The sequence below is a fragment of the Micromonospora sp. NPDC003241 genome, assembly GCF_053589795.1.
On sequence record NZ_JBSFSO010000008.1, the window covers coordinates 1 to 57,205 of the forward strand.

The 57,205-nt window shown below is 71.3% G+C and carries 51 protein-coding genes; 23 read left to right on the top strand and 28 right to left on the bottom strand.

Going from position 1 to position 57,205, the window contains the following annotated elements; genetic code table 11:
- Positions 1–134: 134 nt before the first annotated feature.
- Both ACWDVW_RS08915 and ACWDVW_RS08920 read right to left on the bottom strand, forming a co-directional pair.
- Positions 135–521 (bottom strand): phage holin family protein, encoded by a 387-nt coding sequence (locus tag ACWDVW_RS08915; protein WP_396741106.1) that lies wholly within the window; start codon positions 519–521, stop codon positions 135–137.
- A 45-nt stretch (positions 522–566) separates the two neighbouring features.
- A complete protein-coding gene (locus tag ACWDVW_RS08920; RefSeq protein WP_449946254.1) occupies positions 567–2,429 on the bottom strand; it encodes a type VII secretion protein EccE in 1,863 nt (620 codons plus the stop codon).
- Between the two features lie 194 nt (positions 2,430–2,623).
- On the opposite strand from ACWDVW_RS08920, the gene ACWDVW_RS08925 reads away from it, so the two are divergent.
- Both ACWDVW_RS08925 and ACWDVW_RS08930 read left to right on the top strand, forming a co-directional pair.
- Positions 2,624–2,947 (top strand): WXG100 family type VII secretion target, encoded by a 324-nt coding sequence (locus ACWDVW_RS08925; RefSeq protein WP_396741102.1) that lies wholly within the window; start codon positions 2,624–2,626, stop codon positions 2,945–2,947.
- 25 nt (positions 2,948–2,972) lie between these two features.
- Entirely contained in the window at positions 2,973–3,266 is a 294-nt protein-coding gene (locus ACWDVW_RS08930; RefSeq protein ID WP_350697408.1) for a WXG100 family type VII secretion target, read from the top strand.
- 76 nt (positions 3,267–3,342) lie between these two features.
- Here the strand turns inward: ACWDVW_RS08930 and mycP are convergent, their stop codons facing one another.
- Positions 3,343–4,575, bottom strand: a complete 1,233-nt coding sequence (gene mycP / locus ACWDVW_RS08935; protein WP_449946256.1) for a type VII secretion-associated serine protease mycosin — start codon at positions 4,573–4,575, stop codon at positions 3,343–3,345.
- Positions 4,576–4,726: 151 nt separating this feature from the next.
- Between mycP and ACWDVW_RS08940 the strand changes: the two genes are divergently transcribed.
- On the top strand, positions 4,727–8,155 hold the full coding sequence (locus ACWDVW_RS08940; RefSeq protein WP_449946257.1) for an SseB family protein: 3,429 nt from the start codon (positions 4,727–4,729) through the stop codon (positions 8,153–8,155).
- Positions 8,152–8,517 (top strand): hypothetical protein, encoded by a 366-nt coding sequence (locus tag ACWDVW_RS08945; RefSeq protein WP_350697405.1) that lies wholly within the window; start codon positions 8,152–8,154, stop codon positions 8,515–8,517. Before ACWDVW_RS08940 ends, ACWDVW_RS08945 begins: the two co-directional genes overlap by 4 nt.
- Positions 8,518–8,524: 7 nt before the next feature.
- Here the strand turns inward: ACWDVW_RS08945 and ACWDVW_RS08950 are convergent, their stop codons facing one another.
- From ACWDVW_RS08950 to acs, 3 genes are all read right to left on the bottom strand, one after another.
- Positions 8,525–9,457: an alpha/beta fold hydrolase gene (locus ACWDVW_RS08950; protein WP_449946259.1), complete on the bottom strand. Its 933-nt coding sequence runs from the start codon at positions 9,455–9,457 to the stop codon at positions 8,525–8,527.
- Between the two features lie 121 nt (positions 9,458–9,578).
- Entirely contained in the window at positions 9,579–11,978 is a 2,400-nt protein-coding gene (locus ACWDVW_RS08955; protein WP_449946527.1) for an immune inhibitor A domain-containing protein, read from the bottom strand.
- 284 nt (positions 11,979–12,262) lie between these two features.
- Complete coding sequence (acs, locus tag ACWDVW_RS08960; protein WP_449946261.1) at positions 12,263–14,257, bottom strand: acetate--CoA ligase; 1,995 nt, start codon at positions 14,255–14,257, stop codon at positions 12,263–12,265.
- Positions 14,258–14,501: 244 nt separating this feature from the next.
- Between acs and ACWDVW_RS08965 the strand changes: the two genes are divergently transcribed.
- A complete protein-coding gene (locus ACWDVW_RS08965; protein WP_449946263.1) occupies positions 14,502–15,248 on the top strand; it encodes an oxidoreductase in 747 nt (248 codons plus the stop codon).
- Between the two features lie 219 nt (positions 15,249–15,467).
- Here ACWDVW_RS08965 and ACWDVW_RS08970 read toward each other — a convergent pair whose 3' ends face one another.
- The 14 genes from ACWDVW_RS08970 to ACWDVW_RS09035 form a co-directional block, all read right to left on the bottom strand.
- Positions 15,468–16,271 carry an HAD family hydrolase gene (locus tag ACWDVW_RS08970; RefSeq protein WP_350697401.1) on the bottom strand — a complete coding sequence of 268 codons (804 nt, stop codon included), beginning with the start codon at positions 16,269–16,271 and terminating at the stop codon, positions 15,468–15,470.
- 354 nt (positions 16,272–16,625) lie between these two features.
- The gene (locus tag ACWDVW_RS08975; RefSeq protein WP_449946529.1) at positions 16,626–17,897 is read right to left on the bottom strand and encodes a tyrosine-type recombinase/integrase; all 1,272 of its coding nucleotides are present in this window, start codon (positions 17,895–17,897) and stop codon (positions 16,626–16,628) included.
- Positions 17,897–18,169: a helix-turn-helix domain-containing protein gene (locus ACWDVW_RS08980; protein ID WP_449946265.1), complete on the bottom strand. Its 273-nt coding sequence runs from the start codon at positions 18,167–18,169 to the stop codon at positions 17,897–17,899. Before ACWDVW_RS08980 ends, ACWDVW_RS08975 begins: the two co-directional genes overlap by 1 nt.
- Positions 18,170–18,197: 28 nt before the next feature.
- The gene (locus ACWDVW_RS08985) at positions 18,198–19,973 is read right to left on the bottom strand and encodes a replication initiator (protein WP_449946267.1); all 1,776 of its coding nucleotides are present in this window, start codon (positions 19,971–19,973) and stop codon (positions 18,198–18,200) included.
- Complete coding sequence (locus tag ACWDVW_RS08990) at positions 19,973–20,239, bottom strand: hypothetical protein (RefSeq protein ID WP_449946269.1); 267 nt, start codon at positions 20,237–20,239, stop codon at positions 19,973–19,975. Before ACWDVW_RS08990 ends, ACWDVW_RS08985 begins: the two co-directional genes overlap by 1 nt.
- Positions 20,236–20,943 carry a hypothetical protein gene (locus ACWDVW_RS08995; RefSeq protein WP_449946271.1) on the bottom strand — a complete coding sequence of 236 codons (708 nt, stop codon included), beginning with the start codon at positions 20,941–20,943 and terminating at the stop codon, positions 20,236–20,238. The genes ACWDVW_RS08990 and ACWDVW_RS08995 overlap by 4 nt, the downstream gene beginning before the upstream one ends.
- A 70-nt stretch (positions 20,944–21,013) precedes the next feature.
- On the bottom strand, positions 21,014–21,358 hold the full coding sequence (locus tag ACWDVW_RS09000; RefSeq protein WP_303393475.1) for an RRQRL motif-containing zinc-binding protein: 345 nt from the start codon (positions 21,356–21,358) through the stop codon (positions 21,014–21,016).
- Positions 21,355–21,654 (bottom strand): hypothetical protein, encoded by a 300-nt coding sequence (locus ACWDVW_RS09005; protein ID WP_449946272.1) that lies wholly within the window; start codon positions 21,652–21,654, stop codon positions 21,355–21,357. The genes ACWDVW_RS09000 and ACWDVW_RS09005 overlap by 4 nt, the downstream gene beginning before the upstream one ends.
- Positions 21,654–22,097: a DUF6197 family protein gene (locus ACWDVW_RS09010; RefSeq protein WP_449946274.1), complete on the bottom strand. Its 444-nt coding sequence runs from the start codon at positions 22,095–22,097 to the stop codon at positions 21,654–21,656. Before ACWDVW_RS09010 ends, ACWDVW_RS09005 begins: the two co-directional genes overlap by 1 nt.
- 86 nt (positions 22,098–22,183) lie before the next feature.
- Complete coding sequence (locus ACWDVW_RS09015) at positions 22,184–22,393, bottom strand: hypothetical protein (protein ID WP_176092362.1); 210 nt, start codon at positions 22,391–22,393, stop codon at positions 22,184–22,186.
- Complete coding sequence (locus tag ACWDVW_RS09020; RefSeq protein ID WP_111244784.1) at positions 22,390–23,256, bottom strand: FtsK/SpoIIIE domain-containing protein; 867 nt, start codon at positions 23,254–23,256, stop codon at positions 22,390–22,392. Before ACWDVW_RS09020 ends, ACWDVW_RS09015 begins: the two co-directional genes overlap by 4 nt.
- Before the next feature lie 84 nt (positions 23,257–23,340).
- A complete protein-coding gene (locus tag ACWDVW_RS09025; protein WP_449946277.1) occupies positions 23,341–24,219 on the bottom strand; it encodes a hypothetical protein in 879 nt (292 codons plus the stop codon).
- A gap of 168 nt (positions 24,220–24,387) precedes the next feature.
- Positions 24,388–24,825 carry a DUF3307 domain-containing protein gene (locus ACWDVW_RS09030; RefSeq protein ID WP_396692128.1) on the bottom strand — a complete coding sequence of 146 codons (438 nt, stop codon included), beginning with the start codon at positions 24,823–24,825 and terminating at the stop codon, positions 24,388–24,390.
- 223 nt (positions 24,826–25,048) lie between these two features.
- Positions 25,049–25,369, bottom strand: coding sequence for a hypothetical protein (locus ACWDVW_RS09035; protein ID WP_111244787.1), 321 nt, complete (start codon positions 25,367–25,369; stop codon positions 25,049–25,051).
- Between the two features lie 177 nt (positions 25,370–25,546).
- Between ACWDVW_RS09035 and ACWDVW_RS09040 the strand changes: the two genes are divergently transcribed.
- Positions 25,547–26,305 carry an XRE family transcriptional regulator gene (locus ACWDVW_RS09040; protein ID WP_449946280.1) on the top strand — a complete coding sequence of 253 codons (759 nt, stop codon included), beginning with the start codon at positions 25,547–25,549 and terminating at the stop codon, positions 26,303–26,305.
- Positions 26,306–26,309: 4 nt separating this feature from the next.
- Positions 26,310–26,780 (top strand): NUDIX hydrolase, encoded by a 471-nt coding sequence (locus ACWDVW_RS09045; RefSeq protein WP_449946282.1) that lies wholly within the window; start codon positions 26,310–26,312, stop codon positions 26,778–26,780.
- On the opposite strand, the gene ACWDVW_RS09050 is transcribed toward ACWDVW_RS09045, so the two are convergent.
- The 3 genes from ACWDVW_RS09050 to ACWDVW_RS09060 all read right to left on the bottom strand — a co-directional run bounded on the left by ACWDVW_RS09050 (position 26,768) and on the right by ACWDVW_RS09060 (position 31,282).
- Positions 26,768–27,334 carry an HD domain-containing protein gene (locus tag ACWDVW_RS09050; RefSeq protein WP_449946283.1) on the bottom strand — a complete coding sequence of 189 codons (567 nt, stop codon included), beginning with the start codon at positions 27,332–27,334 and terminating at the stop codon, positions 26,768–26,770. The genes ACWDVW_RS09045 and ACWDVW_RS09050 overlap by 13 nt on opposite strands.
- Positions 27,335–28,063: 729 nt before the next feature.
- Positions 28,064–29,833 carry an ATP-binding protein gene (locus ACWDVW_RS09055; protein WP_449946284.1) on the bottom strand — a complete coding sequence of 590 codons (1,770 nt, stop codon included), beginning with the start codon at positions 29,831–29,833 and terminating at the stop codon, positions 28,064–28,066.
- Between the two features lie 531 nt (positions 29,834–30,364).
- Positions 30,365–31,282: a VHL beta domain-containing protein gene (locus ACWDVW_RS09060; protein WP_449946286.1), complete on the bottom strand. Its 918-nt coding sequence runs from the start codon at positions 31,280–31,282 to the stop codon at positions 30,365–30,367.
- 309 nt (positions 31,283–31,591) lie between these two features.
- Between ACWDVW_RS09060 and ssd the strand changes: the two genes are divergently transcribed.
- From ssd to ACWDVW_RS09095, 7 genes are all read left to right on the top strand, one after another.
- On the top strand, positions 31,592–32,644 hold the full coding sequence (gene ssd, locus ACWDVW_RS09065) for a septum site-determining protein Ssd (protein ID WP_449946531.1): 1,053 nt from the start codon (positions 31,592–31,594) through the stop codon (positions 32,642–32,644).
- Positions 32,641–33,840: a TadA family conjugal transfer-associated ATPase gene (locus ACWDVW_RS09070; protein WP_449946288.1), complete on the top strand. Its 1,200-nt coding sequence runs from the start codon at positions 32,641–32,643 to the stop codon at positions 33,838–33,840. Before ssd ends, ACWDVW_RS09070 begins: the two co-directional genes overlap by 4 nt.
- Positions 33,837–35,039 (top strand): type II secretion system F family protein, encoded by a 1,203-nt coding sequence (locus ACWDVW_RS09075; RefSeq protein ID WP_449946290.1) that lies wholly within the window; start codon positions 33,837–33,839, stop codon positions 35,037–35,039. Before ACWDVW_RS09070 ends, ACWDVW_RS09075 begins: the two co-directional genes overlap by 4 nt.
- Before the next feature lie 23 nt (positions 35,040–35,062).
- Entirely contained in the window at positions 35,063–35,899 is an 837-nt protein-coding gene (locus ACWDVW_RS09080) for a type II secretion system F family protein (protein ID WP_449946533.1), read from the top strand.
- A gap of 62 nt (positions 35,900–35,961) precedes the next feature.
- Positions 35,962–36,090, top strand: coding sequence for a DUF4244 domain-containing protein (locus tag ACWDVW_RS09085; protein ID WP_155217386.1), 129 nt, complete (start codon positions 35,962–35,964; stop codon positions 36,088–36,090).
- Positions 36,087–36,455: a TadE family type IV pilus minor pilin gene (locus ACWDVW_RS09090; RefSeq protein ID WP_449946291.1), complete on the top strand. Its 369-nt coding sequence runs from the start codon at positions 36,087–36,089 to the stop codon at positions 36,453–36,455. Before ACWDVW_RS09085 ends, ACWDVW_RS09090 begins: the two co-directional genes overlap by 4 nt.
- The gene (locus ACWDVW_RS09095; RefSeq protein ID WP_449946293.1) at positions 36,452–36,862 is read left to right on the top strand and encodes an Rv3654c family TadE-like protein; all 411 of its coding nucleotides are present in this window, start codon (positions 36,452–36,454) and stop codon (positions 36,860–36,862) included. The genes ACWDVW_RS09090 and ACWDVW_RS09095 overlap by 4 nt, the downstream gene beginning before the upstream one ends.
- A gap of 184 nt (positions 36,863–37,046) precedes the next feature.
- Here ACWDVW_RS09095 and ACWDVW_RS09100 read toward each other — a convergent pair whose 3' ends face one another.
- From ACWDVW_RS09100 to ACWDVW_RS09110, 3 genes are all read right to left on the bottom strand, one after another.
- Entirely contained in the window at positions 37,047–37,625 is a 579-nt protein-coding gene (locus ACWDVW_RS09100; protein WP_449946295.1) for a hypothetical protein, read from the bottom strand.
- 71 nt (positions 37,626–37,696) lie between these two features.
- Positions 37,697–37,903 (bottom strand): hypothetical protein, encoded by a 207-nt coding sequence (locus ACWDVW_RS09105; protein ID WP_396741080.1) that lies wholly within the window; start codon positions 37,901–37,903, stop codon positions 37,697–37,699.
- A gap of 101 nt (positions 37,904–38,004) precedes the next feature.
- Entirely contained in the window at positions 38,005–40,461 is a 2,457-nt protein-coding gene (locus ACWDVW_RS09110) for a DEAD/DEAH box helicase (protein WP_449946297.1), read from the bottom strand.
- Between the two features lie 138 nt (positions 40,462–40,599).
- On the opposite strand from ACWDVW_RS09110, the gene ACWDVW_RS09115 reads away from it, so the two are divergent.
- The 6 genes from ACWDVW_RS09115 (at position 40,600) to topA (ending at position 48,688) form a co-directional block, all read left to right on the top strand.
- On the top strand, positions 40,600–40,941 hold the full coding sequence (locus ACWDVW_RS09115; RefSeq protein ID WP_131054046.1) for an STAS domain-containing protein: 342 nt from the start codon (positions 40,600–40,602) through the stop codon (positions 40,939–40,941).
- A complete protein-coding gene (locus ACWDVW_RS09120; RefSeq protein WP_449946299.1) occupies positions 40,938–41,375 on the top strand; it encodes an ATP-binding protein in 438 nt (145 codons plus the stop codon). The genes ACWDVW_RS09115 and ACWDVW_RS09120 overlap by 4 nt, the downstream gene beginning before the upstream one ends.
- Positions 41,376–41,759: 384 nt before the next feature.
- Complete coding sequence (locus tag ACWDVW_RS09125; protein WP_449946301.1) at positions 41,760–44,141, top strand: sodium-translocating pyrophosphatase; 2,382 nt, start codon at positions 41,760–41,762, stop codon at positions 44,139–44,141.
- A 115-nt stretch (positions 44,142–44,256) separates the two neighbouring features.
- Positions 44,257–44,802 carry a hypothetical protein gene (locus tag ACWDVW_RS09130; RefSeq protein ID WP_396741075.1) on the top strand — a complete coding sequence of 182 codons (546 nt, stop codon included), beginning with the start codon at positions 44,257–44,259 and terminating at the stop codon, positions 44,800–44,802.
- Positions 44,793–45,515, top strand: a complete 723-nt coding sequence (locus ACWDVW_RS09135) for a hypothetical protein (RefSeq protein WP_449946303.1) — start codon at positions 44,793–44,795, stop codon at positions 45,513–45,515. Before ACWDVW_RS09130 ends, ACWDVW_RS09135 begins: the two co-directional genes overlap by 10 nt.
- Before the next feature lie 302 nt (positions 45,516–45,817).
- Positions 45,818–48,688, top strand: a complete 2,871-nt coding sequence (gene topA, locus ACWDVW_RS09140) for a type I DNA topoisomerase (protein WP_449946304.1) — start codon at positions 45,818–45,820, stop codon at positions 48,686–48,688.
- A gap of 1,096 nt (positions 48,689–49,784) precedes the next feature.
- On the opposite strand, the gene ACWDVW_RS09145 is transcribed toward topA, so the two are convergent.
- Entirely contained in the window at positions 49,785–51,113 is a 1,329-nt protein-coding gene (locus ACWDVW_RS09145) for a D-arabinono-1,4-lactone oxidase (protein WP_449946306.1), read from the bottom strand.
- 223 nt (positions 51,114–51,336) lie between these two features.
- On the opposite strand from ACWDVW_RS09145, the gene ACWDVW_RS09150 reads away from it, so the two are divergent.
- Positions 51,337–51,984, top strand: a complete 648-nt coding sequence (locus ACWDVW_RS09150; RefSeq protein ID WP_449946534.1) for a TetR family transcriptional regulator — start codon at positions 51,337–51,339, stop codon at positions 51,982–51,984.
- A gap of 121 nt (positions 51,985–52,105) precedes the next feature.
- Here the strand turns inward: ACWDVW_RS09150 and ACWDVW_RS09155 are convergent, their stop codons facing one another.
- Positions 52,106–53,314: an amino acid deaminase/aldolase gene (locus ACWDVW_RS09155; RefSeq protein WP_449946307.1), complete on the bottom strand. Its 1,209-nt coding sequence runs from the start codon at positions 53,312–53,314 to the stop codon at positions 52,106–52,108.
- 441 nt (positions 53,315–53,755) lie between these two features.
- Between ACWDVW_RS09155 and tmk the strand changes: the two genes are divergently transcribed.
- Positions 53,756–55,816 (top strand): dTMP kinase, encoded by a 2,061-nt coding sequence (tmk, locus tag ACWDVW_RS09160; protein ID WP_449946536.1) that lies wholly within the window; start codon positions 53,756–53,758, stop codon positions 55,814–55,816.
- Positions 55,816–57,078 carry a DNA polymerase III subunit delta' gene (locus tag ACWDVW_RS09165; RefSeq protein ID WP_449946309.1) on the top strand — a complete coding sequence of 421 codons (1,263 nt, stop codon included), beginning with the start codon at positions 55,816–55,818 and terminating at the stop codon, positions 57,076–57,078. Before tmk ends, ACWDVW_RS09165 begins: the two co-directional genes overlap by 1 nt.
- Positions 57,079–57,205 lie beyond the last annotated feature (127 nt).

Sequence of the window (57,205 nt, forward strand, 5' to 3'; positions counted from 1 at the left end):
GAGCGGGACTTCGCCGGTGGCCTGATCGGCGCCGGCGTGGGCAGCCTGCTGGAGCGCGCGGTGACCGCGTGGGTGGCCGTGCCGCTGCTGCTCCTCTCAGTCGGCCGACGAGGTCGAGCCGCCCTGTTCGGGAGTCAGTCGCGGTCGAGGATGGCGCCGAGGATCCAGGTGACGATGCCGACGAAGAGCGCACCCAGCACCGCGGCGGGCCAGAAGCCGTCCACGTCGAAGGGCAGCCCCACCTGGTCGGCGATCCAGCCGGTGAGCAGGAACAGCAGACCGTTGACCACCAGTGCGATCAGGCCGAGGGTGAGCAGGTAGAAGCCACACCCGACGGTCTTGATGATCGGCTGGAGCACCCCGTTCACCACGCCGAAGATCACCGCGACGAGGACCAGCGTCAACACCGTCTCACCGAACGATTCGGTGTTCAGGGAGATGCCAGGGATGATCACAGTGGCCAGCCAGAAGGCCACCGCCGTGGCGCCGACCCGGATCAGTAGACCTTTCAGAAAACCCATGGCGGGCATGGTGTCATGGCCTGCGTACCGGCGAAACCCGCGAGATCAACTCGGCCGGGGCCGAAGGGGCGCCCCGATGAGCTGCGCCTCGATCGGTGTGACGGCCAGCAGCGCCCAACGCAGGGCGCGCCGGTTGACCACCGCCACCATGTCGGGCCGACTGCGCGCCAGCCACTGCGCGGCGTCGCCGAGGCCCAGCGCGGTGCCCGCGACCACCGATCCGGCCCGGCTCAGCGGCGACAGCACCGCCAGGTCGGCGCGGGCCAGCGCGTCCGCGTCGGCCGGGGTCAGCTCGTCGCGTACCAACAGGGTGGTCTGCCAGGGGGCACCCGGGCGCGGGCCCGGAGGCGGTGGCGGCGCGTCCCGCACCACGAGCACCGGGGACAGCGGGGTCGCGGGCGGAAGCTCCGCCGGGCGGTCCGGCGGCACCAGCGGGATCGTCCGGCCGGGTACGCCGACACCCCGCACGAAGGGTTCCCAGGCATGTGGCCGGGTGGTCTGGACCACCACCCGGGCACCGAGCGCCATCGCCCGCACGGCGACCAACTGGGCGGTGGGCACCCCGCCGACGAGCATCACCCGGGTGCTCTCCGGCCGGAACAGCCGGACGGCGACGGGGCCGCCGTGCCGGTTGGTGCCGAGCATCAATCCGGCCGAGCCGTACGGCAGCGTCGACTCCGGGCCGTCCGTGCCGGGCGGCGTCGACGGGGCCCGGCGACGCGTGACCGGCTGACCTGGCAGCGCCAGCGGGAGCGTGCCGGCGAAGCCGTCCAGGTGGGCGCCGTCGTTGCGGACGAGCACCCCGCCGGCGGCCGTCACGACCTGCTCCAGTGCTCGACCGGCGGCGGACAGCTCGGCCGGCGTCGCCGCGCTCAGACGGACGGTCAGGTCGGTCCGGCCCGGTGCCTCGGTGTCGGCGTGCAGCGACACCGTGGTGGCGGTCACCGGCAGCGCGGACAGTCGGTGCACCAGCCGACCCACCGGCTCCGTCGGCGAGCGCCGCAGCACGAAGGTGCTCTGGAGCAGCCCGCCGCACCGGACGCCCTGCCAGGTCTCCCGGGGCACACGGCCGTCGTGGTGCGCGAGCTCGGCGAGCATGCGCAGGGTCGCTGGTGCGCCGAGTGGACGCACGGGCAGGGGCCGGAGCCGTCGCACCACCCGGCGTACGGTGCCGGCGAGCGCCCGCCGCAGCGCCTCCTCGGGCCAGCCCGCCACCCGCACCGCGCGCACGGCCAGCACCGCGCGCTCCCCGCCGGCCAGCCGCCCGTCGGTGAGCTGTCGGTACGAGGCGGCCACCGGTCCGCCGCCGGCCGCGACCGCCGGTGCCGCCGTGACGGTGAGCAGGAGTTGCACGCGTACCGGCGGCATGTCGGCGGTACGGGCCGGCAGCAGCGCGGTGGGCGGCGGCAGCGAGCGGACGCCCGCACCGAGCAGGTCGGCGGCGTCGCCGACGTCGAGCAGGGCCACCAGGCCACCCGGGTCGTCGATGGCGGCGGCCGGGGATCCGGCCAACTCGACGGGTCGGACGACGGCATCCGGGTCGACCAGGTCGAGCAGGGTCGTCGGGTGGTGCACCCGTCGACGGCGGGCCAGATAGCCCGTTCCGAGTCGTACCCACTCGTGCAGCCACCGTCGGCGTACCCGACCCCAGGCGCCCACCAGCAGCGCGCCGGCCAGCAGGACGGCGGCGCTCGTCGGCAGCGTGCCCGGACCCGGTGCGGCGACGAGCAGCGCCGCCGCCACCTGCGTGGTGACGACCTGACCGACCGCCGGCCGGTACGCGCGCAGGCTCCACTGTGGTCTCTTCCGACCGCCGCCGGTGTCGGCTGGGGCGTCGACGATGCGGCGGGCGAGGGCGCCGGTTGGCGGCACTGCGGCCCGTCGGTCGATCACACCCCGCGACGTCATCGACGCCCATCGTAGTAGCCCGCCCGGCTGCCGCGTTGTCCACAGGGGAGCGCGGTGGGGTAGCAGAAACGCGATGGTGTCGCTACTGTCAGCGACGAGTTCTCGTTGGTCCGTCCCGCGTCGCGCACGCCCTCCGGCGGCGCGGGTGGTGTGTCCATGGGCCAGCCACGATCGAGAGACGAGGTGACGTCGGGGTGTCCTCCCAGACCCAGGCAGAGGCCGCGGTGATGCAACAGACCGCGGCGAAGTTCGAGCAGACGGACCAGTCGTTGCAGTCGATGCTCAGTGGACTGCTGGCCCAGCTGGCGATTCTCCAGCAGGCCTGGCGCGGGGCGGGCGGCCGGTCGTTCGAGCAGGTCAAACAGCAGTGGGCGCAGGATCAGGCGAACCTGCAGCGTGCCCTTCGGGAGACCGCAGGTGCGATCCGCACCGCCGGCGTGAAGTACGACGCGTCGGACGCCGAGGCGGCCGGCCGGGTGTCCGCCACCAACCGCGGCGGCATCCAACTGCCGCTCTAGACCACGACCCAGGGGGAAACTTCGGATGGAGAACGGTGTGCTGGTCGTCAACTTCGCCGCGCTGCAACAGGCCAGTGCGGACATCCAGCGGGCCTTGAACACGCTCGAATCGCAGCTCGGTCAGCTCGAGCAGGACGCCGCTCCGCTGGTCGCGAGCTGGTCCGGCGAGGCGCAGCAGGCGTACGAGCAGCGGCAGGCCCGGTGGCGCAACGCCTCGCAGGACCTCCAGACGATGCTGCGCGACATCAAGGTGGCGGTGGACGAGTCCGCGACCGACTATCTCGACACCGAGAAGCGCAACGCCGGCCTGTTCCAATGACGAAGGGCTGACGCCGGCCGCCTCGCACGCGGCGGTCGGCGTCAGCCATCGGCAGCCGTCGGTCGGGGCGGGCGGCTCAGCGTGGGTCAGCGGGGCGCCACCGTCGCCGGATACCCTGCGGCACGAGGACGGCGGCCACCACGATGACGGTCACCGCCAGCAGTCCGGCGGCGGTGAGCAGAGCGGCCCGTTCCCGCGCGGCGGCCCGCCGGGCCTGCTGTGCCACCAGCGCCGGGTCCGTCCGCTCCGCGTCCAGCCCGACCGCCGGTCGCGCGCGTGGCGTCGTGCCGTCCGCCTCGGTGACCGCCCGGTACGGATTGAGCACACCCGCACCGTAGCCCTCGCCCGGTGCCGGATCGGCGGTCGCGAGGATCCGCCGGGTCACCTCCGCAGCGCTCAGGTCGGGGCGGTACTGGCGGACCAGAGCGGCGGTAGCGGCCACGAAGGGTGCGGCGTAACTGGTGCCCTCGGCCCGCTGGTGGCCGCGTCCGGGCGCGGCGATCAGCACGTCGGTGCCGGGTGCGACCAGGTCGACATAGGGGCCGGCCTGGGAGAACCCGGCCCGTGTCCCGTCGGCACCGATCGCGCCGACCCCGATCGCCGGCTCGTACGCGGCGGGGTAGGGACGAGGGTCGCCCTCGCCGTGCAGGTTGCCGGCGGCGGCCACCACGACCACGTCCCGGGCCGCCGCGTAGGCGATCGCGGCACGGACCGCCGGCCGGTCGGCGTAGAGCACCACGGACAGGTTGATCACGTCGGCGCCGTTGTCGACCGCCCAGCGGATCGCCGTGGCGAACTCCTCCGGCGCGACCGTACGCCCCGCACCCCGGCCGTCCACGACCTGCTGTTCGCTGACCCGGACCGGCAGGATCCGGGCGTTCGGCGCCAGACCGTGGAAGGCGACGCCGTCGTGCGGGGCGGCAGCGATGATGCTGGCCACACCGGTGCCGTGGCCGACACAGTCCCGGGTGCCGTCGCCACCGGGGTCGAGCAGGTCGAGGCCGTCGAGCACCCGACCGGCGAGCTGCGGATGGCGGCGATCCACGCCCGAGTCGACCACCGCGACGGTCACCCCGGACCCGTCGGCCAGCGGCGACAGCCGCGCCGGGGCGTACCTCTCCTGCGGCCAGGGCGCGGTGACCACCGGCCGGGCCGGTGCCGGTGGCGCGGCGCACTCCGGCGCGGCGGCAACCGCCGGGAACCCGGCCGACGCGGGCCGTGCGGTCGCGGCGGATGCCGGTGTCGCGGGTCCGGCCAGCAGGGCGGCGGCCACCCCCGCGAGGAGCGGACGCGGGACGTTCCGGGACATCGACCGCCTCCGTATCGTGTCGACACCGGAACGGGATGTTAGCGCCCCTCGGCGAAGCGGGCGGACCGGCGACGGCCTGGCATTGTGATCTTGTGGACACCTTGTAGGTTGTAAGCGATACCTATGGCTGTGCCCGGGAGGAGGGGTGGCCGTGACCGACTGGGCGCCGGCCACCGAGGCCGAGGCGGCGATGCGGGACGCGCTGCGCGGCAACGACCAGCAGTTGTACTTCCGCATCCTGTCCCGGGTCGAGCTGTTGTTGCCGATCTCCGTCCAGCCCGTGCCAGGTCAGGTGCCGGCGGGGTGGGGCACCTGGACGACCGGTGGCCGCACGCACGTGTTGGCGTTCACCTCCGCCGAGGCGATGCGGTCCTGTCTCGGTGACCACGCCGGACCCAGCCGACGCTCCGGGTACGCCGAACTGGCCGCCGGTTGGCCCAACCACGAGTGGTGGCTGGCCGTCAATCCCGGCCTGCCGATCGAGGGCTACCTGCCGGCCTGGTACGTCTCCCAGTTGTCCCGGGGCGACGTCCGGCTGCCCGGGCGCACCGTCGGCGCACGAGCCCGGCTGGAACGGGTGGAGGCCCTGAACCGCGCGCGCGACGCCCGTACGCCGAGCACCCCGCCCGCCCCGGTCGGCACTCCACGGCCGTCCGGCACCGGTCCGGGGCGTCCGGCTCCGTCCTCGCCGCAACCGGTGGCCCCGGCGGCTTTCCAGTTGCCCGAGTCACCGGTGGCGGCTCCCGGGACGGTGGCCGGTCCGCATCACCAGCAGCCCGGGGGAGCGTCGCCGGGTCGGCCCGATCCCGGTTGGGGTGCCCCCGCCCCGGACCGCGCCGCCGGTCAGGAGACGCTGGGAAGCCGGCTCAGCGCCGTCGGCGGTGGCCGGGTGGAAGGGCAGGTCGGTCCGCCGCCGAGTCGGCCGATGCCGCCGCCCGACGAGGAGCCGACGGCCGCCGGTCCCGGCTGGCCGAGTACGCCGGCCCGCGCCGGCCCGCCGACCAACGGCCGGCCCGCCGACTCCGGCCAGGCACCTCGGAAGTCCTTCTTCGAGCCGGCGAACTCCCGCACCGGCCAGCGTGCCGACCGGCTGACCGACCGGGCGACCCCGCCGTCCCGACTGGCGGCCCGTGGTGCGCAGCCGTTCCCCCGGCGCGGAGCGGCCGGCGATCCGTCCGCCGAGGGGAAGACCCGCGCCTTCGACTTCACCGGTGCCGAGTCGGGCGCCCGTCCGGAGCCCGGTGGCGAGCCGACCCAGCAACTGCCGTCACCGGATGGTGCGGTGCAGGAGCCGACCCGGCCACTGCGGGTGTCCCCGCCGAACGGCTGGACGGCACCGGGTGGTCTCGCCGACGGCGGCGACCCCACCGAGGCGCTGCCTCCTCGCGGGCCGGCGGAGCCCACGGAGGAGTTGTCGGCCGCAGAACCGGTCTCCAGCCCGCCCGCGCCCCGCCGTGGCTTCACCCCGATCGTCATCGAGGGCACCATCATCGAGGCCCGCGACCTCAGCTCGGTCGACGACGCCCCGCCCCGCCCGCACGAGCCCGCCCCCTTCCCGAGCACCGAGCCGACAGTGCGCGTCCCCCCGGTCGAGGCCGAGCCGACGGTGCGCGTGCCGGTCCCCGAGGCGGAGCCCACGATGCGGGTCCCGGTGTCGGAGGCGGAGCCGACCGTACGGGTCCCGGTGCGGGAAGCCGAGCCGACCGCGCAGGTTCCGTTGGTGGAGGCCGAGCCGACCACGTGGGTGCCCACGGTCGGGGCCGAGCCGACCGCGCCGGTCCCGACGGTGGAGCCCGAGACGACGGCCTGGGTGCCGACGGTCGAGGCCGAGCCGACCGTCCAGGTGTCGTCCGACGAGCCCACCGCCCGGGTTCCGTCCACCGAGCCCGAGACGACGGCCTGGGTGCCGACGGTGGAGCCCGAGACGACGGCCTGGGTGCCCACGGTCGAGGCCGAACCGACGGTCGAAGTGCCGTCCGCCGAGGCGGAGCCGACCGCGCCGGTTCCCTTGGTGGAGGCCGAACCGACCGCCTGGGTGCCCACGGTGGCGGACCAGACCGGGTGGATCCCGACGATCGGATCCGAGCCGACCGCCGAGGTGCCGACCGCCGGGGCCGAGCCGACCGCTGAGGTCCCGTCGGCCGAGGCCGAGACGACGGCGTGGGTGCCGACGGTGGAGCCCGAGACGACGGCGTGGGTGCCGACGGTCGAGGCCGAGCCGACCGCTGAGGTGCCGTCCGTCGGGGCCGAGCCGACCGCCGAGGTCCTGTCGCCGGGTCCCGAGCCGACTGCCGAGGTCGCGTCGACCGGGTCCGAGGCGACGGCCGAGGTGCCGTCGGTCGAGGCCGAGCCGACTGCTGACGTCCCGCTGGTCGGGGCCGAGCAGCAGACCGTCCTGCTTCGGGGAACGACGCCGGAGTCGGCGATCGAGACCGAAGTGATCACTCCGCCGGTGTCGCCCACGTTGCCGCAGCCCGGGACGGACGGGTCGGGTGACGGGTCCGAGCCGACGGTGCAAAGTCCGGCGGCGGCCACCTCGGCCGCCGCACCGGAATCGGCATCCGCCGCCGCACCGACTGCCGCCGCGCCGCCGACCGTCGGTGCCGACTTCACGCCGGCCAACGACGTCGAGGTGAACCTGCTGGAGGCGGCGGAGGCCGGCAGCACCGACACGTTCCTGTCCACGCTGCTGCTGGCCCGGGTCCTCATGCCGGTGGCGGCCGACTGCGTCGCGGGCACCCGGCCGGGCGACCCGGGCTTCGTCTGGCCCACCGTGCAACTGGACGGCCAGACCTTCGTGGTGGCGTACACCTCGCCGCAGCGGCTGGCCGACCACACCGACCCGGCCGCCGCCGAGACGCTCCAGGTCCGCTTCGTCCAGCTGATCCGCTGCTGGCCGGACACGTCGTGGTCGTTCGCGGTCAATCCCGGTACGCCGGTGGGCGCCAAGCTGCCCGGTGAGCAGATCGTCGGGCTGGCCAACTGGGCCGCCGAACTGGGGCTCGGTGACGACCCGGAGCGGGAGACCGAGTCGACGGCCGAGCCGGCCGTGTCGTCCCGCAGCCCACGGGAGGCCGCACCGGTCGTCGACCCGGTGCGGCCGATCGTGATGCAGAAGGCGATCGCACCCAGCCAGCTCGGCTACTACCTGGAGCGTGGCTACGACCGGGTCTCCGGCTTCGTGCACCGGGCCGGTGAGCTGGCCCATCTCGACACCCCGGCGAAGCTGTACGGTGCGCTCGGCCTCAACCATCCCGAGTCGCCGTTCGCTGCCGACGCCGAGCAGATCTACGTGCTGAGGTGGCCGGCGTACCGGCCGAGTCTCTACCGGATCCCGTACGGCGGGCAGAACGAGGCCGCCATGCGGGCGATGGAGGGCTGGGTGATCGAGCGTTCCCCGTTCCGGGGCAACGGCTTCGCCCCCGGCGAGAGTTCCGACGTGGTGGCCGAGTTCAAGGTGGACAGTGTCCGGCTGCCGCACGGTGCCCAACTGCTGCGGATCGGCGCGGACGGCACCGAACGGCTGGTCGCCGTGCTCGACACCGACACGCTCGCCTGGCGTCAGGTCGGTGAGCGGTGATGCGCGACGGCTATGTGGCCCGTTGGCGTGGCCGGGAGTACCAGGCCAGCCCGGATGGCGGCGAGATCCGGCTCTACCGGCCGGAGGCCGCCGACGGTTTCGAGGAGGTCCGCTCCGGCCGCTACGTCCGGGTCGTCCCGACCGCCGAGGTCGAGGAGTTGGCGTACGTCCGGACGACCTGCACCTGGCAGGGACAGCCGTTCATCGTGCTCGCCGTGCACGACGGGTGGCTGCGGGTCGAGTACACGGGCGGTCGGTGGCCGGTCGCCCAGGCCATGCGGCTGGAAGCCTTCGACTTCGGTGTCTACCAGGGCTGGGCGCCGGTCGGTGAGGTCACCGACGTCCGCGAACAGCGGATCTGAGCAGCGGTCAGGACTTCGTCCAGCGCAGGATCTCGCCCAGCACCAGCTCCGGCGTCTCCAGGTGCGGGAAGTGCCCGACGTCGTCCAGCAGCCGCCACTCGTACGCCGCGCTGACGTAACGCCCCGACCCCTGCGCGGTACGCGGCAACGCGGCGACGTCCAGCGCGCCGTGCAGTTGCAGGGTGGGCGTGACCAGGGGGCGCTGCATCAGCTTGACGAACCGGTACCCGTGCAGTCGCAGCACGGACCGGAACGCCCACCGGTAACCCTCCAGGGCGCAGAACGCGGCCTGTGGGATGCGCATCGCCTCCCGGTAGCGCTGGGCGTACCCGGCGAACTCCGGGCCGCCCACCCAACGGGGCCCGCCCCAGCGGCGCAGGATCACCTCCACGGCCCGAGCGTCGTCCCGAGTGAGGACGTGCTCGTAGCGCGGGAGCTGGAACCTCAGTGCGGGCGTGGAGGCGGCGAACTGGCCACGCGGATCGGCGAAGATCGCGGCGCGCAGCCGTAGCGGGTGCGGTGCGCCGAGCACCACCAGCCGGCGGACCAGGTTGGGGTGGAACGAGGCCACCGTCCAGGCGATCATCCCGCCGGCACCGGCGCCGACCACGGTCGCCGAGCGTTCGCCGAGCGCGCGGATCAGACCGGCCACGTCGGCCGCGAGGGTGTAGCCGTCGTACCCCCGGGGTGGTTTGTCGCTGGCGCCGTAGCCGCGCAGGTCGACGGCGACGGCGCGGAAACCGGCGTCGGCGACCGCCGGCAGCATCTGCTGCCAGGCCCACCAGTGCTCGGGAAAGCCGTGCAGGAAGAGCACCATCGGACCGGTGCCCGCCTCCACGACGTGGAACCGGCTGCCGTTGGCGCCGACGAACCGGTGCGTCCACGGCCCCTCGGTGAGGACGCAGGATTCGTCGATGGCGTCGCCACGCTGCTCGGTCATGACCGACAGCCTATGACCCCGCCGCCGCCGGCCCGGGCGGGCCGACCGGACCACCGGCCCGGCAGGGGCGACGCCCCGGGCAGATGACCTGCCCGGGGCGTCGTCGTGTCAGGTCGGCGGCTCAGGAGAACCGGACCTTGGTGTAGATGCCGTCCTGCTCCAGCACCCTGATCTTGGTGCCGGTGGCCGGGAGCTTGACGCCGTGGTTGGGCAGCTCCGGGAACCAGTACTGCTTGGTGTCGTCGAACAGCGGCTGCGCGGCCTGCCCCCGGATGTACTGGGGCTGGCTGTTGAGGTGCAGCGTGAACGAGTCCGCCTTCTTGAGGCTGAACGGCGCGTCGTACACCTGGATCCGGGCCCGCCAGGGCTGACCGGTCAGGTTGTAGATCGGCCGGGGCCGGGAGTCGATGATCAGGTTCCGGCCCTCGCCCGGGTGCGCGAACGTGTCGTTGTCCGACCACCGGGTGTTCCAGTACGAGATCAGCAGGCCTTCCTGGTACGCGTAGTGGTCCACGAAGTCCGGCTTGGTGTTGGCGTACCCGAAGAAGTACGGGCCGGTCTTGAGGTACTTGTCGTACGAGATGTACTGCCGCGTACCGGCGATGTAGTAGTTCGGGAAGCTGCGGGTGTAGGTCTCCTCGACGACCTCGAACCCGCCGGCCAGCGTCCAGCCGGTGGCACCGTCCTCGGCGCCGTCGACGAAGACCGTCTGCCCGTCGGCGGTCAGCGTGATCGCGTCACCGAAGAACCCGCCCTCGGCGACCGCGCCGTCCGTCTGGTAGCGCAGGCGGAAGCCGACGCCGTTGCCGGCCACCGAGTCCAGCGGGACCTGGACGTCCACCCACTCGTCGTCGGTGCTGCCGTCCAGCGCGTACCGACCGGGGGAGATCTCCTTGAACGGCCGACCGTCGGCGGTGCCGGGCTGCGGCGTCCAGGTCTGCCCGCCGTCGGTCGAGGTCTCGAAGAACAGGTAGTCGTAGTCCGCCTCGATGCTGTAGCGGCCCTTCAGCGAGACGCTCGCCGACGACGCTCCGCTCAGGTCGAACGTCCTGGTCAGGGTGCTGTTCAGGTCGTCGGCGTTGCCGGAGAAGAACTGCTTGTCGCCCTCGAACGGCGCACCGTTCTCGAACGTGTACTCCCGTTCGGGCAGCACCACCACGGCGGCCTGGGCCTCCTTGGTGTTGTATTCCTGCGGGCCGAGCACCAGCGTGCGCTTCTGCCCGGCCACGATCACCTCGTAGTCGAGCCAGCCGAGCTGGAGCTTGTTCCACGCACCGAGGTCACCGCCGCGCTCGCCGATGCCGCCGTCGTTCTTGGCGCCGAGGCGGCTCTGGGCCATCAGGGTCCAGTGCTCGTTGTTGTTGTCGCCACCGCTGATGACGTTGTAGTCGTCCGGCAGGCCGAGGTCGTGGGCGTACTCGTGGTAGAAGACGCTGCGACCGCCGTTCTCCGGCTGGATCGTGTAGTCACCGATCCAGATTCCGGTGTCGCCGATCTGGGTGCCGCCGGCCGGGAAGTTCGGCGGGCCGGTGCGTCCCTGGTCGGAGGCGTACGCGTACCAGCGGTGGCTCCAGATCGCGTCCTCGCCGTAGATCGGGTCGCCGTCGGCCATGTCGCCACCGGCGTGCACGATCTGGAAGTGGTCGATGTAGCCGTCCGGCTCGTTGAAGTCGCCGTCACCGTCGTGGTCGTACCGGTCCCACTGGTCCATCGCCCGCACGTCGGCGGCGATCTCCGCGTCGGTCCGTCCGGCCGCCTTCTGGTCGGCGACCCACTTGTTGGCGGCGTCGCGCACCAGCGCCCAGACGTTGTTGCAGACGATCCCGTCGCACGGGTAGCCGCTTGAGCGCCCGTACCGGGCCTGGTTGTAGTTGACCTTCACCCAGTCGGTGACCACACCGTCGACGCTGTAGCGCCCGGAGGACTGGGCCTCGTAGTACTGCTTCACCGACTCGTCGCCGGGGCCGGTGCCGAAGTACAGCTTCCGGAAGTGGTCGGCGTCGTAGTCCGGCTGCCAGACGGTGGAGTTGTCCACCCGGCGGTCCGGCTCCGGGATCTCGTTGTGCATCGGTCCGTCGAACCGTACCGGGCCGGGGGTGTCGGGGTCGGTGTCCTGGTCGGGGTAGTCCGGGTGTCGCTCGTTGCCGAACTCGGCGAGGATCACGAAGATCCGGTCGGTCTTCTCCCGCGACAGTTCGACGTACTGCTTCTCGGTCGGGCCCTTGCCGCCCTTGGTGGTCTTGGCGTTGCGGCCGGCCTTGCCACCCTTGGTGGCCCGCTCACCGACCTTGACCACCGTGCTGCCGTTGATCCGCTCCGCCTCGGCCCGACCCGAGAGAACCTCGCTCAGACCCTGCTCGCGCAGGGCACGGCGCTTGTCCTCCAGCGGGTTCGGCAGGTCGTGTTCGGCGTGGGCGGGCTCCGCGATCGACTGGGCCGACGGCGCCGTGGCAGGCGCGGCGGCGGCGGAAGCGCCGACCGTCAACCCTGTCGCGGTCAGCGAGAGCCCGAGCAGACCCACTGCGACTTTCCGCACGTGGTACCTCCGGATTGAGGGAACCGGCCCGTCGGGGGTTGTGGACCGGTGAAATAGGCCCCTACGGATGGGGCCACTGGTGAACATAGGCACTCGTGGGGCTACAGGGGAAGGGGTATGCGTCGATTTTGTGGCAGCGAGTTGTTGGCAGGCGTTTTCACTGTCACAGCCCTCGGTGGCGGTCACCGGACGTCCGCGCAGGTCCGGACAGACATCGACGGGTGGCGGTCCGCGTCGGACCGCCACCCGTCGAGTGGTACGCCTATCCGTCAGTCCTCGTCGGACTTGCCCCCGCCCATGCCGGAGGCGATCAGGTCCATCACCGACGAGTCCTGCAACGTGGTGACGTCGCCCAGCGACCTGTTCTCCGCCACGTCCCGCAGCAGCCGGCGCATGATCTTGCCGGAACGGGTCTTCGGCAGTTCCGGCACCAACAGGATCTGGCGCGGCTTGGCGATCGGGCCGAGCGTCTTGGCCACGTGGGTGCGCAGGTCGGCGATGAGCTGCTCACCGGCCTCACCGGCGGTGTCGACGCTGCCGCGCGGGATCGCGAACGCCACGATCGCCTGACCGGTCGTCGGGTCGGTGGCACCGACCACCGCCGCCTCCGCCACCGACGGGTGCGACACCAGCGCCGACTCCACCTCGGTGGTGGAGATGTTGTGCCCGGAGACCAGCATGACGTCGTCGACCCGGCCGAGCAGCCAGAGGTGCCCGTCGTCGTCCTTCTTCGCCCCGTCACCGGCGAAGTAGACCCACGGGTCGTCGGCCTTGCCGCTCACCCCCGCGCCGAACCGGGACCAGTACGTCTCGATGAACCGGTTGTCGTCGCCCCAGATGGTGCGCAGCATCGACGGCCACGGCTCCCGCAGCACCAGGTACCCGCCGCCGCCGTTCGGCACCGACTGGCCCTGGTCGTCCACCACGTCGGCGCTGACACCCGGCAGCGGCGTCATCGCCGAACCCGGCTTCGCGGCGGTCACCCCGGGCAACGGCGAGATCATCATGGCGCCGGTCTCGGTCTGCCACCAGGTGTCCACGATCGGCAGTTCGCCCCGCCCGACGTGCTGCCTGTACCACATCCAGGCCTCGGGGTTGATCGGTTCGCCGACGCTGCCGAGCAGGCGGAGCGTGGAGAGGCTGTACTCCGCGGGGATCTCGTCGCCCCACTTCATCATGGTGCGGATCAACGTCGGTGCCGTGTAGAGGATCGTCACGCCGTACTTGTCGACGATCTCCCAGAAGCGGCCCTTGTGCGGGGTGTCCGGGGTGCCCTCGTACATGACCTGGCTGACACCGTTGGAGAGCGGGCCGTACACGATGTAGGAGTGGCCGGTCACCCAGCCGATGTCCGCCGTGCACCAGTAGACGTCGCTCTCCGGCTTCAGGTCGAAGACCGCGTGCGAGGTGTACGAGGTCTGCGTCAGGTACCCGCCGGTGGTGTGCAGGATGCCCTTCGGACGGGCCGTGGTGCCGCTGGTGTACAGGATGAACAGCGGGTGCTCGGCGTCGAACGGCTGCGCGGCGTGCTCGGTCGACGCCTGCTCCACCGTCTCGTGCCACCAGTGGTCCCGCTCCGACCAGCCGACCTGCTCGCCGGTACGCCGTACCACCAGCACGTGCTCCACCGACGGGCAGTTCGCCACCGCGTCGTCCACGGTCGGCTTGAGCGCCGACGGCTTGCCCCGGCGGTAACCGCCGTCCGCGGTGATCACGACCTTGGCGGTGGCGTCCTGGATCCGGTTGGTCAGCGACTCGGCGGAGAAGCCGCCGAAGACCACGCTGTGCGTCGCGCCGATCCGGGCGCAGGCCAGCATCGCGACCGCCGCCTCCGGGATCATCGGCAGATAGATCGCCACCCGGTCACCGGCGACCACCCCGAGGTCGGTGAGGGCGTTCGCCGCCTGGCACGTCATCCGGTGCAGGTCGGCGTAGGTGATGGTCCGGGTGTCGCCCGGCTCGCCCTCCCAGTGGATCGCCACCTTGTCGCCCCGACCCGCCTCGACGTGCCGGTCCAGACAGTTGTACGCCACGTTGAGCTGCCCACCCACGAACCACTTCGCGAACGGCGGGGTCGACCAGTCCAACACCTGGTCCCACTGCTTCGCCCAGGTGAGCCGCCCGGCTTGGCGCTCCCAGAAGGCCAGCCGGTCGTTCTCGGCCTCGACGTACGCGTCCGCGGTGACGTTGGCGGCGGCGGCGAGTTCGGCCGGCGGCGGGAACTGGCGCGTCTCGTTCAGCAGATTGGCCAATGCCTCGCTCATGCGGTGGCTCCTCGTCGCTCGGGGTGACCTGCGTCTCTTCCGGGCAGGTTAGCCGGGGCGGACGCGCCAGGCGACCGATCTCGTCCGCCCTCGTCGCCCAACGGCCCCTCCCACGCGCCGAGATGTAAGGAAGGGCACCTTATTAACGCCTCGTGCATAGGAAGGGTCCCTTCCTAACACCTGCGGCACCCCACCGCCGCCGACTCGTGCTCGGCGCGGACGGCCGGGTCGATAGCGTGACGGGGTGACCGCCGACCCGCTCGCGCCCCTGCTCGACCTCGCCGACGTCGCCGACGCCGTCGCGCGCGCCCGCGCCCGCTTCGACCAGGCACTCGGCCACCGCGCGCTGCGCCGACACGGCGGCCAGGTCGTGGCCGAGGTCGGCCTGCGGTCCGCGGTGGCCAGCGCCGGCCTGGAAGGCCGGCCCCACGACCGTGAGGCGGTACGCGCCGGCACCGTCACCGAACCGGTCCTCCAGGGTGCCCTGCGCGTCGCCGGTGCGCTCCCCGGGCTGATCGACCTCTGGCCCCGTGCACCCCGACAGGCCCTCGCGAAGCTGCACGTACTCGCCGCCCGCGACATCGTCGACCAGCCCGACCTGGGCCGCCCGGTCGACGACCCGGTGGTGGCCGCCCGCCTCGACGCCCTGGCCGGGCTGGTGGCCGGCGGCACCAGGGTCACCCCGCTGGTGCTCGCCGCCGTGGTGCACGGGGAACTGCTGAACCTGCGCCCCTTCGCCGGCCCCTCCGGCGTGGTGGCCCGGGGCGCGGCCCGGCTGGTGCTGCTCGCCAGCGGCGTCGACCCACGCGGCCTGCTGCCGGTCGACGTCGGGCACCGGGAACGCGAGCCGGAGTACGTCGGCGCGGCCGGAGCCTTCGCCACCGGGACACCCGACGGGCTCCGGTCGTGGCTACGCCACTACATGTCCGCCGTCGAGGTGGGCGCCGACCAGCTCACCGCCATCGGCGACGAGGTGCTGGCCGCCGCCTGACGAGTCGGTCTCCAGCCGGACCGGTGCGGCAGTCTGCCCGCGATGATCGGCCGTCTCGCTGATCCCGGTCAGGCTGCCCACCCGCGATGTCGGCGACCTCGCCGACACCGGTGAGGCCACCTGCCCGCGATGATCGGCCGCCCCGCTGGCACTGGCCAGGCCGCCTGCCCGGCGGCGAGCGGGATCAGGCCGCTGCGTGACGCGGACTGCGGGTGGAGATCAGGCCGAGCTGCCGGCGCGGGTCCGGCGGTGCCGGCCGTACCAGGCGATGCCGATCGCCACCCCGACACCCACGCCAAGCGCGGCCGCCGCCACCGGGACGCCCGGCCGCTCCCGCAGCCGCCGACCCAGCGGGATCGGGTGCCGGAACTCCAGCACCGGCCAGGCGTTCTCCACCGCGAGCTTGCGCAACTGCCGGTCCGGGTTGACCACGCTGGGATGACCCACGCACTCCAACAACGGCCGATCGGTGTACGAGTCGGAGTACGCGAACGAGTCGGCCAGGTCGTACCCGCGCGCCTCGGCCAACTCGCTGACCGCCTCGACCTTGCTCGGACCGGCCGCATAGAACTCGACCTCGCCGCTGTACCGCCCGTCCACCACACCCATCCGGGTGGCGATCACGTCGGTGACCCCGAGCAGCGCGCCGATCGGGCGGACCATCTCCTCGCCGGAGGCGGAGACCAGCACCACGTCCCGCCCCGCCGCCTGGTGCTCCTCGATGAGGGCGGCGGCCTCGGCGTACACGTAGGGGTTGATCAGCTCGTGCAGTGTCTCGGCGACGAGCTGGCGGACCTGCTCCACCTGCCACCCCTTGCACAGTGTGGCGAGGTAGTCCCTGGTTCTGGCCATGGTCTGCTCGTCGGTGCCGCCCAGCCGGAACATCAGCTGCGCGTACGCCGACTTGACGACGTCACGCCGAGTGATCAGCCCGTCCCGGTAGAACGGCCGACCGAACGCCAGGGCGCTCGACTTGGCGATGACGGTCTTGTCCAGATCGAAGAAAGCGGCACTTCGGCCCACGGCGCGAAAGTCTAGCCCGATGGTCTATCGTCGGCGGATGCCCGGGGGCCAAGGACCGTGCGGACCTGCGGGTCGACCTCCCCGCCGCTTGCGAAGGGTGACTGCAGTCACACTCTGCGAAAAGGAATCTGCGGGGAGTGGAGGCTACACCACTCGACGTACACAGGTCCGCTCAGGCAGACTTGTTCGTAGCACGAGTATTCACATCTCGTACAACCGGCAGACTCTCGGCGGTTGCACCCCCCGTGACCGCTGAGCGGGTTCGGCTCGACCCCCCCGGAGCCGAACCTCCGACGACCCCCGTCTCCCCCCGACGGGGGTCGTCCCTTTCGCGTGGGAACGCTCCGCCCCAGGTCACAGGTCGTCTCCGATCTCGTCATCGGCCTCGTCCGGCGCGGTTTCTCCCGTCGGAGGCAGCAGAGAGGCAGCAGGGTCGTCGAAGGCCGCCAGGACCCGGGCGGCGTAGTCGTCCGGCGTGTGGGTGTAGCGGTTGAGCGTGGTCGACGCCTGCTCGTGGCCCATGACCCGCTGCACGAGGTTGATCGGCACGCCGTCGGTGACCAGCCAGGTGGCGTAGGCGTGCCGCAGATCGTGGAACCGCATCCCGCCAGCAGCCTTGGCCGCGACGCAGGCGACGGCTTCCCGCTCGGTGGTGAACTCGGCCGACCACTCGACGCCTTCCCGATCGGGCCAGACTGCCCGGTACCGATGCGGGCCGGTGTCGACGACCTGGCCGAGCAGGCCGGCGCGGACCAGCGAGGGTAGCCAGACACGACGGCGGAAGTTCGACCGGCGCAACGGTCGGCCGACCCGGTCCCGGAAGACCAGCGTGCGCGGGTCCGGGTTGTCGGCGGCGGTGTGCAACTGACGCAGCGCGTCGACGAGGAAGCCGGGCAGCGGCACGGTCCGCACTCCGGCGCGACTCTTCGGGTACGGGCGCAGCACGATCCCGCCGTGCGTCTCCTCGGCGACCTGGACGATGCGCAGCGATGCCCGGTCGAGGTCTACTGACGACCAGCTGAGCCCGGCGCACTCGCCCCAGCGGAGCCCGGCCCCGGCGGCGGTGCAGACGATGGCCCGGTGACGGGGTGGGACGGCCGGCAGCAGCTTGCCGAAGAAGTTCTCGCGGCTGATCGTGATCGGCTTGACGTCCCGTGTCCGGTCCCGGGGCAGCTTGACGCCCTCGGCGGGATTGACCGCGATCAGCCGCGCCTGCACAGCGGTTCGCAGGATCATCGACAGCAGTTGGTAGCACTTGCCCACGGTGGCGGGAGCGAGGTCGCGGCCGAGCCCGGTCACCCACTCCTGCACCGACATGAAGTCGACCCTCCCGAGCGGCCAGTCACCCCACTTGGGCAGGACATGAGCCCGGAGCAGGGACATGGTCCGTTCCGTGGTGCGCGCTTCGACCGAGCGGGTGGCGAGCCACTGCTGAGCGAAGTCACCGACGCGGGTGCGGCCGGCGTGCGGGTTGACGTAGGTGCCCCGATTGAGGCTGCCTTCCATCTCCACCAGGTAGGCACTGGCCTCCCGCTTCGTGCGGAAACTCTTCGACTTCTGCTGGCCGGCGGGGTCACGCCAGCAGGCGCGGAAGGTACCGGCCGGAGTCTTGCGGACGAAGCCCATCAACGCCCCCGACCGTGCTCGGTGCCGGTGGCGCCGGGTTGCTCGGTGACGCCGTCCAGCCAGGCATGGAACCGGGTACGGGGAATCAGCCAGCGGCCCCCGAGGCGGGTCGCCGGGATGGTGCCGGCGCGGACGAGGGCGTACGTGCTGCCGAGCGAGATGCCCAGCAGCTTGGCGACTTCCCGAACGGTGTAGGTGACCGGCGCGACGACGACCGTCCCGGAACGAGGGACGAGCCGAACGACGGGAGCCGGGCGGGCGGTGGTGCTCATGACGAGTGACCTCCTCAGGTCTGCCGGGTCAGGCGACAGCCGGCACAGCGCCGGCCGGGGTGGTGCCGAGTTCGTGGGCGAGTTCTTCGCGGCCGGCGGCTTGTCGCTCTCTGGCCATGGCGGCGTCGGTGTTGGCGAGGAGCGCGTCACCGGTGGTGTGCCAACCGGCACCGGCGAAGGTGAGGGTGCCGACGATCAGGGTGGTGTCGTCGTCGACGAGCAGGCCGCCGACGGCCGGGTGCCCGTATTCCTCGCGCTGCCGGTGGGCACGGCGGGTGTCGCGCAGGAGTTGGAAGGTGACGGAGTACCGCCGGGCCTTGGTGAGGAAGTGGCCGCCGAAGCCGAGCATGTGCGCCCACCGGCGCAGTCGGGCGTACGGGTTGGCGGTGGCCGGTTTCGTCGATTCGGTGTCAAGGGCGGATTGACGTCGGGCGACGCAGACCGGGCAGGCGGCGTAGCGGGTGTGGGTGCCGCAGTCGGGGCACTCCCAGCGCGGGACGAAGCCGGGGCGGGGCCGGCGGTCGCGTGGCCGTTGGGACAGCGGAATGGGGGTGCCGGTGGGTCGGCCGAGTCGCCAGCAGGCGTCGATGAGGCGGGCGGTGTGGTCGCCGTCGGGGTCGGCGTGGTCCCCGATGGTGTCGGCGGTGAGGCGGGTGGAGCGGTGCCCGGTTACCTCGGTGCTCTTGGTGGCGTACTTGGCAAGGTAACCGGCGACCATGCTGTCGGTGACCTCACCGTGGCCGGTGAGGGTGATGGGCCGGATGTCGAGCTGCTCGCCCCAACCGATCGGCCAGCCGGCGTGCTGGTCGGGGTGGTCGGGGGTGGTGAAGGCGACCTGGGCGGCGGCGTGCCGGAGCGCGTCGACGAGGTCGTCAACGGTGAACGCGTCCGGCGGTGGGACGACGGCGGCCGGGTCGCCGGGGTCGACGCCGTCCAGGCGAACGAGGGCGTGGAAGTGGACCGCGCCGCGTGCTTGGAACTCTGCCGCTTTGCCGTGCGACAGCCGAACCGGTGGGACCGTCCGGATGTTGCCTGAGGCGGTGGTGACCTGGACGCGCGGGATGCCGCGGCGACGGGCGAGCTTGGCCAGGTGCCGTTCCGCGGCTTGTTTGGTGCGGTGCCACAACTCGCCGGAGAACAGGTTCCAGACGACCTGGTGGTCATGGTCGTAGCAGTCCAGGCACAGCGGCTGACCGAGCGCGGCGTCACCGGGCTCGTGTCGTGCCCAGCAGACGGCGGGGCGGCCGTGTGGGCAGTGGCCGGCGGTGGGGTCGTCGGCGCGGCGAGCGTGGCAGGGGTCGGGGCGGCAGTCGCAGCGCTTGCGGTCCCGACAGGTGTGCTTGCGGACCGCGCGGACGTGGACCGGCCCGAAGGACGGGGCGGTGAAGGTGGGGAACACGGCCGGGTGTTGGGTGACGGTGTCGGGGACGCCCTTGCCGCCGATGAGGCCGGCGCGTAGGAGCTGGTACGCGTCGCGTTGGTAGGTGTGGGCGCAGGACGGGCAGACGGCGGCTCGCCGGTTGCCGCAGGCGGTGTAGATGACCGCGTCGGGCAGACCGTCGGTGTGCCGCTGCTCGATGACGCGCCCGGTGCCAGGCTCGACCGTGAGAAGCTGGCCGGCGAGCCGGATCGGTCGGGTACAGCCACCGGCGGCGCGGACATGTTCGATCCAGCCGAAGTAGTCCGGTCGGGTGGCGCGGGCGAAGGCAGCCCCGGCGGCGGTGTAGTCGTAGACGATGGTGTCGGCGTTCGAGCCCACCCCCCGGGCCGAAGCGCGGGGAGTGAGGTCCAGCGTCGAGGCCATCAGACCGCGATCCCGTTCGGGGTGCGGGTGGTGATGGTGCGTTCGGTGACGATGACCCGGCAGGCGCCGCACTGGCGCTTGGCCGGCTCGTGCCGACGGCACGGGAGCAGGACGGTCTGTCCACCGCAGCGGACGGTGACCGGAGCCCGGCAGGGGCCGCCGGGAATGACGTCGACGATGGTGCGCCGGATGTCGTACGGGTGCCCCTCCGGGTGGACGGGGCAGGTGTGGACGACCTGTTCGATGTCGACGAGGTAGATGGTCATCGGGCACCACCGCTCAGGGTGGTCAGGAGCTGCCCGGCGGTGGCCGGGGCGATGTCGAGCCGGTCGGCCAGTTCGGCGGCAGTGATGGGTGACCCGGTGTTCTGCTCGTGCTGTGCTGCGGCGAACCTGGCCATGGGCAGGAGGTGGGTCGGCACCTCGACCGGCTCCGGGATGGTGGGCTGGATGGCCGGACGGGGTTGCGGGTCGGTGGCGATGGCGGCCGGCGGTGCCGGTTCGGTGGTGACCTGCTCGGCAACCTGAGCCCGGATCGGTTCGGCCGGTTCGACAACCGGCGTGGTCGGGTTGTCGCCCTTGGCGGGCGCGAGGACGAGTTTCACCAGAGCCATGAAGGCCAGTGCCGGTACGGCCGAGAGCAGCCAGCCGGAGATGCCCGGCTTGGCGACCGCGAGTTGTGCGGCCAGGGAAAGGCCGGCGGCGGCGATGAGCAGGAACAGCGGGTAGCCGATGGGAGCACCGACCCGGCGTCGACGCCGAATGGTCAGCAGGCAGGCGATGGGGACGAGTTCGGAGATGACGGCGTTGGCCCAGCCGAACCACTCGCCCGTTCCCGCCGGGGAGTTGTCGAGGGTCCAGTCCTTGACGTGGGTGAACGAGGCGGCACCGGCGAATCCGGCGACGGTGAGCAGGATGAGGACCAGGACGACACCTTCGATTCGGGTGCCGGTGGTGGGCTGACGGTTCATCGCACACCGCCCATGTAGGCCATGGCGATGCCGATGAGCAGGATGACGGCGAAGGTGATCAGGACACCCATCAGTGACCTCCGTGGCAGTCGAGGCAGCAGCCGTAGCGGTGCGGGATGTAGTAGGGCCGGACCAGGCCGCAGACGGCGCAGGTACGGCGGGCGCGCAGCGCCTTGCCGATGGCCTCCCGCTGGGCGGGGGTGGCGGTGCGCTTGGGCTTGGCCAGGTCGAGGCGGTAGAGGTAGGCGACGCGCTTCCCGCGCCGCCAGAAGATCTGGGCGACGGGGTCATGCCCGCCGGGACGCAGACCGGCAGCCCGAAGCTGCCGCAGGGTGGCGAGCCCGCTGGGTGCCATCCGGTACGGGTAGGTGGGAAAGCCGAAGCGGGTGCCGGTCGGGTCGTAGAAGTTGGTCACGACCGGTCTCCCCAGCGTTGCTGGGCGGCTTGGCGCGAGATGCCGAGGCGTTGACCGATTTCGGCCCAGGAGTAGCCGAAGGCGCGGAGTCCGACGACGGCGTCGGTGATTGCCTCGTCGATGACGGCGGAGAGGGCGACCAGATCGCGAAGGGCTTCGACGTCACCGGTGGCGACGCGGCGACCGTGGGCGCGGATGATGCGACGTGCGAAGGCCGCGAATTCGTCGTTCTCGACGATGTCCCGGCGCTTCTGTCGCGGGACGTTGGACGTCAAGGTGGGCTTGACGGTGGGCATCAGTTCTCGCCCCCGTCGGAGTGGAGGGAGTCCCAGTCGTCGGCGGCGGACTCAAGGGCCGTGATGACCTGCTCGGCAGTACGGCCGGGGTCGTCGTTCCAGGAATAGGGGGAGGTGTGTTCGTCGATGAGGAAGCCGTCGTCGTCGACGGCGCAGATGGGCTCGTAGTCGTCGAGGTGGGTGGTGAAGACACCCACGGCGGTGCGGAACGCGACCTGGGTGCCGAAGTCGAGGCTGTAGAAGTGGTCGACGCGGTGGCCGGCGACGGCCATGCCGATCGCTCCGACAGCGCAGGCCGGCGGCGTAGGGCAGCCGGCGGGCGCGGTGGTGGGGTAGTAGGTGCCCTGGTGCCAGCCGTGCCGGCGCAGGTAGAGGGCAGCCATCCGGAGCAGGTCAGCAGGAGTGACCGTTCCGGTGGTAGGTGGGTTCTGGGTAGCCTTCATGGCAGCCACGTCCTTTCAGGAGGGCTTGGTGGGAGGTCGGCGGAACCGGTCTGCTTTCCAGGGCTTGAGCCGGTTCCGTCGGCCGATTAGCTGGCGCGCAGCCGCAGGTAGCGGCGGAATCGGGTGGGGTCGCCGGGCACCTGTACGGGTGCCGAGGCGAAGACGAGGAGTCCACGATCGGTGGCCAGCGCCATGAGCGTGGCGAGTTCCTCGGGCGTACCGACGACGTGCCGGTCGACGTACTGGGTGGTCGGTGCCGGGGTACGACGGGTGCGGATGAGCTCTCGCAGGGTCATGCGGCGGTTCCCCAATCGAGTCGAGATCCGGTCGGTGCGGACGGGCGGGTGGGACGACGGGTCCAGGCGGCGTAGTCGGCGATGCCGGCGATCTGGGCGTCGGTCAGGTAGGCGACCTTGATGCGGCGCGGGATGCCGCCCTCGGCGATCAGGTACGCCGCGCCCTGGTTGGTCGGGGCGATGTCGGTGGCGGAGTAGCCCTGCTCGGCCCAGCCGTGACCGAGGACGATGTTCGAGCTGTTGGGGGTGGTGCAGCGGAACGCGGCGCGGTAGCCGAACAGGTCCCGCAGGCTGGTGGGGATGATGTCGAACGACGGTCGCTGGGTGGCGGCGACGACGGGGATGCCGGCGGCTCGACCCCGGGCGACCAGGTCCCGCAGGAGGGCGACGAACTCTTCCTGTTCCTGCTTGCCGCCGATGGTGGCGGAGTAGAAGGCGATCTCGTCGACCAGGACGGTGATGACGGAGAGCCCGTCGAGCGCGGTGACCTTGCGACGCCCGTGGGCGCGCAGCCAGGCGTACCGGTTGTTCATCACCTGCTGTAGGCGTCGGAGGACGTCGAGCGCGGCGGTGATGTCAGGGCCGATGAAGGCGTCGGCGCAGTCCTCCCACTGCCCGAGTTCGACGAGCTTGCCGTCGAGCAGGACGAGGCGGGAGTCAGCCGAGAGAGCGGCATGGGCCGCGATGGTGTTGAGTAGGCCGGACTTTCCTCCGCCGGGTTCACCGCCGGCGAGGAGGTTGCGGTAGGCCAGAGTGATGTAGACGGGCTGGCCGAACTCGTCGATGCCGACGAAGATCGGGTCGAACATCGACAGGCCAGGCCCCACCGGAATACCGGCGGTCGGGGCGGATGCCGTAGCCATGGGTGCCCTCCTTGGGCGTTGATGGGCGCGGGAAGCCACACGAAGGAGCCCGAGGGCTCCCCGCGTCCGGGATGGGTTGCGGGGTCAGATCCAGTCGGAGACGTCGTCGGCGTCCGACGACGGCGCAGGGGCCGGCTTGCTGCCGTTGGCCGACGTGGCGGCCGACTTTTTGGGTTGGATGGGCAGGGTGACCGTGGGTGCCTGGACGTCGGGCAGGTCCAGGGCGGTGGGGATGACCGGCGTCGGTCGGTCGGTGGCCGGAGCGTCGGGAGTGATGACGTCGGCCAGCGGGGACGTGACGGTTGCGGTGAGCACCTCACGGCGCTTGACGTCGAACCGCAGGTACGCGGCGTTTCCGTCGGAGGCGCGCTCGACCAGGACGGACGAGGCGTGGCAGGTGACGGCGATCTTGTCGAGGCGGCCTTCCAGGTCCGCCAGGGACAGGCCGGGCCGCAGGTAGACCCAGACCCGTTCGCCGACCGGGGTCGGCTTGGCCCAGAGGATCAGCGGGAGTGACCCCGACTGGTTGGCGATGATGAACTGTGCGAAGCAGACCCGCAGCCGGTGGCGTACGGCAAGGCACCACACCCAGGCGACGACCTGGCGTCGAACGGTGGGAACGGCGGCCGGAACGCCGAGGACGACCGCGACGACGGCCAGGGTGACGATGGTCGGGGTGTGGGTGGCGAGCTGCACCCACGCCGTCAGCAGAGCGACGGCAAGGACGATTTCGGGGGTCCACCACCACAGCAGCCGCAGGACCGGCCAGATGCGGACCAGGAGCCAGGCCAGCGCGCCGCACGGGACGCCGATGGCCGCGCCGATGAACAGCGCGATGATGGGGTGTACGTAGGAAGCGGCCACCACGGCACCGAGTACGCCGATGATGACCGCAGCGAGGATGAACGCCATTCGGGCGTTCCGAGCCGAGGACCGGTGAACCTTCGCCTCGATTACTGTCACGGTTCCGGTTGACTTCCGGCCGAACGAGCGGCGAGGGCTAGACTTGGACACGACACGTCCTCCCAAGCGATTGGGCTGGATGGGTTGGAGAGCACGGGGTCGGCAGGTGTAGGAGCCAGTACCGGCCCCGGGCTCGAAATCACTCAGGCCGCGTAGCGACCCTTGCGCCTACAAACAGGCGATGAGCAGCGCGGATACCCACAGGCAAGCCGCGTGCAGAGACTGATCCGCCAGGTACATGCCGCAGATCGGGGCCTGTCGGTCGGCGAAATCCCGGCTACCGGTGAGGATGAGCAGCCACCGCACCGGCCAACGCCGGTCGAGGAATGCGTGTGAGACGGCGGAGAAGCCGACTCCGGCGATGAGCCCGACGACGGTGACGGGCAGACCAAGCGCGACGATGGCGACGGTCAACATGACCACCACCACGAGGTGATAGGCCACGACGTGGCCCAACAGGTGACGCCAGCCGTCCCAGCCGGGAGCAGCCTTGTGGGCGGCTTGCTTGTCAGACTGGCCGAAGACGTGGTCGGCCACCTGGTGGCCGGCGTAGAGAGTCGCCGCGACAACGGCGAAGACGATGGCGGAAACGAGCACGACAACCACTCCCAACGATTGTGGGTGAACGGGTTGGAATGGCAGGCGAGGTCGGCAGGTGTAGGAGCCAGTACCGACCCCGCGCCATATCGAGAGGGCAACCACGGGTTGCCAGGGCCGGGAGAATAGGAGCCAGAAACGCTCCCGGACCGAAGATGGATCAGTTCAGCGGACCATCAGGCCGCTTCGTGCATCAGACACCAGAGGCTCACACAGCGCGGTGAGCGAAGAACTACTTAGCCGCCGAGTTACCAGCCTTCGGCTTCAGCGAGATGGCGCGGAACGCGACGCCGTTACGCCCGTTGGTCGCCCACGGAATGGCCTCCAACTGCTCGACAGCGACGAGCTGTCCCACCATCACGCTCGGCTTCTCACCCGCCGTGGTGATGGTGATGATCTCGCCGCCGGTCTCGTCGAGTACGAAGACCTGGGTGGACCACATGAGCCGGCCGGTGTTCTTCTCCGACCGCTGATTGCCGTTCTGGTCGTTCTTCGGCTCGGGGTCCTTCGTCACCTGGACCTGCTTGCTCTGGGTGTCCACGTACAGCTTCACAACAGACCTCCTGTGTCTCGGGCCAGAAATTGAGCTTGTCCCCGGTGGACTCTTGCTCGTGGCCTCTGAGGTCAAGACTCCCGAATCTGCGAGGACGCCCCATCCCGAGGGCTGGACGACTATGGGACGTCTCGACTATCGTCTAGTTGTCCCTAGTCGTCCCTTGAGGAGGGTCGGATGCCGAACGACCGGCTACGCGATGCCATCCTGCGCAACGGCCTGACGCCTGTCGTTGTGGCGGAGCGGATCGGGGTGGACCCGAAGACCGTCGAACGGTGGATCACGCAGGACCGGACGCCGTATCCCCGGCACCGGCATGCGATCGCGGCCATGGTGCGCGAAGACGTGCCGTACCTGTGGCCGGACGCGGTGACCCCGGAGAAGGCGTCGAAGATCGGGCAGAGCGAGATGGTCCAGCTCTACTCCCGGCGGTCCGCCGTGCCGTACGACCTGTGGCGACGGCTGATCGAGCGAGCCGAGAAGCGGGTCGACGTCCTGGCCTACGCTGGCCTTTTCCTGTTGGAGCAGGACCCGAGGCTTGTCGACATCCTGCGTCAAAAGGGTGTTGACGGTGTCGCGGTGACGATCCTGCTCGGTGACCCGACCAGCGCCGCGATCGAATGGAGAAGCGTCGAGGAGGGTGCGCCCGGCGTGATGGCCGCGAAGATTCGTCAGGTGCAGCAGTCCTACAAGCGGCTCGACGATGCGCCCGGGGTGAAGGTGCTCTACCACGACACGACGCTATACAACTCGATCTATCGATTCGATGACGAGATGCTGGTGAACATGCACGTACTCGGGTTCCCGGCACCACACGCGCCCGTGATGCACCTACGGCGGCTCAACGGCGGCGACCTGTTCGGCACCTACGCCGACAGCTTCGACCGAGTCTTGTCCGCCTCGAAGCCGCTGCCGCTCGGTGAGGTGGCAGCCTAGAGCCATGGCGAGAACTGAGCACTACCACGATCCGAACGCGCCGGAAGCCAACAGCATCGTCGTGGCCGTCTCCGTCTTCGTCCGCGACAAGCACGGCCGGGTGCTGCTCATCCAGCGCACCGACAACGGCCTGTGGTCACTGCCCGGCGGTGGCCAGGAGATCGGCGAATCGGTCGCCGAGACAGCGACCCGAGAGACCCGCGAAGAGACTGGCATCAGCGTCGAGGTGACCGGCATGGTCGGCGTCTACTCCGACCCAGAGCACGTCATCGCGTACTCGGACGGAGAGGTCCGGCAGCAGTTCTCGCTCTGCTTCCGAGCCGTACCCGTCGACGGCACTCCGACCCCCAGCGATGAATCAAGCGACGTCCGGTGGGTGGCCCGCGACGAGCTGGACGCACTCGACATCCATCCGTCGACCCTGCTCCGAATCACCCACGGATACGAGGACCGCACGGAGCCCTACATCGGCTGAGGGACGTTGCCGGCGAGCCTGCGCTGAGTCCGCTGGACAGCGGCGACCATTTCCGGCTCCGCCCGGCTGATGAACCGGGTCACCAGGTGCTCCGGTCCGTACCGCGACCGAATCTCCGCCAACCGCTCCAACACCTCGAAGTCCTGCCCGTCCGGCCCGGTCGTCATGTCCGAGAAGCAGAGGGCATCCGTCACCGGCGTCTCTTCCCGGGGGAACTCGGCGCCCAGGACCTCACCAAGCCCACGCTCTTCGGCTTCCAGCCAGGCGCACGAGTGGTGAGCCACCAAGGCGGCAATCCGCTCGTTGAACCGCTCGCGCCGTAGCCAGCGGCCACCGTCGAGCGAGTGAAAGCCGGTGTCGACCAGGTCGGGGCTGTAGCCCACGTCATGCAGCCACGCCGACGCCACGAGCACCGCTCGGTCCTCGACCGGTACCGCCGCGCTGACCCGATCCGCCTTGGCGGCCACCGCCTGGACGTGACTCCACCGACGGGGCAACGGAGTCTCCAACAGATGCCGCGCAACTTCCCGAGCGGTATCGACGAGGTCGGCCATGCCGCCAGGGTACGGAGCGCGCGAGGTCCGCACCATCCTGTGTCCGCTGGGCGACGGCACGAGGCCGGCCGGCTACCGGCGATGTGGTTCAAAGTTTCTGTACGTCTTCAAGGCGGCCCTTGACGGGCCGCACGCGCCGCCGCCAGGGCGCACGCCCGTCGCTCCGCTGGCGCTCCGACTCCGGCCACGCAACACGCCCGGCGGCTGGCGCGGAGGGCGGGAAGCCCGGTGGGCCGCCGCAGCACGAAGCAACGTTGACCCGGGGATTGTGGTGCGCCGGCAGCCGGCCGGGCCGCGCGGTCGCGAGCCCGCGCAGCGTAGGGAAGCGGACGCCGGCCGCGTCGGCGAGCTGGCGGCGGTCGAGGGGCTACGGCTACTGCGCCTCCGGCGGGGGCGCTCCGGCTCCAGGATGGCCGGGGCAGCGTCGGCGGGGGCGGTCCGTGGGTGGTTGCGGTACTTCATCCCGTCTGCCATCGACCCGGGCAAGCCGAGCAGACCGCCGCCCGACCCGCCAGCGGCCGTACGAGCCGTCAATGTCCGCTTGACATGGCGGGCCGGGCGGCGGCCCGCTCCCCAGGAGGGCGGGTCGATGGCAGACGGGATGGCAAACTTGAGTCGAGTTCTTGCCACCGGCCCACTTGAGGGTTTTCTGTTCAAATGGCAGTCGGGTAGGCGATAAAATCGCTGCCCCACATGTTCGCGCCTTTGCCTACGGTCGTCCCTGATTCGTCAGCTTGGAAACGGCAAGGGCTGGCCTAGTTGCGTACCAGGGATACGGTGATACTTAGTGTTCTTGCTGGTAGCGGAGCCCTCGGTCGTTGCTACCAGCCCCTCGCGCCTGAGCACAAGCAGCCAGCGACGTACGGTCTGATCAGTCAACCCTGTAGCCTCGGCCAATTCGGCGCGCGACAGAGTCTGTGTTCCAAGAGCGTCCAAAATCTCTTGGCGGCGGTCAGCGGGGGACCTGCGACGTGGGCGGCCTCCCTGCTCGGCGTCTTCTTCAACGCGAAGAGACAATTTGTACCGGGCCCACCGGCGAGTGCCGATCTGTTCGACTAATTCGCGCCCTACAAGGTCTTGTAGCTCGATTGTCGCCACCCTGGAATCTAGCCCTGCGGCTTTCCTGTAAGTCGGGTTATCGAGCAACGCGCCATCGTGGAGCATCGCCAGTGCAAGACACTGACTGTCGGTCAGGTTGGCTTCTCCTAGGCTCGCAATCCATTGCACTACTTCGTCGTTCAGAAGGGAGTGGTTGGGAAAGGTTACAACGAAAGATGAGATTCGATCGTCGAACCTTGGCGCAGTCATTCCCGCTCGCCGCAATGAGCCGACCATTGCCCGGATCCCGGAGCCTCTATTCTCGCAGACGGTTCTTTCTTCACCGGGAATTGGCACATCTTCAAGTATTCGAAGAAGCAACGAATTTCGCGAGGAGGAAACGCCTTCTTCTCCAAGGTTCTCGACCGTTACTGGGCCGTATAGCCCTCCAGGGTTCCGTATCACCAGCCGGTTGGGGAACATCTCAACCTGAACTTGGGTTCCGCGTGCTGCCGGCGAGAGGTCGCGGTGTACTAGGGCATTAGTAATAGCTTCCCTGAGGGCTGTTTCGGGATACTCCCAAATATCTTGTCGTCCGGCACCATTTACGATCGATCTGCGGGACATGTTGCGACGTATGACGCTCATGGCGTCACGGACCATAGCGGGAATTGGGCCTTCGATGGCAACGCTGTCTAGGAAACGAGTTCCGGTGTCTTCGTTTGGTCCGGATTCTGACGGATAGTGCACGAAGCTGAGCATGATTTGGGGAAAGTATTCTTGCGGGTACTTCCCTAGAGCCAAGAGGCCCGCCAGTGATGCTGCCTCATCTCCGTTGCTGTCCAGAACCAGAATCTTTGCTTTCCGGAGCACAGCTTCTATGTCGAGGTCCCTGTATGCGTACGGCCGACTTTCTCTAAGTCGAAGAATAGTTAAGGCGGTTAGATTTCTATCAAGTGCCTCAAGCCCGGCACCCGGCACGGGTTGAGAATCGTAGAGAGGCTGGCCTCGCGAAGACAGCATCACCTGAACTTCATAGCTGGATAACTGCCGGTCGCCGTCATGTACTCGTACGTAGGCGCCCTTCGTCAATCCTGCCCCCTTGTAGTAGCAGGGCTTTTGGCTCCTATCGACTTCCGGGATTTCGGCAACCAGAACCTGAACGCCTTCAAACTCGTGAATCTGCACCAATGCGCGGACCGGCGGCTCCATCTCGTCGGAGCAGGTAGAAGCGAAGTTTGCTGCCATGGCGGCGGGATTGCTAAGGCCAGTGGCTGCGAAGCCGTCGCTCTCGTCTAAGCCGAGAATAACGACGCCGCCGCGAGTGTTCGAAAACGAGGACAAAGTCTCTCGAACGCTTCGAGGTAGGCCGCCCTGCGCCTTCTTTACCTCGACGTCGGCTACGTCGCTTCCAAGTACGCGGAGGTTCTCCACGATCTCGGCCAGTTCTTCAGCATTCACCGCAGGCCTTCCAGGCATAGTCCTGCTCATCGTTGGTTAGCAGGAAGGTTAGCAGGAAGGTGAGCAAGAAGCTCCTGTCGAGCGCTAACAGCCCTACGCGGAAGGTGCGTTCTGGGGGCCTTCATGTCAGCAGGCGGTGTACGGATCGTGATCGAAATCTTGGTCCAACCCGATCGGAGCGACATAGCAAGCGCCTCGAACGAGGCCGCACGAGCTGGGATGTTAACAGCTAAGGGCCCGCTAGCGGGCAGTGATCGGCTCGGGATCGGCGATGTCCGTTTGCTTCCCTTCGTGAAGGTTCAACGGGGCGCTGACGGACCGGCTGTCAGCAGCAACGTTGACACAGCAAGACGTCAGGCAGCAGGCAGCAAGAAGGCAGCGCGAGCGCCAACGCGGGCCGACTCCAAACGTGATCCAACGACGCCCGGCACATGCTCGCCGACGTGGACTGCCACCAACTGGCAGCGGCCGACAACTTGAGACCGCATCCCCCCGACGGGGGTCGTCCCTTTTGCGGGAGCGCTTTCGCGGCTAGCCGATCACCGCGCGGCCGGGCGTACGAGCCGGCTCGAAACAGGCCAGGGCCCGGCCGCGTCGGTCGGTGACGACCCAGGGGTGCCCGACGTACGTGTGCTGCCGGTACGACGTGTTCGGTTCCAGGACTCGGTACTGCCTGCGCTGTCCCTGGTGGTCCAGCCAGTGCACGGTCACCGTCCGGTTGGTGGAGTTGACGAACTCGATGCTGGTCTCGGGGCCGCCGCCGACCGAGCGCAGCCACCGTTCGTGTCCGCCGGGCAACGGGGCGAGCCGTTGAGGTTGCGGCTCGGGTGGCCGGGTGGTCGGTGGAGGGCTCGGCGGGCGGCTCGGTGCGGACGTCGGTCGGCTTGTCGGCGTACCCGGGGTGCGGGGTGGATCGGTCCGTGGGGCCGACGTCGACGGCGACCGGGTCGGTGCGGACGCCGTGGTGGGCGGCAGGGGTCGGGTGGAGGAGACTCCGCCGACGGAGGACGAGGCCGACGGCGTGGTGGTGCCGGTGGCGGAGGGGCGCTGCGAGGTCCCGGCCGGGACCGGCGGCTGCGGTGCGACCCAGCCGGAGGGCCGCTCCGGCGCGGCGGTCGTCGGGGCCTCCGGCGTGGGCCAGAGCAGGGTGAGCATCAGTCCCAGTACGGCGGTGGCGACCCCGGCCAGCAGGAGCCGGTGGCTCGTCCGGCCGGTGCCGTGGCGTGCCGGCTCGGCGGGGACGACGACGGGTTCGGACGCGACGGTCAGCGGTGTCCATGGATCACCGTTGCGGGTGACCGGTGCGGCCGGCAACGCGAGCCGTGTCGGGCTCGCGGGCAACTCCGGTCGGGTGGGTGGCGCGGCGTGGGAGCGTGGGTCGAACAGCCAGGGGCCGACCCGGAGTCTCGGCTCGACGCGGGGTTGCTCGTGATCTGGCGACTGCTTCATGACCTCGATCCAGCGAGGGATGCCGTCCCGCCGACGGCGCAGACCGTCGATTATGCGTGCTTTCCATGACGTCCCGCTATGGCCGCTCGAAGGCGATTTGGACGCGATGCGCGATCGTCCACATAGCAGATCGACTCTGACTATGGGCGTTGTCCACAGGAGACCTGGTTGTCCACAGGTCGGCCCCACGGGGCGGCGTCGAGACTGCTTCGGGCGGCAGGGTTCGGCACAGCCAACCCGTGCCGATCGCTGGAGGCCACGATGCCCGCCCGTACCTCCGTCCCGCCGCACCCGCCTCCGCCGCTGGTCGTGACCGGCGACGGTGACCTGCTCGACGACCTGCTGCGGCTCGCCGCCGCCGGAGGTGTCGAGGTGGAGGTCGCCGCCGACCCGGCGGCTGCCCGGACCCGCTGGCGGTCCGCCCCGCTGGTGATCGTCGGCAGCGATCAGGCGCAGCCCTGCCTTCGGGCCCGGCTGCCGCGACGCTCGCGACTGGTCCTGGTGGGCCGGGGCGGGGAGGTCGAGTCGAGCTGGCAGGTCGCGGACCTGCTCGGTGCCGAGCACGTCGCGGTGTTGCCGGCCGCCGAGCCGTGGCTGGTCGACCGGTTCGCCGACAGCGGTGTCGGGGACGCGCCGGGTGGCCGGGTGGTCGCCGTCCTGGGCGGCCGAGGTGGGGCCGGGGCCAGCATCCTGGCCGGTGGGCTCGCGGTCACCGCCGCCCGTAGCCGGCTGCGGACCCTGCTGCTCGACGCCGATCCGCTCGGCGGCGGCCTCGACCTGGTGCTGGGCTGGGAGCAGTTGGAGGGCCTCCGTTGGCCGGCACTGACCGGGGCGGACGGTCGGGTGGACGCCCCCGCCCTGGTGCGGGCGTTGCCCAGTCGGGGTGATCTGGTGGTCCTCTCCTGGGATCGCGGTGACCTGGTCGCGGTGCCGGCCGAGGCGATGGCGGCCACGCTGGACGCGGCCCGACGCGGCCGGGACTTCGTGGTGGTCGACCTGCCTCGGTATCTCGACGACGCGGCGGTCACCGCGCTCCAGGCCGCCGACCGGGTCTTCGTGGTCGTGCCCGCCGAGTTGCGGGCGACGGCTGCGGCGGCACGGGTGGTGGCGATGGCCGGTCCGCACTGCCACGACCTGTCGGTCGTCGTGCGTGGCCCGGCCCCTGGCCGGTTGCGGGCGACCGAGCTGGCCAAGGCGCTCGGGTTGCCGCTCGCCGGCAGTCTGCGGCCGGAGCCGGGCCTGTGCCGGGGCCTGGAGCGGGGTGAGGCGCCGGCGGCCACCGGGCGCGGGCCGCTGGCCGACCTCTGCCAGCGGATCGTCACCGACCTGACCGGCCGGAGCGCCACGGCGGGTGCGGCGTGAGCGGGGAGAGCCTCGCCGCCCGGGTACGGCAGCGGATCGCCGCCGCCACCACGCCGGTCACCCCGGCCGCGATCGTCTCCGCGGTACGCGCCGAGCCCGACGCCGCCGTGCTCGGGGACACCGCCCTGCTGCGGATGGCCGACCGGGTACGCGACGACCTGGTGGGCGCTGGCCCGCTCGCCCCGCTGTTGGTCGATCCGGAGGTGACGGACGTACTGGTCAACGGCGTACGGGTGTGGGTCGACCGAGGTCAGGGGCTGCAGCAGGTCCCGGTGCCGGTGGGCACCGTGGACGACGTACGCCGGCTGGCGCAGCGGCTCGCTGCCGGAGCCGGTCGTCGCCTCGACGACGGTGCGCCGTGCGTCGACGCCCGACTGTCCGACGGCACCCGGATGCACGCCGTGCTGCCGCCGGTGGCGACCGACGGGCCGTACCTGTCGTTGCGCACGTTCCGGCAGCGGCCGTTCACCCTGGACGAGTTGGTCGAGCAGGGTGCGGTGGCCCGGCCGGTCGCGCCGGTGCTCGCCGCCGTGGTGGCGGCCCGCCTCGCGTACCTGGTGATCGGGGGCACCGGGTCCGGCAAGACGACCCTGTTGAACACGCTGCTCTCGCTGGTGCCGACCACCGAACGGATCGTGCTTGTCGAGGACGCCGCAGAGCTTCGGCCGGTGCACCCGCACGTGGTGGGCTTGCAAGCCCGTACCGCCAACGTGGAGGGCTCCGGCGCGGTCGGTCTGAGCGAGCTCGTGCGGCAGGCGCTGCGGATGCGGCCCGATCGGCTGGTCGTCGGCGAGTGCCGGGGCGGCGAGGTGGTGGACCTGCTCGCCGCACTCAACACGGGTCACGACGGCGGCGCGGGAACACTGCACGCCAACACCCCGTCGGACGTACCGGCCCGGTTGGAGGCGCTGGGATTGCTCGGCGGGCTGCCCCGTCCGGCGCTGCACGCCCAGGTGGCAGCGGCCCTGCAGGTGGTGTTCCAGATCCGTCGTACGCCGCAGGGGCGGCTGCTGGAGTCGGTCTGCCTGCTCCTGCCGGAGGGACCGGAACGGCTGGTCACCGCAGTACCCGCCTGGATCCGGGGTCGCGGGCTCGGGTTCGCGGGCCGGGCACTCGGCACCATGATCAGAAATCGGGACGTCGCTGTACCGCCGATCCTGTCCGAACCGTGGCCCGGATCGGCAGGCCCGGCATGAGCGGCGGATACCTGTGGGTGGCCGGGATGCTGCTCGGGCTCGGTGTGGTCGTGATCCGGCCGGTCCGTACCCGGGTGTTCCCGGGCCGGTCGCGCGACGACCGGGCCGATGATCCGCTGATCGAGTGGGTGGCCACGCTGCGGTCGGTGGGCGAGCCGACCCAGTCCTGTGTGGTCCCGCCGCTGGCCGATCTGCGACCTGCGACGACGCGTCCTACCTCGCCGAACTCGACGGCGGGCTCGCACCCGCCGGGGCGCGGTGACGCGCGTCGACCGATTCGCGGCGGCCTTACCACCACACCACCGCCGGTCACGCGACCAGGCGTGACGCCGCTCGTGGCGACGGCCGGAGCGAAGCAGCGTCCGCCCGACGCGCCGACGATCCCGGAGGACGGGTCCGCGCCGACGCTGGACGCGACGCCTGCCCCGCACCGGGCGAGCGAGCGCCAGGAGCATCGGGCGGGCCACCTCCCGAACGCTCGGCTGGCCGGGATGCCACACGCGAGAGCCCTGTTGCTGATCATGCTGCTCGGCGCGACGGTGGGTGGACTGCTCGGCGGTCCGGTGGCGGCGGTCGCGCTGGCCGGGTATGGGGCCGTGGGCGTACGGGCCCTGCTGCGCGGTCGCGCGACGGCACGGGCGGCACAGGCGCAGCGGGAGCGGCTGGACCAACTCTGTGCCCTCGCCGCCGACCTCCGGGCCGGACTGCCGGTTCCGGTGGCTGTGGCGGCCCTGCGCTCCAGCGGACCGGATCAGGTCGGAGTCCCCGACGGGCGGGCGACGAGCCGCGACGACGGCACGCGCGGCGCCGACAGCGGTGCCGGCAGCCGAGCGACGAGGGGAACAGACGTACTCGACGATCGGCCGAGACGGTTGGCGGAGGCGGCGGTGCGGCTGGCCGACCGGACGGGTGCTCCGCTGGCCGAGCTGGTGGAGCGGATCGAAGCCGACGCCCGGTCGACGGACCGGGGACTGGGTGCGGCGGCAGCTCAAGCCGCCGGAGCCCGCGCCACCGCCTGGCTGTTGGCCGCCCTTCCGGTGGGTGGCATAGCCCTCGGCTACGGCATCGGGGTCGACCCGCTGCAGGTGCTGTTGCACACCCCGATAGGTGGTGCCTGTGCGGTCGCGGCCGTCGTGCTCCAGGCGATCGGACTGCTCTGGGCGGACCGGCTCGGTGCCACGCCCGCCGGAGCCGGCTGATGCTCCGCCCGATCGCTTCCGCCCTGACCGACGGCACGCTGGCTGCGGCGGTGCTGATCGGCGTCGTCCTGATCGCCGTGGTCCTGGTCGGCCGGCACCGACCTCGGCGGCGGTTGCGCCGGTTGGCCGGTGCGAGCCCGTCGACTGCCACCCGCCGTCGCAGCGGCGCCGACGGCCCGTCCGGACCAGCGAGCACCGCGAGCCCGTCGAGGTCCGGCGGGCGACAGAAGGCCGCGCCACCGGTTTCCGGTGCCGGGGCGGGTCGTCGAGTCGACCGGGTACGACTCGCCGCCGGACTGGCGGGCGTGGCCGTGGCCGTACTGGTCGGGGGATGGCCCGGCCTGGTGGCGGCGCTGCCCACCGCGCTCCTGCTCGACCGGCTGCTCCGGCGGATCGAGCCACCGGCGGACCGGAACCGGCGACTGCGGGCCGTCGCCGATCTCCCGCTCGCCGCCGATCTGCTCGCCGCCGCGCTCCGGGCGGGCGCTCCGGTCGAACGCTCGGTGCTCGCGGTGGCGGACGCGCTGGGCGGTCCGCTCGCCGACCAGCTCGGCCGGGTCGGACGCACGCTGCAACTGGGCGGTGGGCCGCAGGAAGCCTGGGCACACCTGGCGACGGTGCCGGGGGCACAGCGGATCGGCGCCGCCGCGATCCGGTCGGCCAGTAGCGGGGCCGCGCTGGCGGGCGCCCTCACCCGGCTCGCCGACGACCTGCGCGCCGACCGGGCCATCGCGATCGAGGCGGCGGCGCGCCGTGCGGGCGTGCTGATCGTGCTGCCCCTCGGCCTCTGCTTCCTCCCCGCCTTCATTCTCGCCGGTCTGGTGCCGGTGATCGTCGCCGTGCTCGGCGACGTGCTGTGAACACATCGAGAAGGGACGAACACGTGCGCAGAATCCTCGCCCGCCTTCGCGGGGACGCCGGAATGAACACCGCCGAGTACGCCGTCGGCACGCTCGCCGCGGTGGCCTTCGGAGGCGTACTGCTCAAGGTGCTGACCTCGGACAGCGTGCAGTCCGCGTTGACCGCTGTCATCGACCGGGCCCTGAAGTGACCGGGCGCCGGCCGGCCGGTCGTGACCGGGGTTCCTTCACCGCCGAGATGGCGGCCGGTCTGCCGGCGCTGCTGCTGCTCCTGCTCGTCGGGTTGACCGCGGTCAACGCGGTCAGCGCCAGGGCGGCCTGCCTGGACGCGGCCCGGGAGGCGGCGCTCGCCGCCTCCCGGGGCGAGCCGGGTGACAGCGCGGCCCACCGGCACGCACCTCCTGGTGCCGAGGTGGCCGTCGTGGTGGACGACGAGGTGGTCCGGGTGACCGTGCGCGCCCCGGTCCGTGCCCTCGGCACCGACCTGCCCGCGATCGTGGTCGTCGCCACGGCGGTGGCGGCCGTCGAGCCCGGAATCCCGGAGCCGAGGCCGTGACCTCCGCCCCGCCCCCGAACCGTCCGGCCGGGGCAGCGTCGCGGTCTCGGCGGCGAGTCGGTGGGCATGACCGAGGTGGGGCGACGGTCTGCCTGCTGGCGGTCGGGCTGATCTTCGTGATCAGTGGGATCTTCGGCGCGGGGATCGGCGCCGCGCGGGTGGCGCGTCACCAGGCGCGGGTCGCGGCCGACTTCGGTGCGCTCGCCGGAGCGGGCCGTGCGCTGCACGACGAGTCACAGGCGTGTGCCGAAGCCGCCGAACTCGTCGACGCCAACGGCGCCAGGCTCGTCCGATGCCAGGTCGACGGGATCGACGTGCTGGTCACCGCCGAGGTGTCGGTGCGTCCGCTGCCCGGGATCTCCCGGGTCGCCACGGCGACCTCCCGAGCAGGCCCGATGCGCGGGTGAGCGGTTCCCGCGCGGACGGGGAACACGTCGGGTGCGAGCTGGCCGGGTGGCTGGCCCGCACCCGACGAGCCAGCCATCCGACGAGCCAGCCATCCGACGAGCCCGTCACCCGACGAGCCCGTCACCCGACGAGCCCGTCAGCCGAGGACGCCGCGTGACGACACGACGCCGAGGGACGCCTTGGTCAGCGGCCCTGGAGAGCGTCGAGTGCGATCGCCATGGCGATCACCAGGCGTCGGTCGATCTGCGGGTGCTGGATCTCGACGACGTAGCGGTCACGCAGGCCCCACTTCTTCACCACCGAGAAGACCGGCTGACCGTCGGCGACGAAGTCGAAGTGGTAGGGCAGCCAGGACAGCGACTCGGCGAACCGGCGTAGCACCGCCACCGGCATGCTGCGCTCCTGACCGACGACGTTCGGCAGGCCGGCCTGCTCGACGTGCCACGTCGAGCGGAGCAGCGACTGCGCGAAGTCCTTGCGGAACAGCCCGATCGGGGTGCCGGCGTGGTCGGTGACGTCGTACGTGGCACCGAGGTCGATGCGCTGACGGGCCTTGAACCCGAGCAGCGGCTGCTGCTTGGAGTCGTCGGCATAGATGGTCACCTGCTCCTTGAAGGCGAGCCGCTTCTGCTGTGCGAACGCCAGCAGACCGCCCTCGGAGCCGTCCGGCGCGACGCTGTGCACCTCGTACTGGTTGACCATGAAACGTAACCGCTGGCGGATGTGGAACTGGTGCTGCGCCTGCAAGCTATCGAGCTGCATGAGAATCTCCTCGATCGTGGTGCGCCGGAGTGTCGCACAGCTCGGCAAGCGACCCGGCGCTGAGTGTCAGGTCAGCGGACACCGTCGACAGCCGACCGGTGGGACCAGGTGGTGAGGAGTTGGTGGATGGTACGGAGTCGCTCGTTGATCTGGTCCAGCCGTTCGGCCTGGGCCAGGGTGGCGAGCGCCGTACCGAGGGCGATCTGCTGGTCGATGTCGAGCTTCTCCTGGTCGATGGTGTAGAGCAGCTCGACGGTCTCGGCGATGGTGTCGGCCACGGCTCCTCCTCCATGTGACGGCGGCGACGACGGAATGATGGTCATGGCGCTCGATGGAAGCGCTCCCATCCATCAATGCCCGGAGCGAGCGGATCTCATGCCTACCCGCTGAGAGCGACCGGCAGGTTCGCCAGCACCACGTCCAACACCCTGATCGCGTCCGGCTTGGACAGCGGGTTGTTGCCGTTGCCGCATTTCGGCGACTGGACGCAGGAGGGGCAACCGTGCTCGCAGCCGCATTCGGCGATCGCGTCCCGGGTGGCGCGCAGCCAGGACGACGCCATGCCGTACGCCCGCTCGGCGAAGCCCGCGCCGCCGGGGTGGCCGTCGTAGACGAATACCGTCGGGGCCTCGGTGTCCGGGTGCACCGCCGTCGACAGCCCACCGATGTCCCACCGGTCACAGGTGGCCACCAGCGGCAGCAGCCCGATCGCGGCGTGTTCGGCGGCGTGCAGCCCGCCCGGCACGTCGGCCGGGTCCACCCCGGCTGCCGCCAACGACTCGGGAGAGAGGGTGAACCAGACCGCGACGGTACGCAGCTCCCGCGCCGGCAGGTCCAGCGGACGGGTGTCGATCACCTCGCCGGTGGCGATCCGCCGCCGCTGGTACGACACCACCTGGCTGGTGACGTCCACCTCGCCGAGGAACAGTCCGACCGGTCCGGCGTCGACGTACGAGCGCACCGACACCACCGACAGTGAGGTGACGTCCCGCGCGTGGGTGGACCAGTCCGGTTCCTCGGGGTGCACCAGCGCGCACCCGTCGTCCAGATCGAGCGAGTCGACCACGTACGACACGCCCTGGTGCAGATAGACCGCGCCGGAGTGCAGCAGGAAGTGTGCCGAACCGCCGTCGACGGTGCCGAGCAGCCGGCCGGTCGCCGCCTCCACCACGCAGACCGGTGCGCCGCCGTCGCCGCGCAGGTCCACCTGGGGGCGCTCGCGGTGCCGCCAGTACCAGCCGGTCGGCCGCTGCCGCAGCGCGCCCGCCTCGACCAGCGCCGCGACCGTGTCCTTCGCGCCGTCACCGAACAGCGCCAGGTCGGCGTCGGTCAGCGGGGCCTCGGCCGCCGCGCAGGCCAACTGCGGCCCGAGCACGTACGCGTTCGCCGGGTCGAGCACGGTGGCCTCCACCGGTGCCCCGAACACCGCCTCCGGATGGTGCACCAGATAGGTGTCGAGCGGGTCGTCCCGGGCGATCAGCACGGCGAGCGCCTCCTGGCCGGATCGCCCGGCCCGCCCGGCCTGCTGCCACAGCGAGGCCCGGGTGCCCGGGTAGCCGCAGATCAGCACCGCGTCCAGGCCGATCAGGTCGACGCCCAGCTCCAGTGCGTTGGTCGAGGCGAGCCCGAGCAGGTCCCCGTGCAGCAGTGCGCGTTCCAGTTCCCGGCGTTCCTCGCGCAGGTAGCCGCCCCGGTACGCGGCGACCCGGTCGCCCAGCCCGGGGACCGCCTCGTCGAGGCTGCGTCGGGTGCTGGTGGCGACCACCTCGGCACCTCGGCGGGACCGGACGAAGGCCAGGGTGCGTACGCCGGAGGCGACGGTGTCGGCGAGCAGGTCGGCGGTCTCCCGCAACGCCGACCGTCGCACCTGGGTGAGGTCGGTCGCCTCGTGCGCGGGGCCGCCGGGAGGTGTGCCGGCGGGCGACGGGCCAGCGGGAGCGGCAGCGGAGTCGGCGGGTGCCGGGCGGGGGGAGGGGATCGCGGCCGGGTCGGGCGGGAGCAGGGGTGGCTCCCAGAGCGCGAAGGTCACCCCGGCTCTCGGTGAGGTGTCCTCGGTGACCGCCGTCACCGGCAGGCCGGTCAGTCGCCCGGCCGCGTCGGCGGGGTCGCCGGAGGTGGCCGAGGCGAGCACGACGGTCGGGCCGGGGTCGCCCGTGGCGGGGCGGTAGCGGGCGCACTGCCGCCGCAGCCGCCGCAGCACGTGGGCCACGTGCGAGCCGAACACGCCCCGGTAGACGTGGCACTCGTCGACCACCACGTACGCCAGGCGGCGCAGGAACCCCGACCACTGGGCGTGGCCGGGCAGGATGCCGTGGTGCAGCATGTCCGGGTTGGTCAGCACGAACCGGGAGTGGCGACGGATCCACTCGCGTTCGGCGCGCGGGGTGTCACCGTCGTAGCAGGACGGTCGTACGCCCTCGATCTCCAGCGTGGCGACGGCGCGTAACTGGTCGGCGGCGAGCGCCTTGGTCGGTGCCAGGTAGAGCACCGTGGCGCGCGGGTCGGCCAGCAGGGTGGACAGGGCAGGCAACTGGTACGCCAGCGACTTGCCGGACGCGGTGCCGGTGGCCACCACGACGTGCTGCCGGTCGTACGCGAGGTCGGCCGCCTCGGCCTGGTGCCGCCAGGGCGCCGTCACCCCACGTCGGGCGTACGCGGCACGCAGGTCCTCCGGTGCCCAGGCGGGCCACGGCACCGCGATCCCGGAGCGGGGTGGCACCCGCTCGACGTGGGTGATCGGGTCGGTGACGTGTCGCTGGCGCAGTCGGCGCAGCAGCTCGCCCGGCGGCGGTCGTTCCGGGCCGCTGCCGGCGGAGACGGGAGCTGCCGGGGTCACGTTCTGCACTCTCGCACTGGTGTTCGGAAATGGGAAATCGTCGCGTCTGCAGGTCGGAACCGGGTCCGTGAGTCGTCAGGCGCCTTCGGGGGTAATGGTTAGATGCCAGAGAGCTTACGGCTGCGCAAGGGAGGACCGATGGAGCTGTCGCTGGCGACCCGCACCGTGGGGGAGCACACGGTGCTCGAGGTCGGCGGTGAGGTGGATGTCTATACCGCCCCCCGACTGCGTGAGCGGCTTCTGGAGTTGATCGACTCCGGGGCCCGGCACGTGGTGGTCGATCTCGGCCGGGTGGACTTCCTCGACTCCACCGGCCTGGGTGTGCTGGTCGGCGCGCTCAAGCGCCTGCGGACCGCCGACGGCACCTTCTCGCTGGTCTGCGACAAGGAGCCGCTGCTCAAGATCTTCCGGATCACCGCGCTGGACCAGGTATTCCCGCTGCATCCCACGGTCGAAGCGGCGACCGGTACCGGCGCGTGATGGCGACGGTCCGGCTCTCCTTCTCCCCGGCGCCGGTGCACGTCCGCACCGCCCGCCTGGTCGGCGTGGCGGTGGCCCGACGGGCCGGTGTCCGCGAGGACCTGCTCGACGAGGTGCGCCTGGCCATCGGCGAGGCGTGCACCCGCGCGGTCGCCCTGCACCGCCAGTACGGCGTGCCCGATCCGGTGCTGGTCGAGATGTCCGACTCCGGGTCGTACGCGGTGCGGGTGGTGGACCGGGCGCCGATCGAGGCGAGCATCGGTCTCACCGCGCTCGACGCCGACCAGTTGGCCAACGAGTCCCTGGACGAGGACGACCTCACCACCGGTGTCGGATTCGCCCTGCTCGCCGGTTTCGTCGAGGACCTTCAGGTGCGGCCGGTCGACGAGGGCGTCGGCACCGAGGTGCGGATGGTCTGGCCGGTCGGTCGCTGACCGGTCGGCGCCGTCGGCGCCCGCGCATCAGATCAGCGCCGCGGAATGCGGCATTCGTGGCGCGGTGTCGTCGAATCATCGGGCTCGTATTCCCTGGGCTGGGAATGCGAGCCCGTTCGCATGGACCCGTTCCTATATCAGATTTCGTTTCATAACACAGCGACGAAGATCATCGGCCGATGGTGCCACCTCGGTGTGACCTCGAACACTGCGGAGGGCTACAGTACCCGGGTTGTCAGCAAGTGATCCACCGGGCAGCCAGCGCAGATGGGCGTCCGTCGCCGGTTTCCGCCGGGTGGGTGGCGCGCACTTGCGAATTCGCATACAGGCACCGGCCGGTGCGTCTCCATCGGCCGGTGCGTTGTTCGGCACAGGAGGACACAGATGTCCGACACCTTGGCCGCCGAGGGCGGCGGGATCTCCCTAACCGGAGCCAATGTCACGTACGTCGTCATCGCCGCGGTGATCGCGTTGGTCGCGCTCGCCTTCGCCGCCGCGTTGACGAAGACCGTGTTGGCCGCCGGCAAGGGCACCACCAACATGCAGGAGATCTCCGGGGCCGTGCAGGAGGGCGCCTCGGCCTACCTGATCCGGCAGTTCCGGACGCTGGCGATCTTCGTGGTGATCGCCGTGGTCCTGCTGTTCCTGCTGCCGGTGCACAACACCGACGGCAGCGAGACCGCGGTGAAGATCGGGCGTTCCCTCTTCTTCGTGGTCGGCGCGCTGTTCAGTGCCTTCATCGGTGGCGCCGGCATGTGGCTGGCCACCCGGGCCAACCTGCGCGTGGCCGCCGCCGCCCGGGAACGCGAAGGCGGCCGGGAAGCGGCCATGAAGATCGCCTTCCGGACCGGTGGCGTGGTCGGCTTCCTCACCGTCGGCCTCGGCCTCTTCGGTGCCGCGCTGGTCGTGCTGATCTTCCGGGGCGACGCGCCGACGGTGCTGGAGGGCTTCGGCTTCGGTGCCGCCCTGCTGGCCATGTTCATGCGGGTCGGCGGCGGCATCTTCACCAAGGCGGCCGACGTCGGCGCGGACCTGGTCGGCAAGGTCGAGCAGGGCATCCCCGAAGACGACCCGCGCAACGCCGCGACCATCGCCGACAACGTGGGCGACAACGTCGGTGACTGCGCCGGCATGGCCGCCGACCTGTTCGAGTCGTACGCGGTCACCCTGGTCGCGGCGCTCATCCTGGGCCGCGCCGCGTTCGGGACCGACGGCCTGGTGCTCCCGTTGATCATCTCCACCATCGGTGTGCTGGTCGCCATCATCGGCGTCTTCATCACCCGGCTGCGCGCGTCGGACCGTAACGCGCTGACCGCGATCAACCGGGCCTTCTACCTCTCCGCGCTGATCTCGGCGGTGCTGGTCGCGATCGCCACGGTCTTCTACCTCCAGCCCACCTGGGCCGCGCAGCTCGGCGACAACTGGCGGGAGAGCCTCGGCGTGGACGGCGGCGACCCGCCGTTCGGCCCGCGTGGCGTGGTGATCGGCGCGGTCGTCATCGGCATCGTCCTGGCCGCCGCGATCCAGGCGCTCACCGGCTACTTCACCGAGACCAACCGTCGGCCGGTGCAGGACATCGGCAAGAGCTCGCAGACCGGCGCGGCCACCGTCATCCTCGCCGGCATCAGCGTCGGCCTGGAGTCGGCGGTCTACTCGGCGCTGCTCATCGCCGCCGGTGTGTTCGGCGCCTTCCTGCTGGGCGGCGGCTCGATCACCCTCTCGCTGTTCGCGGTGGCGCTGGCCGGTACCGGTCTGCTCACCACCGTCGGCGTGATCGTCGCGATGGACACCTTCGGTCCGATCTCCGACAACGCCCAGGGCGTGGCCGAGATGTCCGGTGACATCGACGAGCACGGCGCCCGGACGCTGACCGAGCTGGACGCCGTCGGCAACACCACCAAGGCGATCACCAAGGGCATCGCGATCGCCACCGCCGTGCTGGCCGCGACCGCGCTCTTCGGTTCCTACACCGATTCACTGCGCAGCGCGTACGCCGACGCCGGAGTGGGCGACGTCGACGACATGATCCTCAACGCGCTGAACGTGGCCAACCCGCAGAACCTGGTCGGCCTGATCATCGGTGCGGCGGTGGTGTTCCTCTTCTCCGGCCTGGCCATCAACGCGGTGTCCCGCTCGGCCGGTGCCGTGGTGATGGAGGTCCGTCGGCAGTTCCGCGAGCTGCCCGGCATCATGGACCGCACCCAGCGGCCGGAGTACGGCAAGGTGGTCGACATCTGCACCCGGGACGCGCAGCGCGAGCTGCTGACCCCCGGTCTGCTGGCGATCCTGGCGCCGATCGCGGTCGGATTCGGCCTCGGGCCCGGCGCGCTGGCGTCGTACCTGGCCGGTGCGATCGGGGCGGGCACGCTGATGGCGGTCTTCCTGGCCAACTCCGGCGGTGCCTGGGACAACAGCAAGAAGATGGTCGAGGACGGCGCGTACGGCGGCAAGGGCTCCGAGGCGCACGAGGCGACCGTCATCGGCGACACCGTCGGCGACCCGTTCAAGGACACCGCCGGCCCCGCCATCAACCCGCTGCTCAAGGTGATGAACCTGGTCTCGCTGCTGATCGCGCCGGCCGTGGTGGCGTGGAGCGTCGGCGACGACCGCAATGTCGGCCTGCGGGTCGGTGTCGCGCTGGTGGCGACGCTGATCATCGTCGGGGCGGTGGTGTACAGCAAGCGCCAGAGCGTGGCGATGGACGAGGGCGACGATGCCGGTGGCACCGGCACCGCCGACCCGCGTCCGGAGGCGATCAAGGCCTGACGCCCGTCGGCACCGCGGTCCCCGGTCGGTTCGTCGCCGACCGGGGACCGCTCGCCTGTACGGCCCGTACACCTGACCGGTGCCGACTGCGAGGAGAAGCCGTACCCTGCAACGCATGCGTACCTGCCGGGCGGCGACCGCCGGAAAGCTCACGGTGGTCCTGGCTACGCTGGTCCTGCTGGCCGCCGCCTGCGGCTCCAGCGGTCCGAGTCCTCGGGCGTGGGCGGCGTCGGTGTGCACCGCGCTGAGCCCGTGGCGGGCCGAGATCAGCAAGTTGACCAGCAGCACCAACGAGCAGATGACCGCCCAGACCACCCCCGCGCAGGCCAAGGAGAACCTGGTTCGCCTCTTCGCCGGTGCCGAGGAGGCCAGTGAGACCGCGCGGCTCAAGGTGGAGCAGGCCGGGGTGCCCAAGGTCGAGCAGGGCGAGGAGGTCTCCGTCGGTTTCCGGGCCGCGCTCGCCTCGATGCGGGACGCCTACGGCCGGGCCCGCACCACCATCGACGGGCTCGGCATCGGGGAGGCCGGCGCCTTCTACGACGGCGTCCGGACCGCGGTGGAGACCCTCCAGCAGGAGTACGACGCCAGCGCGCTGGACACCAGCCGGCTCAACTCGGAGGAGTTGAAGCGCGCCTTCGACGAGGTACCTGAATGCCGTTGAGCGGTTCCGGAGAGACACCGGCGGCCACACCGCTGCCGGTGACCTTCCCGGTGCCCGACCCGGCGGGGTCCGCGACACGCCGACGCGGCGAGCCGGTCGAACGCCCTGCGGTGCCCGAGCGGGGCGCCACCGACGAGCGGCAACTGGTCTTCTTCGGCGCGGAGACCGGGGAGCCTGGCGTCGCCGACCTGGCCGGGCTGCTCGCCGGGCCGGGCGAGGTGCACCGGATGGGCGGGACCGCCCGCCTGACGGTGGAGGTGGACGCCGCCTGGCGGGTGCACGTGCTCGTCACCGAGCTGGGCCGTCGGGGCGTACGGACGACCTGGGAGCCGGCCGGGGACCGGCGGTACGCGGTGCGGACGGCGTACACCCGGACGATCGTGCCGCTGGCGGCGGCCTGGCTGCGCGGCCCGACCCAGTCCCCGCCCTCCGGTTTCCCGCTCGACGGCCGTCGGCTGCGGCTCTGGCTGGCCGCCGCCGGGGTGGCCGAAACGCCCGACTTCGTCCTTCAGCTCGGCGGCACCGATCCGGATCGGTGGGCGGCGGTCGGCGCGGCGCTGCACGCGGTCGGACTGACCGGCGAACTGCTCGCGCCGGCGGCGGGCGGACCGGCATACCGGATCGCCGGTCGACGCCGGTCGGCGCGGCTCGCGGAGCTGGTCGGCGAACGCCCGGACGCGGCACCGCCCGGCGCCTGGCCGACCCGCGACTGATCCGTCGCCGGCTGTCCGATCGAAGACAGCCGGGCGTCGGGGAACACAGGGAGAATCGGCCGGGTTGCACCTCCACCGAGGGGCCGCCCTGATCACAGTGACCCGTTCGATGCCCTACTCAGGGTGTACGGTGACGCCGTCCGGCGCGACCACAGATCGTCCCGAGCGAATTGCCGCCCGCGAAACCCGAAACACGGACGGCGCGTTACGTTGGACATCCGGACCGCTGGGTATCGGTGGGTCGAGTGCGCCCGGAACTGGGCGCTGGTGCGGCCCTGAGCAGGAAAGAGGTCGAAGCAGACGTGCCGAGCAAAGCTGGAACCACCCGTCTGGTCATCGTCGAGTCCCCGGCGAAGGCCAAGACGATCTCGGGCTACCTCGGCCCGGGGTACGTCGTGGAGGCCAGCTTCGGGCATGTCCGCGACCTGCCGCGTAACGCCGCCGACGTGCCCGCCAAGTACAAGGGCGAGTCCTGGGCCCGGCTCGGTGTCGACGTCGACAACGGCTTCCACGCCCTCTACGTCGTCTCCGCCGACCGCAAGCAGCAGATCAGCAAGCTGACCAAGCTGGCCAAGGAGGTCGACGAGATCTTCCTGGCGACGGACGAGGACCGCGAGGGCGAGGCGATCGCCTGGCACCTGGTCGAGACGCTCAAGCCGAAGGTGCCGGTCCGGCGGATGGTCTTCCACGAGATCACCAAGCCGGCGATCCAGGCGGCGGTGGCCAACCCCCGGGAGATCGACCGCGACCTGGTCGACGCCCAGGAGGCCCGGCGCATCCTCGACCGCCTCTACGGCTACGAGGTCTCCCCGGTGCTGTGGAAGAAGGTCATGCCGAGGCTCTCGGCGGGCCGGGTGCAGTCCGTGGCGACCCGGATCGTGGTCGAGCGGGAGCGGCAGCGGATGGCCTTCCGCACCGCTGAATACTGGGACATCCTGGCCACGCTCGCCGTGACGAACGCCGGTGAGGGGCCGCGCACCTTCAACGCCACCCTGGTCGCGCTCAACGGTGACCGGATCGCCACCGGCAAGGACTTCGAGCCCACCACCGGCCGGGTCAAGCCCGGTGCCGGCGTGGTGCACCTGGACGAGAGCGGCGCGCGGGGGCTCGCCGCCCGACTCGACGGGCGGCCGTTCACCGTCACCCGGGTCGAGGAGAAGCCGTACCGTCGCCGCCCGTACGCGCCCTTCATCACCTCCACGCTCCAGCAGGAGGCGGCCCGCAAGCTGCGGTTCTCGTCGCAGCAGACGATGCGGACCGCGCAGCGGCTCTACGAGAACGGCTACATCACCTACATGCGTACCGACTCGGTGAGCCTGTCGGACACCGCCATCACGGCGGCCCGCCGACAGATCGTCGAGCTGTACGGCGAGCGCAGCGTGCCGCCGGAGCCGCGCCGCTACACCGGCAAGGTGAAGAACGCGCAGGAGGCGCACGAGGCGATCCGCCCGGCCGGGGACAACTTCCGCACCCCGGGCGAGGTGGCCAAGGAGCTGTCGGCCGAGGAGTTCAAGCTCTACGAGCTGATCTGGCGGCGCACCATCGCCTCGCAGATGACCGACGCGGTCGGATCCAGCGTCTCGGTCCGGATCCGGGCCACCACCACCGGTGGCGAGGAGGCCGACTTCGGCGCCACCGGCAAGACCATCACCGACCCGGGCTTCCTGCGCGCGTACGTCGAGTCCAGCGACGACGAGAACGCCGAGGCCGAGGACGCCGAGCGTCGGCTGCCCAATCTGGTCAAGGACCAGCCGCTGACCGCCGACCAGTTGGCGGCGCAGGGCCACCACACCCAGCCGCCCGCCCGGTACACCGAGGCGTCGCTGGTCAAGGCGCTGGAGGAGCTGGGCATCGGCCGCCCCTCCACGTACGCCTCGATCATGCAGACCATCCAGGACCGCGGGTACGTGGTGAAGCGCGGGCAGGCGATGATCCCGTCGTTCCTCGCGTTCGCGGTGATCGGGCTGATGGAGCGGCACTACCCGCGCCTGATCGACTACGACTTCACGGCCAGCATGGAGAACGAGCTGGACGAGATCGCCGGTGGTGACCACGCGGCCGTCGACTTCCTCACCGCGTTCTACTTCGGCACCACCAACGGTGCCGGCGACCAGGACATCGCCCGCTCCGGCGGGCTCAAGAAGCTGGTCACCGAGAACCTCAGCGACATCGACGCGCGCAGCGTCAACTCGATCCCGCTCTTCAGCGACGACGAGGGACGTGAGGTCGTGGTGCGGGTCGGCCGGTACGGGCCGTACCTCCAGCGTCGGGTGCCCGGCGAGGAGCAGGCACCGGTCGCCGAGGGCGAGGAGGGCGCGGCCCCGGGCGACCGGGCGCCGATCCCCGAGGGCCTCGCGCCGGACGAGCTGACCCCGGAGAAGGTCCACGAGCTGTTCCTCGGCGGCGGAGGCGAGCGCAAGCTCGGCGACGACCCGGCGACGGGCGAGCCGATCCTGCTCAAGTCCGGCCGCTTCGGCCCGTACGTGGCCAGTGGCGACCGCAAGTCCTCGCTGCTGCGCTCGCAGTCCCCGGACTCGCTCACCTTCGACGAGGCGCTCAAGCTGCTCAGCCTGCCCCGGGTGATCGGGGTGGCGCCGGACGGCGGCGAGGTGGTGGCCAACAACGGCCGCTACGGCCCGTACGTCAAGCAGGGCGACGAGTTCCGTTCGCTGGACTCGGAAGACAAGATGTTCACCGTCACGCTGGACGAGGCGCTGGCCCTGCTGGCCGCCCCGAAGAACCGGCAACGGCGGGCCGCCGCGCCGCCGCTGCGCGAGATGGGCGCCGACCCGCTGACCGAGAAGCCGCTGGTCATCAAGGACGGCCGGTTCGGCCCGTACGTCACCGACGGGGAGACGAACGCCTCGCTGCGACGCGGCCAGACCCCGGAGGCACTGACCCTGGAGGAAGCCTCCGAGATGCTCGCGGAGAAGCGGGCGAAGGGTCCGGCGCCGAAGAAGAAGGCCGCCGCCAAGAAGGCACCCGCCAAGAAGGCGCCCGCAAAGGCCGGTGCCACCAAGGCCGCTGCCTCGAAGTCCACCGCCTCGAAGTCCACCGCCACCAAGGCCGCCGCCTCGAAGACGGCGTCGAAGGCAGCAGCCTCGAAGGCCGCACCGAGGAAGGCGGCGCCGAAGAAGGCCACCGCCGCCAAGAAGGCACCAGCCGCCGACTGACTTCGTCCCGCGCTGGCCTCGTCTCGCGACTGCCCTCGTCTCGCGACTGGCTTCGTCTCGCGACTGGCCTCGTCCGTCGCTGACGGAGGGCTGGTCGAAGGAGCTGGGCTGACCGTAGGACCTACGGCTGACCAGCCGCTTCAGACATCGCTGCCCTACTCATCCCGGCCACCTGTCTTGCCTGCCGCCGCCACTCCATCTCGACCTGTATGGACAACCACGAGATCTTGGGGCCGGCTCGGTGGTGTGCTCGTGATCCCGGGGAGGGTGGGTAGATCTCTTGTCGCTCCGACGACAACAGATCTACCCACCGCCCTATATCGGGGGCGACAGACCTCGATCCGCTAGCCATGAACTAACCGAGTGCTGGCGCAGAGCTGGACAGGCTCAGAGTTGGCCGGTCCGAACGCAGCGCAGGCGCAGGACCGGGCTGGACTGGACGAGGCTGCGGCACGGGTAGACGACCAGCCCTCTCCCCACGGCCCGTCCCCGGTCAGGGCGGCACTCCCCACAGACCGTCCCCGTGCTGGGCGACGCACCCCCGACGGGCTGAGCCCACCGGAGTTGATCAAGGAGTTTGCGCCCTCAGACCTGCCCCTCCGAGACCAAAACTCCTTGATCAACGCGGGCGTCAGCGTGTGGGCGGTGCGCTTGCGCGTGGGCGCGGCAAGATCCGCGCAACTTCATGGATGCTGCTGGCTCCGAGGGGGCTTGAGGCGGCAGTATCCATGAAGTTGTGCGGATTATGAGGGGACGCGAGGGGGTGTGCGGCCACGGTGCGCGCCGTCGGACCGTCCCCGGGCGGCACGCACGCTCCCCGGGCGACGCGCATGGCGCCCGGGCGGCGCGCATGGTCCCCGGGCGGCGCGCAGGGTCTCGATCTTGGGACGGAAGTGCCCTTCCGAGGGCGTTTTCGTCCTGGATCGGTTTCGGCGAGATCGCAATCGACCAAGTCCCGTCCCGTGTAGATCGCACCTCTTCAGCATCGCGAACTGTCAGGATCGGTCGCGATCTTGGTGCGAGAGCGCCCTCCGAGGAAGGACGTTGACGCACCAAGATCGCTCAGCTCGCCGGGATCGGTCGGTGGGTGGGTCGTTCAGGTCGTGGGGTGGCGGCCCAGCAGGGTGTCCAGGTAGGGGGTGGTGAAGGTTCGATGTGGGTCGAGCCGGGCGCGGACCTGCTGGAACTCCGACCAGCGCGGATAGGCGTCGGCCAGCGAGTCGGCGCCGCGCCAGTGCAGCTTGCCCCAGTGCGGGCGTCCGGTCAGGGCGGTCGCCACCTGCTCGAAGGCCCGGAAGTACGGCTCGTACGGCATGCCGACGTACTGGTGCACCGCGATGTACGCCGACTCGCGGCCGTACGAGTGCGACAGCCAGATGTCGTCGGCGGCGGTGAAGCGGACCTCGATCGGGAACAGCACCTTGAACGGCAGACCGTCGATGATCCGGCGTAGCGCGTCCAGTGCCTCGGGGAGGGCGTCGCGCGGGAGTGCGTACTCCATTTCGGTGAAGCGGACCCGGCGCGGGGTGCAGAAGACCGTGTCGGAGCGGCCGGTGTAGGCCCGCTCGCTGAGTACCCGCGCGCTGACGGCGCTGATCGGTGGGGCCAGGGCCGGTGCGGCGCGGCCGAGCCGGCAGGCGGCGGCGAAGACGCTGTTGGCCATGAAGTCGTCGTCCAGCCAACTGCGCCAGCGGGGCAGCGGTCGGTCGTCGGCGGTGGTCCGGTCGTTGGTCTTGAGCTGCACCCGGGTGGTGTACGGGAACCAGAAGAACTCGACGTGGTCGTGCCGCCCGATCAGGTCGGGTAGTCCGGTGAGCACGGTGTCCAGGTGTTCGGGTCGTTCGTGGGCCCGCAGCACGAAGGCGTCCACACAGCGCAGGGTGACCTCGACCAGGACGCCGAGGGCGCCGAGTGAGATCCGGGCCGCGTCGAACACGTCGGGGTGTTGCTCGGGGGAGCAGTGCAGGATCTCGCCGGTGCCGGTGACCAGGGTCAGCGCCTCGACGAAGGTGGCCAGTCCGCCGTATCCGGCGCCGGTGCCGTGGGTGCCGGTGGAGATCGCGCCGGCCACGGTCTGCGCGTCGACGTCGCCGAGGTTCGGCAGCGCCAGGTGGTGCGTGGCGAGCAGTGAGTTCAGTTCCCGCAGCGTCATCCCGGCCGGTACGGTGACCTGGCGTCGATCGGTGTTCACGCGTACGTCGACGGCTAGTCGGCTCAGGTCCATCCGCCGGCCGTCGGCGACCGCGACGGGGGTGAAGGAGTGTCCACTGCCGACCGGCCGGATCCGTTCATCGGCGGCGGTGGCGGAGCGCACCTGCTCGGCGACCTCGGCGGCGGATGTCGGGCGCAGGACGGCGGTCGCCACGCTGTGCTGGTTACCGCCCCAGTTGGACCAGGCGGTGGGGGTGCGTCCGGTGCCGACCATGGCGTGCTCCTCAAGATGAATATGAACCGAGTTCATATCAGGAACGTTCTTCCTGGTAAATACCGCAATCGAGGTCCGCTCGTTGTACCGGTAGTCACGAACTCGTGACGTGCAGATATGTTCATCCGTCGAAGGGGGGTGGCGAGTGTCAACTTCAGCCGCCACGACCGGCCCACTGCGTCGCGTACCAGTGCAGGGCCGTAGTGTCGCGCGCGTCCAGCGGATGCTGGACGCCTGCGCCGAGCTCGTCGACGAGGTGGGGTACGAAGGGCTGACCACCACCTTGCTCGCCGAGCGGGCCGAGGTGGCGATCGGATCGGTCTACCAGTTCTTTCCGGACAAGCGGGCGATCGTGCAGGCGCTCACGCTGCGCACGATGGAGTCCTACCTCCAGCGGCTCGACGAACGCTTCGCCTCGGACGACCTGACACACTGGTGGGACGGGGTCGACGCGGGCATCGACGAGTACATCACGATGCACCGCACCGTTCCCGGCTTCCGTACCTTGCACTTCGGCGACGTGGTCGACCTGCATCTGCTCGATGAGCAGCGCGACAACAACGGGGTGATCGCCGACCAACTGGCCCGGGTGCTCACCGAGCGGTTCGGGCTCGCCGACGTTCCCGACCTGCGTTTCCACCTGGAGATCGCGGTGGAGGCGGCGGACTCCCTGATCAAGCTGGCGTTCCGGCGCACGTCGGACGGTGACGACCGGGTGCTGACCGAGGCCAAGGCGCTGATCCGGGAGTACCTGCACCGTCAGATGGAGGCGCGGGGCGACACCGGCCGCCGGCCGGTCGGGCAGCCCGCCAAGCCGGGCGACGACCAGATCGCCGAGTCCGCCGAGTCGTCGGCCAAGCAGCCCGCCTGATCTCATCCGACCCGGCGACGCAGCCCGCGGGGAACCCGCCCGGCCCGCCGGATCGGCAGCTCCGAGCACACCTCGCCACGACTGCGGCGGAGAACCTCGCCGTGGTCCCGGTGTGGCCTGCTCAGAGGAAGGCGTGTCCCTCGCCCCGGTAGGTCGGTGCGGTGCCCACCACGTGATCGCCGTCGACCAGGTGCAGCTCGTTCACCCGTTCGCACAGCTCGCCGGACTTGGCGTGGCGGAACCAGACCCGGTCCCCGACGCGCAGGGTGGCGGCCAGCGTACCGGTCAGCGGGGTCTGCACCTCACCGGCACCCTCGGCGCCGAGCAGCTTGAGGCCGGTCGGCAGCCACGGGCGGGGCAGCCGGCTGTCGGCGGCGGAACCGGAGGCGATCCAGCCGCCGCCGAGCACGGTGGCCAGGTCGGGTGCCGGTCGGCGGACCACCGCGCAGGCGAAGAACGCCGCCGGGGTGGGCCGCCAGATGCGGTACGCGTCGAACAGCGTCGGCCCGTACAGGCCCGATCCCGCGGTGACCTCGGTGACCGCGGGATCGGCGCTGGTGGCGGCCACGCTGCCGGTCCCGCCGCCGTTGACGAACTCCAGGTCGGCGTGTTCGCGTACCGCGGCCACCGCCGCACCCCGGCGGGCCAGCAACTCGCGGTACGACCCGCGCTGGGCCACCCGGATCGCGGCGCCGAGCACCGCCTGCCCCGGCGGGGCGTCGCCCAGGCCGGCGATCTGTGCCTCGTACGACATCAGGCCGACCAGCCGGAATCCGGTTCGTCGGGCGACGGTGGCGGCGAGTCGGCCGGCCGCCCGGGCGGTGTGCACCGGTGAGCGGCGGACCCCGACGTGCACCCGGCCGCCCAGCAGTCGCCACGAGGCGTCCAGATCGAGGCAGACGCGCAGCTCCGGGCGGTGGCCCGGGGCGGTCACCGTGTCATAGAAGTCGAGCTGGTCGGCGTCGTCGACCATCAGCGTGATCGCCGCCGCCAGCGCCGGATCGGCGGCCAGCTCGGCGAGTGCCCCCCGGTCGGCGGTCGGGTACGCCACCAGCACGTCGGCGGTGACCCCGGTCCGGACCAGCCAGATCGCCTCGGGCAGCGTGAACGCCATCACCGACCGCCAGCCCGGCCGGGCCAGCGCGCGGGCGATCAGGTCCCGGCAGCGCAGCGACTTGCTGGCGATCCGCAGCGGCTTGCCGGCGACCCGCGAGGTCAACGCGGCGGCGTTGTCGTCGAAGGCCGTGAGATCCACCACCGCGTACGGGGGGTCGAGGTGCGCGGTCGCCCGGTCCAGCCGGTGGCGCAGGTTATCGCTGTCGGTGGCCACGTGTGCACGCTAACTGTGAAACGGTGAATGCGAAACACCCTCGCATCTGACCGGCCGGGATCGGGTTGGCAACCGCGTCCTAGGCTCGGCGAGCAGGTGATGCGCGACGGGAGAGGTCCCCGTCGGGACTAGAGTGTTCCACCGGGGGTGCCCAGCGATGGGCCGGCACGTGGAGGTACGGCCATCGAAAGCCAGTTCAACGGCGAGTCGTCCGGCGTGTCGCCGTCCACGGACCAGCCCGCCGGGACATCCGGCCGGGACACGACCGGCTTACCCGGCGGCGGTGCCGCCGGCCAGACCGCCGACCCGAAGAGTGCACCGGGCGGGCCCACCGGCCAGACCGCCGACTCGAAGAGCCCACCCGCCGCCCAGGCCGATCTGTCCGGCTACGGCGCGATCCGCTCGGTGCTGCGCATCCGCCCGTTCCGTCGGCTCTGGATCGTGCTCGGTGCCGCCTCGTTCGGCGACTGGCTCGGCCTGCTCGCCACCAGTGTCTTCGCCGCCGCGCAGGTGGAGGGGAGCACCGCCAAGGGAGCGGCGTTCGGTGGCGTGATCGCCATCCGGCTGCTGCCCGCACTGCTGCTCGGCCCGTTCGCCGGGGTGCTCGCCGACCGGTTCGACCGCCGCTGGACCATGGTCATCTGCGACGTCCTGCGGTTCGTGCTGTTCGCCTCCATCCCGCTGTACGCACTCACCGGTGCCAGCGGCGCGCGGGTGGTGAGCTGGGCGGCGATCGCCACGTTCCTGATCGAGACGGTCACCCTGCTCTGGATCCCGGCCAAGGAGGCCGCGGTCCCGAACCTCATCCCCCGGGCCCGGCTGGAGACCGCCAACCAGCTCACCCTGATCACCACGTACGGCCTCACCCCGGTCTTCGCCGCGATCGTGCTCTCCTCGCTCGACGGCGTCATCCGGGGGGCCACCGGCGGCGAGATGCCCTCCTGGGCCGAACCGGCCCAGCTCGCGCTCTGGTTCAACGCGTTCTCCCGGCTCGCCACCGCCCTGGTGGTGGCGTTCGGCATCAAGGAGATCAGCCAGGGCCAGACCGACGAGCAGGACCGCACCGAGCAGAGCATGCTGCGCCAGTTCGCCGAGGGCTGGCGGTTCATCGGGCAGACCCCGCTGGTACGCGGGCTGGTCCTGGGCATCCTCGGCGCCTTCGCCGGCGGCGGCATCGTGATCGGTACCGCCCGGTTCTTCGCCGCCTCGCTCGGCGCCGGTGACGCCGCGTTCTACCTGCTGTTCGGCGCGATCTTCGTGGGCCTCGCCCTCGGCATCGGGCTCGGCCCGATGATCGTCCGGGACATGTCCCGGCGGCGCTGGTTCGGCATGAGCATCGTGCTGGCCAGCGCCTCGGTGATGACGCTGGCCTTCGCCTTCCACCTGTCCATGGCGCTGGTCGGCGCGATCCTGGTCGGCGCCGGGGCCGGCATGGCCTTCCTCTCCGGCACCACGCTGCTCGGCGGCGAGGTCGCCGACGAGGTACGCGGCCGGGTCTTCGCGGTGGTGCAGATCGGTACCCGGCTGGTGCTGATCCTGGCCATCGCGCTGGGCAGCCTGCTCGCCGGAGTCGGCGGCTCCCGTACGTTCGAGATCGCCGACCTGGGCATCTCGGTCTCCTCGACGCGGCTGCTGCTGCTCGTCGCCGGTGCCGCCGGGATCTTCGCCGGGATCAGCGCGTTCGGGCAGATGGACGACAAGAAGGGCGTACCGGTCCTGGCCGACCTGTGGGGGTCGATCCGGGGCCGCCCGCTGATGCCGGCCGAGCCGTTCGTCTCGGCCGGGCTCTTCGTGGTCTTCGAGGGCGGCGAGGGCGCGGGCAAGTCGACCCAGCTCGCCCAGCTCGCCGAGCGGCTGCGCGGCGACGGGCGGGACGTGGTGGTGACCCGGGAACCGGGCGCGACCGCCGTCGGCTCCCGGATCCGGTCGATGGTGCTGGACACCACCGGCGACGAGGCGCCCTCACCGCGCGCCGAGGCCCTGCTCTACGCCGCCGACCGGGCCCACCACGTGGCCACCGTGGTCCGTCCCGCCCTGGTCCGGGGCGCGGTGGTGATCAGTGACCGGTACGTCGACTCGTCCCTGGCATACCAGGGCGCCGGTCGTACCCTGCCGGTCGACGAGGTCTCCTGGCTCTCCTCCTGGGCCACCGGTGGGCTCAAGCCCGACCTGGTGGTGCTGCTCGACGTCGACCCGCGGACCGGGCTGTCCCGGGTGGCCGCGCGGAGCCAGGCCGCCGACCGGCTGGAGGCCGAGTCGGTCACCTTCCACGAGCGGGTCCGGTACGCCTTCCTCGACCTGGCCGCCGCCGACCCCAAGCGGTACCTGGTGCTCGACGGCGCCCGTCCGGCCGAGGAGATCGCCGAGCGGGTGGCCCGCCGGGTGGAGGAGCTGCTCGGTGCCCCCGGCGGCATCAACCACCCGGACCCGGCGAACGGCCCGGACACCTCGGTCCAGCCCGAGTTATCCCCATCGGAGCTGGTGACGACGGAGCGAAGTTGATGCCGGACGCCTTCGCCGACCTGGTCGGGCAGGACGAGGCGGTGGAGACGCTGCGGCGTGCGGCGTCGGCCGCCGCCGCGGTGCTGCGCGCCGCCGACGGCCCGGACACCACCGAGCCGACGGTGTCCCCGGACGGCCCGGACGAGGGCGACGGTACGGCCCCGGGGACCGACCCGGGCGCGGGGATGACCCATGCGTGGATCTTCACCGGGCCGCCGGGATCGGGGCGGTCGGTGGCGGCACGCGCCTTCGCCGCCGCGTTGCAGTGCGTTCACGGCACCGGCTGCGGCACCTGCCCGGGGTGCCACACCACGCTCGCCGGCACCCACGCCGACGTGCGGCTGGTGGTGCCCGAGGGACTCTCCATCGGCGTCAACGACATGCGGGCGCTGGTGCTCCGGGCGGCCAGCACCCCGTCCGGCGGGCGTTGGCAGGTGGTGATCATCGAGGACGCCGACCGGTTGACCGAGGCGGCCGGCAACGCGCTGCTCAAGGCCGTGGAGGAACCGCCGCCCCGGACGGTCTTCCTGCTCTGCGCGCCGTCCACCCACCCGGACGACATCTCGGTGACCATCCGGTCGCGCTGCCGGGTCGTACCGCTGCGACAGCCGTCCGCCGAGGCGGTCGCCGAGGTGCTGGTACGCCGCGACGGCATCGCGCCCGACGTGGCCCGGTGGGCGGCGGCGGCCACCCAGGGGCACGTGGGGCGGGCCCGGCGGCTGGCCGGCGATCCGCAGGCCCGGTCGCGGCGGGACGCGGTGCTCGCGGTGCCGCGTCGGCTGACCGGGGTGGGTGCCGCGTTCGACGCGGCGTCCGCGCTGATCGAGGCGGCCGAGGCGGAGGCCGGGGCGTCCGTGGCCGAGCTGGACGCGGCGGAGCGTGCCGCCCTGGAGACCGCGCTCGGTGCGGGCGGCACCGGCCGGGGTGCGGCGGGCGCCGCCCGGGGTTCCGCCGGCCAGTTGAAGGAGCTGGAACGGCGCCAGAAGTCCCGGGCGACCCGGGCCCAGCGGGACGCGCTGGACCGGGCCCTGGTCGACCTGGCCGCCTTCTACCGGGACGCACTCGCCGTCGCCTGGGCGGCGCCGGTGGCGCCGGTGCACACCGACACCACCGACCTGGCCGACGCCGGTGCCCGCAAGTGGCAGGCGGAGGGGGCGCTGCGCCGTCTGGAGGCGGTGCTCGCCTGCCGGTCCGCGATCGAGGCCAACGTCAAGCCCCGGATCGCGGTCGAGTCGATGATGCTCGCCCTCTGGAAGGGCTGACTCCCACGCACCACCGGATGCCGAGTCCTGACGGAGCGGTCAGCTCCGGGATCCGCACAGGCATCGACACGCCCAATTCTGGTGCGGTACGGTCCGGTGTGCCGTGGTGACGGCGGCGGTACGCACA

Bases quoted from the DNA above. Each gene is read 5' to 3' on its own strand.
- ACWDVW_RS08915 (WP_396741106.1), bottom strand. From the start codon at position 521: ATGGGTTTTCTGAAAGGTCTACTGATCCGGGTCGGCGCCACGGCGGTG.
- ACWDVW_RS08920 (WP_449946254.1), bottom strand. From the start codon at position 2,429: ATGACGTCGCGGGGTGTGATCGACCGACGGGCCGCAGTGCCGCCAACC.
- ACWDVW_RS08930 (WP_350697408.1), top strand. From the start codon at position 2,973: ATGGAGAACGGTGTGCTGGTCGTCAACTTCGCCGCGCTGCAACAGGCC.
- mycP (WP_449946256.1), bottom strand. From the start codon at position 4,575: ATGTCCCGGAACGTCCCGCGTCCGCTCCTCGCGGGGGTGGCCGCCGCC.
- ACWDVW_RS08950 (WP_449946259.1), bottom strand. From the start codon at position 9,457: ATGACCGAGCAGCGTGGCGACGCCATCGACGAATCCTGCGTCCTCACC.
- acs (WP_449946261.1), bottom strand. From the start codon at position 14,257: ATGAGCGAGGCATTGGCCAATCTGCTGAACGAGACGCGCCAGTTCCCG.
- ACWDVW_RS08975 (WP_449946529.1), bottom strand. From the start codon at position 17,897: ATGGGCTTCGTCCGCAAGACTCCGGCCGGTACCTTCCGCGCCTGCTGG.
- ACWDVW_RS08980 (WP_449946265.1), bottom strand. From the start codon at position 18,169: ATGAGCACCACCGCCCGCCCGGCTCCCGTCGTTCGGCTCGTCCCTCGT.
- ACWDVW_RS08985 (WP_449946267.1), bottom strand. From the start codon at position 19,973: ATGGCCTCGACGCTGGACCTCACTCCCCGCGCTTCGGCCCGGGGGGTG.
- ACWDVW_RS08990 (WP_449946269.1), bottom strand. From the start codon at position 20,239: ATGACCATCTACCTCGTCGACATCGAACAGGTCGTCCACACCTGCCCC.
- ACWDVW_RS08995 (WP_449946271.1), bottom strand. From the start codon at position 20,943: ATGAACCGTCAGCCCACCACCGGCACCCGAATCGAAGGTGTCGTCCTG.
- ACWDVW_RS09005 (WP_449946272.1), bottom strand. From the start codon at position 21,654: ATGCCCACCGTCAAGCCCACCTTGACGTCCAACGTCCCGCGACAGAAG.
- ACWDVW_RS09010 (WP_449946274.1), bottom strand. From the start codon at position 22,097: ATGAAGGCTACCCAGAACCCACCTACCACCGGAACGGTCACTCCTGCT.
- ACWDVW_RS09015 (WP_176092362.1), bottom strand. From the start codon at position 22,393: ATGACCCTGCGAGAGCTCATCCGCACCCGTCGTACCCCGGCACCGACC.
- ACWDVW_RS09020 (WP_111244784.1), bottom strand. From the start codon at position 23,256: ATGGCTACGGCATCCGCCCCGACCGCCGGTATTCCGGTGGGGCCTGGC.
- ACWDVW_RS09040 (WP_449946280.1), top strand. From the start codon at position 25,547: ATGCCGAACGACCGGCTACGCGATGCCATCCTGCGCAACGGCCTGACG.
- ACWDVW_RS09045 (WP_449946282.1), top strand. From the start codon at position 26,310: ATGGCGAGAACTGAGCACTACCACGATCCGAACGCGCCGGAAGCCAAC.
- ACWDVW_RS09050 (WP_449946283.1), bottom strand. From the start codon at position 27,334: ATGGCCGACCTCGTCGATACCGCTCGGGAAGTTGCGCGGCATCTGTTG.
- ACWDVW_RS09060 (WP_449946286.1), bottom strand. From the start codon at position 31,282: ATGAAGCAGTCGCCAGATCACGAGCAACCCCGCGTCGAGCCGAGACTC.
- ACWDVW_RS09075 (WP_449946290.1), top strand. From the start codon at position 33,837: ATGAGCGGCGGATACCTGTGGGTGGCCGGGATGCTGCTCGGGCTCGGT.
- ACWDVW_RS09085 (WP_155217386.1), top strand. From the start codon at position 35,962: ATGAACACCGCCGAGTACGCCGTCGGCACGCTCGCCGCGGTGGCCTTC.
- ACWDVW_RS09100 (WP_449946295.1), bottom strand. From the start codon at position 37,625: ATGCAGCTCGATAGCTTGCAGGCGCAGCACCAGTTCCACATCCGCCAG.
- ACWDVW_RS09115 (WP_131054046.1), top strand. From the start codon at position 40,600: ATGGAGCTGTCGCTGGCGACCCGCACCGTGGGGGAGCACACGGTGCTC.
- ACWDVW_RS09125 (WP_449946301.1), top strand. From the start codon at position 41,760: ATGTCCGACACCTTGGCCGCCGAGGGCGGCGGGATCTCCCTAACCGGA.
- ACWDVW_RS09130 (WP_396741075.1), top strand. From the start codon at position 44,257: ATGCGTACCTGCCGGGCGGCGACCGCCGGAAAGCTCACGGTGGTCCTG.
- ACWDVW_RS09135 (WP_449946303.1), top strand. From the start codon at position 44,793: ATGCCGTTGAGCGGTTCCGGAGAGACACCGGCGGCCACACCGCTGCCG.
- ACWDVW_RS09145 (WP_449946306.1), bottom strand. From the start codon at position 51,113: ATGGTCGGCACCGGACGCACCCCCACCGCCTGGTCCAACTGGGGCGGT.
- ACWDVW_RS09150 (WP_449946534.1), top strand. From the start codon at position 51,337: ATGCTGGACGCCTGCGCCGAGCTCGTCGACGAGGTGGGGTACGAAGGG.
- ACWDVW_RS09165 (WP_449946309.1), top strand. From the start codon at position 55,816: ATGCCGGACGCCTTCGCCGACCTGGTCGGGCAGGACGAGGCGGTGGAG.